Source organism: Paracoccus sp. NIOT.M2S5SZ12, assembly GCF_057748165.1.
On sequence record NZ_JBYLFR010000011.1, the window covers coordinates 54,305 to 109,932 of the forward strand.

At 70.1% G+C, this 55,628-nt stretch carries 55 protein-coding genes (2 of these 55 running past the window's edge); 30 read left to right on the forward strand and 25 right to left on the reverse strand.

From position 1 onward, the window contains the following. From AC2SGK_RS11665 to AC2SGK_RS11700, 8 genes are all read right to left on the reverse strand, one after another. A protein-coding gene (locus AC2SGK_RS11665; protein ID WP_488323698.1) for a ribokinase crosses the window boundary here: on the reverse strand, positions 1–605 show its 5' portion. Its footprint begins 274 nt before the window's first position; only the first 605 of its 879 coding nucleotides appear in the window; its start codon is at positions 603–605; the stop codon falls past the left edge of the window. A gap of 111 nt (positions 606–716) precedes the next feature. Further along, the gene (locus AC2SGK_RS11670) at positions 717–1,508 is read right to left on the reverse strand and encodes a cytochrome c1 (RefSeq protein WP_488323699.1); all 792 of its coding nucleotides are present in this window, start codon (positions 1,506–1,508) and stop codon (positions 717–719) included. A 14-nt stretch (positions 1,509–1,522) separates the two neighbouring features. Beyond that, positions 1,523–2,863, reverse strand: coding sequence for a cytochrome b (locus AC2SGK_RS11675; RefSeq protein ID WP_488323700.1), 1,341 nt, complete (start codon positions 2,861–2,863; stop codon positions 1,523–1,525). An 11-nt stretch (positions 2,864–2,874) separates the two neighbouring features. Next, positions 2,875–3,438 (reverse strand): ubiquinol-cytochrome c reductase iron-sulfur subunit, encoded by a 564-nt coding sequence (petA, locus tag AC2SGK_RS11680; protein ID WP_411838135.1) that lies wholly within the window; start codon positions 3,436–3,438, stop codon positions 2,875–2,877. A 193-nt stretch (positions 3,439–3,631) separates the two neighbouring features. Beyond that, positions 3,632–4,399, reverse strand: coding sequence for a RadC family protein (gene radC / locus AC2SGK_RS11685; protein WP_488323701.1), 768 nt, complete (start codon positions 4,397–4,399; stop codon positions 3,632–3,634). Positions 4,400–4,443: 44 nt separating this feature from the next. Continuing rightward, positions 4,444–5,604 (reverse strand): molecular chaperone DnaJ, encoded by a 1,161-nt coding sequence (dnaJ, locus tag AC2SGK_RS11690; RefSeq protein ID WP_488323702.1) that lies wholly within the window; start codon positions 5,602–5,604, stop codon positions 4,444–4,446. A gap of 78 nt (positions 5,605–5,682) precedes the next feature. Further along, positions 5,683–7,596 (reverse strand): molecular chaperone DnaK, encoded by a 1,914-nt coding sequence (gene dnaK, locus AC2SGK_RS11695; protein WP_488323703.1) that lies wholly within the window; start codon positions 7,594–7,596, stop codon positions 5,683–5,685. 211 nt (positions 7,597–7,807) lie between these two features. Further along, on the reverse strand, positions 7,808–8,629 hold the full coding sequence (locus AC2SGK_RS11700) for an ABC transporter permease (protein ID WP_488323704.1): 822 nt from the start codon (positions 8,627–8,629) through the stop codon (positions 7,808–7,810). 148 nt (positions 8,630–8,777) lie between these two features. Between AC2SGK_RS11700 and cysQ the strand changes: the two genes are divergently transcribed. The 8 genes from cysQ to AC2SGK_RS11740 all read left to right on the forward strand — a co-directional run bounded on the left by cysQ (position 8,778) and on the right by AC2SGK_RS11740 (position 17,672). Further along, positions 8,778–9,575: a 3'(2'),5'-bisphosphate nucleotidase CysQ gene (gene cysQ / locus AC2SGK_RS11705; protein ID WP_488323705.1), complete on the forward strand. Its 798-nt coding sequence runs from the start codon at positions 8,778–8,780 to the stop codon at positions 9,573–9,575. A gap of 1 nt (position 9,576) precedes the next feature. Further along, on the forward strand, positions 9,577–10,377 hold the full coding sequence (locus AC2SGK_RS11710; RefSeq protein ID WP_488323706.1) for a 3-deoxy-manno-octulosonate cytidylyltransferase: 801 nt from the start codon (positions 9,577–9,579) through the stop codon (positions 10,375–10,377). Positions 10,378–10,554: 177 nt separating this feature from the next. Next, positions 10,555–11,451, forward strand: a complete 897-nt coding sequence (locus AC2SGK_RS11715; protein ID WP_488323707.1) for a UTP--glucose-1-phosphate uridylyltransferase — start codon at positions 10,555–10,557, stop codon at positions 11,449–11,451. Between the two features lie 3 nt (positions 11,452–11,454). Continuing rightward, positions 11,455–12,441 carry a UDP-glucose 4-epimerase GalE gene (galE, locus tag AC2SGK_RS11720; RefSeq protein WP_488323708.1) on the forward strand — a complete coding sequence of 329 codons (987 nt, stop codon included), beginning with the start codon at positions 11,455–11,457 and terminating at the stop codon, positions 12,439–12,441. Beyond that, entirely contained in the window at positions 12,438–13,460 is a 1,023-nt protein-coding gene (locus AC2SGK_RS11725) for a glycosyltransferase family 2 protein (protein ID WP_488323709.1), read from the forward strand. The genes galE and AC2SGK_RS11725 overlap by 4 nt, the downstream gene beginning before the upstream one ends. A gap of 98 nt (positions 13,461–13,558) precedes the next feature. Further along, the gene (locus AC2SGK_RS11730) at positions 13,559–14,584 is read left to right on the forward strand and encodes a glycosyltransferase family 2 protein (RefSeq protein WP_488323710.1); all 1,026 of its coding nucleotides are present in this window, start codon (positions 13,559–13,561) and stop codon (positions 14,582–14,584) included. Further along, the gene (locus AC2SGK_RS11735; protein WP_488323711.1) at positions 14,581–16,272 is read left to right on the forward strand and encodes a DUF5927 domain-containing protein; all 1,692 of its coding nucleotides are present in this window, start codon (positions 14,581–14,583) and stop codon (positions 16,270–16,272) included. The genes AC2SGK_RS11730 and AC2SGK_RS11735 overlap by 4 nt, the downstream gene beginning before the upstream one ends. Then, on the forward strand, positions 16,269–17,672 hold the full coding sequence (locus tag AC2SGK_RS11740; protein WP_488323712.1) for a hypothetical protein: 1,404 nt from the start codon (positions 16,269–16,271) through the stop codon (positions 17,670–17,672). Before AC2SGK_RS11735 ends, AC2SGK_RS11740 begins: the two co-directional genes overlap by 4 nt. A gap of 19 nt (positions 17,673–17,691) precedes the next feature. Here AC2SGK_RS11740 and AC2SGK_RS11745 read toward each other — a convergent pair whose 3' ends face one another. Beyond that, positions 17,692–19,080 (reverse strand): phosphohexomutase domain-containing protein, encoded by a 1,389-nt coding sequence (locus AC2SGK_RS11745; protein WP_488323713.1) that lies wholly within the window; start codon positions 19,078–19,080, stop codon positions 17,692–17,694. A 151-nt stretch (positions 19,081–19,231) separates the two neighbouring features. On the opposite strand from AC2SGK_RS11745, the gene AC2SGK_RS11750 reads away from it, so the two are divergent. The 6 genes from AC2SGK_RS11750 (at position 19,232) to AC2SGK_RS11775 (ending at position 23,451) form a co-directional block, all read left to right on the forward strand. Next, entirely contained in the window at positions 19,232–19,633 is a 402-nt protein-coding gene (locus AC2SGK_RS11750; RefSeq protein ID WP_411838150.1) for a ketosteroid isomerase-related protein, read from the forward strand. Then, positions 19,630–20,214 carry a GNAT family N-acetyltransferase gene (locus AC2SGK_RS11755; protein WP_488323714.1) on the forward strand — a complete coding sequence of 195 codons (585 nt, stop codon included), beginning with the start codon at positions 19,630–19,632 and terminating at the stop codon, positions 20,212–20,214. Before AC2SGK_RS11750 ends, AC2SGK_RS11755 begins: the two co-directional genes overlap by 4 nt. Further along, positions 20,211–21,068, forward strand: coding sequence for a carbon-nitrogen hydrolase family protein (locus AC2SGK_RS11760; RefSeq protein WP_488323715.1), 858 nt, complete (start codon positions 20,211–20,213; stop codon positions 21,066–21,068). Before AC2SGK_RS11755 ends, AC2SGK_RS11760 begins: the two co-directional genes overlap by 4 nt. Before the next feature lie 62 nt (positions 21,069–21,130). Next, a complete protein-coding gene (gene arfB, locus AC2SGK_RS11765; protein ID WP_488323716.1) occupies positions 21,131–21,553 on the forward strand; it encodes an alternative ribosome rescue aminoacyl-tRNA hydrolase ArfB in 423 nt (140 codons plus the stop codon). Continuing rightward, complete coding sequence (locus tag AC2SGK_RS11770; protein WP_488323717.1) at positions 21,550–22,005, forward strand: NUDIX hydrolase; 456 nt, start codon at positions 21,550–21,552, stop codon at positions 22,003–22,005. The genes arfB and AC2SGK_RS11770 overlap by 4 nt, the downstream gene beginning before the upstream one ends. Positions 22,006–22,014: 9 nt before the next feature. Continuing rightward, positions 22,015–23,451: an inorganic phosphate transporter gene (locus tag AC2SGK_RS11775; protein ID WP_488323718.1), complete on the forward strand. Its 1,437-nt coding sequence runs from the start codon at positions 22,015–22,017 to the stop codon at positions 23,449–23,451. 6 nt (positions 23,452–23,457) lie between these two features. Here the strand turns inward: AC2SGK_RS11775 and pncB are convergent, their stop codons facing one another. Then, positions 23,458–24,750, reverse strand: a complete 1,293-nt coding sequence (pncB, locus tag AC2SGK_RS11780) for a nicotinate phosphoribosyltransferase (RefSeq protein ID WP_488323719.1) — start codon at positions 24,748–24,750, stop codon at positions 23,458–23,460. A 57-nt stretch (positions 24,751–24,807) separates the two neighbouring features. Next, entirely contained in the window at positions 24,808–25,404 is a 597-nt protein-coding gene (pncA, locus tag AC2SGK_RS11785; protein ID WP_488323720.1) for a bifunctional nicotinamidase/pyrazinamidase, read from the reverse strand. A 132-nt stretch (positions 25,405–25,536) separates the two neighbouring features. Between pncA and AC2SGK_RS11790 the strand changes: the two genes are divergently transcribed. Further along, positions 25,537–27,132 carry an SLC13 family permease gene (locus tag AC2SGK_RS11790; RefSeq protein ID WP_488323721.1) on the forward strand — a complete coding sequence of 532 codons (1,596 nt, stop codon included), beginning with the start codon at positions 25,537–25,539 and terminating at the stop codon, positions 27,130–27,132. Between the two features lie 39 nt (positions 27,133–27,171). Beyond that, on the forward strand, positions 27,172–28,047 hold the full coding sequence (trhO, locus tag AC2SGK_RS11795) for an oxygen-dependent tRNA uridine(34) hydroxylase TrhO (protein ID WP_488323722.1): 876 nt from the start codon (positions 27,172–27,174) through the stop codon (positions 28,045–28,047). A gap of 4 nt (positions 28,048–28,051) precedes the next feature. Here trhO and AC2SGK_RS11800 read toward each other — a convergent pair whose 3' ends face one another. Beyond that, complete coding sequence (locus AC2SGK_RS11800) at positions 28,052–30,328, reverse strand: NADP-dependent malic enzyme (RefSeq protein ID WP_488323723.1); 2,277 nt, start codon at positions 30,326–30,328, stop codon at positions 28,052–28,054. A gap of 93 nt (positions 30,329–30,421) precedes the next feature. Next, complete coding sequence (locus AC2SGK_RS11805) at positions 30,422–31,147, reverse strand: proteasome-type protease (RefSeq protein WP_488323724.1); 726 nt, start codon at positions 31,145–31,147, stop codon at positions 30,422–30,424. A 191-nt stretch (positions 31,148–31,338) separates the two neighbouring features. Here AC2SGK_RS11805 and AC2SGK_RS11810 point away from each other — a divergent pair, with 191 nt between their 5' ends. Next, complete coding sequence (locus AC2SGK_RS11810) at positions 31,339–33,294, forward strand: bifunctional 2',3'-cyclic-nucleotide 2'-phosphodiesterase/3'-nucleotidase (protein WP_488323725.1); 1,956 nt, start codon at positions 31,339–31,341, stop codon at positions 33,292–33,294. Between the two features lie 12 nt (positions 33,295–33,306). On the opposite strand, the gene AC2SGK_RS11815 is transcribed toward AC2SGK_RS11810, so the two are convergent. Both AC2SGK_RS11815 and AC2SGK_RS11820 read right to left on the reverse strand, forming a co-directional pair. After that, positions 33,307–35,106 (reverse strand): NAD(P)-binding domain-containing protein, encoded by a 1,800-nt coding sequence (locus tag AC2SGK_RS11815; protein WP_488323726.1) that lies wholly within the window; start codon positions 35,104–35,106, stop codon positions 33,307–33,309. A 123-nt stretch (positions 35,107–35,229) separates the two neighbouring features. Then, positions 35,230–36,954, reverse strand: coding sequence for a sigma-54-dependent Fis family transcriptional regulator (locus tag AC2SGK_RS11820; RefSeq protein WP_488323727.1), 1,725 nt, complete (start codon positions 36,952–36,954; stop codon positions 35,230–35,232). 166 nt (positions 36,955–37,120) lie between these two features. On the opposite strand from AC2SGK_RS11820, the gene AC2SGK_RS11825 reads away from it, so the two are divergent. The 7 genes from AC2SGK_RS11825 to AC2SGK_RS11855 are packed head-to-tail and all read left to right on the forward strand — an operon-like array spanning position 37,121 to position 42,952. Next, positions 37,121–38,089 (forward strand): AAA family ATPase, encoded by a 969-nt coding sequence (locus tag AC2SGK_RS11825; RefSeq protein WP_488323728.1) that lies wholly within the window; start codon positions 37,121–37,123, stop codon positions 38,087–38,089. Further along, entirely contained in the window at positions 38,086–38,907 is an 822-nt protein-coding gene (locus AC2SGK_RS11830; RefSeq protein ID WP_488323729.1) for a DUF58 domain-containing protein, read from the forward strand. Before AC2SGK_RS11825 ends, AC2SGK_RS11830 begins: the two co-directional genes overlap by 4 nt. After that, complete coding sequence (locus AC2SGK_RS11835) at positions 38,904–39,263, forward strand: hypothetical protein (protein ID WP_488323730.1); 360 nt, start codon at positions 38,904–38,906, stop codon at positions 39,261–39,263. The genes AC2SGK_RS11830 and AC2SGK_RS11835 overlap by 4 nt, the downstream gene beginning before the upstream one ends. Then, positions 39,260–40,201 carry a VWA domain-containing protein gene (locus tag AC2SGK_RS11840; protein WP_488323731.1) on the forward strand — a complete coding sequence of 314 codons (942 nt, stop codon included), beginning with the start codon at positions 39,260–39,262 and terminating at the stop codon, positions 40,199–40,201. The genes AC2SGK_RS11835 and AC2SGK_RS11840 overlap by 4 nt, the downstream gene beginning before the upstream one ends. Then, positions 40,198–41,097: a VWA domain-containing protein gene (locus AC2SGK_RS11845; RefSeq protein WP_488323732.1), complete on the forward strand. Its 900-nt coding sequence runs from the start codon at positions 40,198–40,200 to the stop codon at positions 41,095–41,097. The genes AC2SGK_RS11840 and AC2SGK_RS11845 overlap by 4 nt, the downstream gene beginning before the upstream one ends. Then, a complete protein-coding gene (locus AC2SGK_RS11850; protein ID WP_488323733.1) occupies positions 41,094–41,711 on the forward strand; it encodes a hypothetical protein in 618 nt (205 codons plus the stop codon). The genes AC2SGK_RS11845 and AC2SGK_RS11850 overlap by 4 nt, the downstream gene beginning before the upstream one ends. After that, entirely contained in the window at positions 41,705–42,952 is a 1,248-nt protein-coding gene (locus AC2SGK_RS11855; protein WP_488323734.1) for a hypothetical protein, read from the forward strand. The genes AC2SGK_RS11850 and AC2SGK_RS11855 overlap by 7 nt, the downstream gene beginning before the upstream one ends. 116 nt (positions 42,953–43,068) lie before the next feature. Here the strand turns inward: AC2SGK_RS11855 and AC2SGK_RS11860 are convergent, their stop codons facing one another. After that, complete coding sequence (locus tag AC2SGK_RS11860; protein ID WP_488323735.1) at positions 43,069–44,055, reverse strand: asparaginase; 987 nt, start codon at positions 44,053–44,055, stop codon at positions 43,069–43,071. Positions 44,056–44,244: 189 nt separating this feature from the next. On the opposite strand from AC2SGK_RS11860, the gene AC2SGK_RS11865 reads away from it, so the two are divergent. After that, positions 44,245–44,766: an invasion associated locus B family protein gene (locus tag AC2SGK_RS11865; RefSeq protein ID WP_488323736.1), complete on the forward strand. Its 522-nt coding sequence runs from the start codon at positions 44,245–44,247 to the stop codon at positions 44,764–44,766. Positions 44,767–44,889: 123 nt separating this feature from the next. Continuing rightward, entirely contained in the window at positions 44,890–46,074 is a 1,185-nt protein-coding gene (rlmN, locus tag AC2SGK_RS11870; protein ID WP_488323737.1) for a dual-specificity RNA methyltransferase RlmN, read from the forward strand. Positions 46,075–46,086: 12 nt separating this feature from the next. On the opposite strand, the gene rsgA is transcribed toward rlmN, so the two are convergent. After that, complete coding sequence (rsgA, locus tag AC2SGK_RS11875) at positions 46,087–47,097, reverse strand: ribosome small subunit-dependent GTPase A (protein WP_488323738.1); 1,011 nt, start codon at positions 47,095–47,097, stop codon at positions 46,087–46,089. After that, positions 47,090–47,926 carry an LOG family protein gene (locus AC2SGK_RS11880; protein ID WP_488323739.1) on the reverse strand — a complete coding sequence of 279 codons (837 nt, stop codon included), beginning with the start codon at positions 47,924–47,926 and terminating at the stop codon, positions 47,090–47,092. Before AC2SGK_RS11880 ends, rsgA begins: the two co-directional genes overlap by 8 nt. A gap of 107 nt (positions 47,927–48,033) precedes the next feature. Between AC2SGK_RS11880 and dapD the strand changes: the two genes are divergently transcribed. The 3 genes from dapD to AC2SGK_RS11895 are packed head-to-tail and all read left to right on the forward strand — an operon-like array spanning position 48,034 to position 49,944. After that, positions 48,034–48,855, forward strand: coding sequence for a 2,3,4,5-tetrahydropyridine-2,6-dicarboxylate N-succinyltransferase (gene dapD, locus AC2SGK_RS11885; protein WP_488323740.1), 822 nt, complete (start codon positions 48,034–48,036; stop codon positions 48,853–48,855). Then, positions 48,855–49,310, forward strand: coding sequence for a YaiI/YqxD family protein (locus AC2SGK_RS11890; protein ID WP_488323741.1), 456 nt, complete (start codon positions 48,855–48,857; stop codon positions 49,308–49,310). The genes dapD and AC2SGK_RS11890 overlap by 1 nt, the downstream gene beginning before the upstream one ends. 55 nt (positions 49,311–49,365) lie before the next feature. Then, positions 49,366–49,944 carry an exopolysaccharide biosynthesis protein gene (locus tag AC2SGK_RS11895; RefSeq protein ID WP_488323742.1) on the forward strand — a complete coding sequence of 193 codons (579 nt, stop codon included), beginning with the start codon at positions 49,366–49,368 and terminating at the stop codon, positions 49,942–49,944. Between the two features lie 68 nt (positions 49,945–50,012). Here the strand turns inward: AC2SGK_RS11895 and AC2SGK_RS11900 are convergent, their stop codons facing one another. Further along, positions 50,013–50,810 (reverse strand): crotonase/enoyl-CoA hydratase family protein, encoded by a 798-nt coding sequence (locus tag AC2SGK_RS11900; protein WP_488323743.1) that lies wholly within the window; start codon positions 50,808–50,810, stop codon positions 50,013–50,015. Between the two features lie 123 nt (positions 50,811–50,933). Between AC2SGK_RS11900 and AC2SGK_RS11905 the strand changes: the two genes are divergently transcribed. Next, positions 50,934–52,217, forward strand: a complete 1,284-nt coding sequence (locus AC2SGK_RS11905; RefSeq protein WP_488323744.1) for a 4-aminobutyrate--2-oxoglutarate transaminase — start codon at positions 50,934–50,936, stop codon at positions 52,215–52,217. On the opposite strand, the gene AC2SGK_RS11910 is transcribed toward AC2SGK_RS11905, so the two are convergent. The 6 genes in view from AC2SGK_RS11910 to AC2SGK_RS11935 are tightly spaced (at most 21 nt apart) and all read right to left on the reverse strand, a layout consistent with a single transcriptional unit that may run on beyond the window. Beyond that, positions 52,214–53,137 (reverse strand): AEC family transporter, encoded by a 924-nt coding sequence (locus AC2SGK_RS11910; RefSeq protein ID WP_488323745.1) that lies wholly within the window; start codon positions 53,135–53,137, stop codon positions 52,214–52,216. The two genes, AC2SGK_RS11905 and AC2SGK_RS11910, sit on opposite strands and share 4 nt — an antisense overlap. A gap of 21 nt (positions 53,138–53,158) precedes the next feature. Beyond that, entirely contained in the window at positions 53,159–54,133 is a 975-nt protein-coding gene (mbfA, locus tag AC2SGK_RS11915; protein ID WP_411838183.1) for an iron exporter MbfA, read from the reverse strand. 7 nt (positions 54,134–54,140) lie between these two features. Then, positions 54,141–54,425, reverse strand: a complete 285-nt coding sequence (locus AC2SGK_RS11920; RefSeq protein WP_488323746.1) for a sulfurtransferase TusA family protein — start codon at positions 54,423–54,425, stop codon at positions 54,141–54,143. Beyond that, positions 54,422–54,934 carry a DUF2478 domain-containing protein gene (locus tag AC2SGK_RS11925; protein WP_488323747.1) on the reverse strand — a complete coding sequence of 171 codons (513 nt, stop codon included), beginning with the start codon at positions 54,932–54,934 and terminating at the stop codon, positions 54,422–54,424. The genes AC2SGK_RS11920 and AC2SGK_RS11925 overlap by 4 nt, the downstream gene beginning before the upstream one ends. Positions 54,935–54,943: 9 nt before the next feature. Then, entirely contained in the window at positions 54,944–55,570 is a 627-nt protein-coding gene (locus tag AC2SGK_RS11930; RefSeq protein WP_488323748.1) for a response regulator, read from the reverse strand. After that, positions 55,567–55,628, reverse strand: the 3' end of a protein-coding gene (locus tag AC2SGK_RS11935; RefSeq protein WP_488323749.1) for a sensor histidine kinase. The gene runs 1,315 nt beyond the window's last position; the window shows 62 of its 1,377 coding nt (coding positions 1,316–1,377); its start codon lies beyond the right edge, outside the window — the gene reads right to left on this strand; the stop codon is at positions 55,567–55,569. The genes AC2SGK_RS11930 and AC2SGK_RS11935 overlap by 4 nt, the downstream gene beginning before the upstream one ends.

A 55,628-nucleotide genomic window follows, 5' to 3' on the forward strand; every position in this document is an offset into this window, starting at 1 on the left:
ATCAGCAGGCCCTGCACCGGCAGATCGCCCGGCACGCCCGCGAACAGCTGCTCGGCCTCTCCGGCGTTCATCGCCAGGATCGACACATGGGGCAGGACCGCGCGCACCGCCTCCAGATCGAAGGGCGCGGCGGAATAGATCACGCGCGCGCCCTGCGCCTGCGCCGCGCGGGCGGCGGCGACCTGGCCGTTCGTCTCGTTCTGGATCAGCAGCGTGTCGGCGGGGGTCAGGGCGGACAGGGCCTGGGTCAGCGCGGCCTCGTCGATGGCGCGGTTCGCACCGGGATGGATGACGATGGCGTTTTCCGCATCGGCATCCAGCAGGATGATCGCGTGGCCCGTGGCCTGATCCTGCAGCCGGGCGACATGGCCCATCTCCACGCCCGCCTGCGCCAGCCGGTCGCGCACCCAGTCATCGCCCGTGCCCATTGCGCCCAGGTGATGCGTGACCGCGCCCGCGCGCGCCGCGGCGACCGACTGGTTCGCGCCCTTGCCGCCCAGGCCCTGGGCATAGCCGCGCGAGGCCAGTGTCTCTCCGGGCTTGGGCAGGCTCTCCAGCCGATAGACATGGTCGATGTTGATCGAACCCAGGTTCCAGATTGCCATGCCTGCCTCCGCCGTTTGGCGGCCATGTGACCGGGCGGGCCGGGCCTTGTCCAGATGTGAAAAGACGCGCCCGTTGCGGGGCGCGTCCTGTCATGTCGGCCTGTCCGGCGATCAGGCGGACAGCTTGCCCTTGTGCGGCGCCCAGAGCCGCTTGTTGACCAGATAGAGCAGCGCGGTCAGCACCAGCAGGAAAAGGACCGCGACCAGGCCCACGGACTTGCGGTCCATCAGCTTGGGTTCGGCCGTCCACATCAGGAAGGCGGCGACGTCCATGGCCATCTGGTCCACGGTGGCCTCGGTGCCGTCCTCATAGGTGACCTGACCGTCCGACAGCGGCGCGGCCATGCTGATCCAGCCGCCCGGGAAGGCGGTGTTCTCATGCAGCAGCACGCCGGCCTGTTCCTGATCCTCGCCGGTATAGCTGGTCAGCAGGGCGTGGATGTATTCCGGACCGCCCATGCCCTTGACCAGCTGGTTGATGCCGGTGCCGTAGGGGCCGTGAAAGCCCGCGCGCGCCTTGGCCATCAACGACAGGTCCGGGCCCATGCCCATACCCGAGGTGGTGGGGAAGGGATCGGTGATGGTGCGCGGACGCTCCTCTCCGGTGGCCTCGTCCATGATCGGCAGCAGGTTCGCCGCATAGGCGCGGACCTGATCCTCGGGCAGGCCGGGGCCACCCTCGTCGGACAGGGTTCGGATCGGGACGTATTTCAGGCCGTGGCAGGCCGAGCAGACCTCGGTATAGACCTGAAGGCCGCGCTGCAGCTGGAACTGGTCGAACGCCCCGAACGGACCCTCGTGCGGGAAGGCCACATCCTCGATGTGGCCTCCCTCGCCTGCGGCCAGCGCCGGCCCGGCCAGTCCAAGGGCCGTGACGGCGGCGAACGCGAATGCTTTCAGCATGATCCTGGGTCCTCTCATTCGGCCGGCTGCGACAGGCCGGTCGAGCCGCCCTTGTGCGCGTAATGTGCGTTGAAGTCTTCCTCGATGGTCGCGGGCATCGGTTCGGGCTTCTCGATCACGCCCAAGAGCGGCAGGATGACCAGGAAATAGGCGAACCAGTAGGCCGACCCGGCCAGCGCGATATAGGGATAGATCCCCTCGGCCGGCATGGCGCCCGCCCACATCAGGATGATGAAGTCGGCGGCCAGGATCCAGAACCACCACTTGAACTGCGGGCGATAGCGGCCCGAGCGCACGCGGCTGGTGTCCAGCCAGGGCGCGAGGCCCATCACCAGGATGGCGCCGAACATCGCCAGCACGCCGAAGAACTTGGCGTCGACGATGCCGAAGGTCACGAACTGGACCAGCTGGACCAGCCAGACCTCGGCGTCGAAGGCGCGCAGGATCGCGTAGAAGGGCAGGAAGTACCATTCGGGGACGATATGCGCGGGCGTGGCCAGCGCGTTCGCCTCGATGTAGTTGTCCGGGTGGCCCAGATAGTTCGGCATGAAGCCCACGACCGCGAAGAACACGGCCAGGATCAGCGCCAGCGCGAACAGGTCCTTGATGACGAAGTAGGGCCAGAAGGGCAGGGTGTCCTTGGCGGCCTCCTCCTTGCTGGTGCGGCGGACCTCGATGCCGGTCGGGTTGTTGTTGCCCGTCGAGTGGAAGGCCCACACATGCACGATCACAAGGCCCGCGATGATGAAGGGCAGCAGGTAGTGCAGCGAGAAGAAGCGGTTCAGCGTCGCGTTGCCGACCGCCGGCCCGCCCAGGAGCCAGGTCTGCAGCGTCTCGCCCACGCCGGGGATGGCGCCGAACAGGCCGGTGATCACGGTCGCGCCCCAGAAGGACATCTGACCCCAGGGCAGCACATAGCCCATGAAGGCCGTGGCCATCATCAGGACGTAGATCAGCATGCCGATGATCCAGGTGACCTCGCGCGGGGCCTTGTAGCTGCCGTAGTAGAGGCCGCGGAAGATGTGCAGATACACCGCCACGAAGAACAGCGACGCGCCGTTCATGTGGATGTAGCGCAGCATGTAGCCGCCGTTGACGTTGCGCATGATGTGCTCGACGCTGGCGAATGCCATGTCGACATGCGGGGTGTAGTGCATCACCAGCACGATCCCGGTGATGATCTGCAGCGCCAGGCAGAAGACCAGGACGATGCCCCAGATCCACATCCAATTCAGGTTCTTGGGCGTGGGTATCATCAGCGTGTCGTAGAGCACGCCGGCCACGGGCAGGCGGCGGTGCAGCCAGCGTTCGAAGCCCGATTTGGGCTCGTAATGGTCGTGCGGAATTCCGGCCATGATAACCCTCCTTAGCCCAGCTGAATCGTGGTGTCGTTCAGGAACGACGCCGTCGGGATGTGCATGTTCTGCGGCGCGGGGCCGCGGCGGATGCGGCCCGCCGTGTCGTAGTGGCTGCCGTGGCAGGGGCAGAACCAGCCGCCGAAATCGCCCGCGCCGTCACCGATGGGCACGCAGCCCAGATGTGTGCAGACGCCGATCTGGACCAGCCACTCGCCGGTCTCGTCCAGGGCGCGGTTCTCATCCGTGGCGGGGGCCGAGGCGTCCAGGTTCGGGTTCTGGGCGTTCTGGTCGGGCAGTTCGCTGAGATCGACGGCGCGGCCCGCCTCGATCTCCTCGGGGGTGCGGCGGCGGATGAACACGGGCTTGCCCAGGAACAGGACGGTGATCTGCGACCCGGGGGCCACGCCGCTGACATCGACCTGGATCGAGGCCAGCGCCTGCACGTCGGCCGACGGGTTCATCTGGTTCACAAGCGTCCAGGCGGCGGCACCGGCGGCCACCGTGCCTGCGCCCGCCGCGGCATAATAGAGGAAATCCCTCCGGGTGCCTACGTGGTCATCTGCGTGGGACACGGGTCATACTCCAATTCGGGCCGAAAGACAGGCCGATACGACATTCCGGGCCACGTCCGAAACGCAGCCTTCGCGGGGCGGTTCTAGCCTTCAATTTCCCGTCAGTCCAGATGATATGCCCGGGCGCGCCCGCGCAATTCGCGCCACCCGATTGAAATGCCACGCCCGGCGCGGCCTGCAATGCGGCGGGCGGTCACAGCAGTCCCTGCGCGCGGAAGGACAGCTCGCGCGACTTGCCGATGATCAGGTGGTCGTGGATGGTGATTCCCATGCTGTCGGCGGCTTGTGCGATGCGCGCGGTCATCGCGATGTCGCTGTCCGAGGGCGTCGGGTCGCCCGAGGGGTGGTTGTGGACCAGGATCAGCGCCGAGGCGTTCAGCTCCAGCGCGCGGCGGATGATCTCGCGCGGATAGACGGGGACATGATCGACGGTGCCGCGGCCCTGCTCCTCGTCGGCGACCAGGACGTTCTTGCGGTCCAGGTACAGCACGCGGAACTGCTCGATCTCGCGATGGGCCATGGCGGTGTGGCAGTAGTCCAGCAGCGCCTGCCAGCTGGACAGGACCGGGCGGTGCAGGATGCGGGCGCGGGCCATGCGCTGCGCCGCGGCCTCCACGATCTTCAGCTCGGTCACGACGGCGGGGCCCACCCCCTCCACCGCCATCAGGCGCGGCGGCGGCGCCGAGAGGACGCGGTTGAAGTCGCCGAAGGTCTCGATCAGGCGGCGGGCCAGGGGTTTGACGTCCTGGCGCGGGATGGCGCGGAACAGGATCAGCTCCAGCATCTCGTAATCGGGCATCGCCTCGGCGCCGCCGGTCAGAAACCGCTCGCGCAGCCGCGCCCGGTGATCGGCCAGATAGGATGGCGTGCCCTTGCCCGCGACGGCAGGCTGCGCAACGTCGTCCGCGGCGGGCGCGAACAGGGGCAGGGGCATTTCACCAAAGGCGCGATTCGGGTCCATGGCCGTCAGCATGGCCTCGAACCGGTAAAGGAAGGGTTAAGCCCTCAGCGGGTCATGCCCTCCCAGAAGCTTTTCACCTTGTCGAAGAAGCCGTCCGACTGCGGGCTGTTGTCGGCCTTCTCGGCCTCGAACTCGCGCAGCAGCTCGCGCTGGCGAGCGGTCAGGTTCACGGGGGTCTCGACGGTCAGCTCGATCAGCATGTCGCCGAAATCGCCCTGCGCGCCCGGACCGTGGCGCAGCGGCGGCATGCCCTTGCCGCGCAGGCGCAACTGCTTGCCGGTCTGGCTGCCCGCGGCGACCTTGACGCGCGCCCGGCCGCCGTCGATCGTCGGCACCTCGACCTCGCCGCCCAGGGCGGCGGTCGCCATGCTGACCGGCACCTGGCAGGCCAGCGTCCTGCCGTCGCGCAGGAAGATTGTGTGCTCGGCCACGTCGATGAAGATGTAGAGATCGCCCGACGGCCCGCCGCGCAGGCCCGCCTCGCCCTCGCCGGCCAGGCGGATGCGGGTGCCGGTCTCGACGCCGGCGGGGATGTTCACCGACAGCGCCCGGTCGCGTTCGATCCGGCCCGCGCCATGGCAGGCCTTGCAGGGGTTCTTGACGATCTGCCCCGCGCCGCCGCAGGTCGGGCAGGTCCGCTCGACCGTGAAGAAGCCCTGCTGGGCGCGGACCTTACCCATGCCCGCGCAGGTCGGGCAGGCGGCGGGCTGCGAGGCGCCCTCGGCACCCGTGCCGCTGCACTCGCCGCAGGCGACCGAACCGGGGACGGTGATCGGCTTCTGGACGCCGCGATAGGCCTCTTCCAGCGTGACGCGCAGGTTGTAGCGCAGGTCTTGGCCGCGCTGCGCGCGCGCCCGGCCGCCACCCCCGCCACCGCCGCGGCGGCCCATCATGTCGCCGAACAGATCCTCGAACACGTCGGCGAAAGCCGCACCGAAATCGCCGGGATGCTGGCCGCGACCGCCGCCGCCCATGCCACCCTCGAAGGCGGCATGGCCGAAGCGGTCATAGGCGGCCTTCTTGTGGTCGTCCTTGAGGCAGTCATAGGCCTCGTTCACTTCCTTGAAGCGGGCCTCGGCGCTGGCATCGTCCTGATTGCGGTCGGGATGCAGCTCCTTGGCCTTGGTGCGATAGGCCTTCTTGATCTCGTCGGCCCCGGCCCCGCGCGTGACCCCGAGCACCTCGTAATAGCAACGCTTGCCCATGTCTCGTCCTGTTCAGCTGCCCCAAAGAACAGGCCGGCCCGCGGAGGGGCCGGCCCTTTGAGGGAAGCGGCCCTCTGATCAGCCGCGCTTCTTGTCTTCGCCCAGATCCTCGAAATCGGCGTCGACGATGTCGTCATCCACGTCGCGGGCGCTGTCGCCCTCGTCGCGGGCCGCGTCGCCCGACTGCTGCGACTTGTAGATCGCCTCGCCCAGACGCATGGAGGCGTCCATGACATTCTGGATGCCCGAGCGGATCTTGCCGGCGTCCTCGGACTTGACCGATTCCTCCAGCGCGCCCACGGCCAGCTCGATCGCCTCGACGGTCGAGCTGTCGACCTTGTCGCCATGCTCGTCCAGCGACTTCTTGGTCGAATGGATCAGGCTCTCGGCCTGGTTCTTGGCCTCGACCAGCTCGCGGCGGTTCTTGTCGGCGTCGGCATTGGCCTCGGCATCCTTCACCATCCGCTCGATATCCTCGTCGGTCAGGCCGCCCGAGGCTTGGATGGTGATGTTCTGCTCCTTGCCGGTGCCCTTGTCCTTGGCCGAGACCGAGACGATGCCGTTGGCGTCGATGTCGAAGGTCACCTCGATCTGCGGCATGCCGCGCGGTGCGGGCGGGATGTCCTCCAGGTTGAACTGGCCCAGCATCTTGTTGTCCGCGGCCATTTCGCGCTCGCCCTGGAAGACGCGGATGGTCACCGCGTTCTGGTTGTCCTCGGCGGTCGAGAAGACCTGGCTCTTCTTGGTCGGGATCGTGGTGTTGCGGTCGATCAGGCGGGTAAAGACGCCACCCAGGGTCTCGATGCCCAGGGACAGGGGCGTCACATCCAGCAGCACGACGTCCTTGACGTCACCCTGCAGCACGCCGGCCTGGATCGCGGCGCCCAAGGCCACGACCTCGTCGGGGTTCACGCCCTTGTGGGGCTCCTTGCCGAAGAACTCGGTGACCTCGGCCACGACCTTGGGCATGCGGGTCATGCCGCCGACCAGAACGACCTCGTCGATGTCGGCCTTGGAGCAGCCGGCATCCTTCAGCGCGTCCTGGACGGGCTTCATGGTGCGCTTGATCAGGTCCGACACCAGGCTTTCCAGCTTGGCGCGGGTCAGCTTGACCACCAGGTGCAGCGGGGTGCCGCTGTTCTTGTCCATCGAGATGAACGGCTGGTTGATCTCGGTCTGGCTGGAGGAGGACAGCTCGATCTTGGCCTTCTCGGCGGCCTCCTTCAAGCGCTGCAGCGCCATCTTGTCCTTGGACAGATCGACGCCGTGCTCCTTCTTGAACTCGTCCGCCAGGTAGTTGACGATCCGCATGTCGAAGTCTTCGCCACCCAGGAAGGTGTCGCCGTTGGTCGACTTGACCTCGAACAGGCCGTCGTCGATCTCCAGGATGGTGATGTCGAAGGTGCCGCCGCCGAGGTCATAGACCGCGATCGTCTTGGTTTCCTTCTTGTCCAGGCCATAGGCCAAGGCCGCCGCGGTCGGCTCGTTGATGATGCGCAGCACCTCGAGGCCGGCGATCTTGCCCGCATCCTTGGTGGCCTGACGCTGGGCGTCGTTGAAATAGGCCGGAACGGTGATCACGGCCTGGGTCACGGTCTCGCCCAGATAGGATTCGGCGGTTTCCTTCATCTTTTGCAGGATCATCGCGCTGACCTGCGCCGGAGAGTACTTCTCGCCCTTGACCTCGACCCAGGCATCGCCGTTGCCGCCGTCGGTGATGGTGTAGGGGACCAGCTTGCGGTCCTTCTCGACGGCCTCGTCGCCCATGCGGCGGCCGATCAGGCGCTTGACGGCGAAGACGGTGTTGGTGGGGTTGGTCACGGCCTGGCGCTTGGCGGGCTGGCCGACCAGACGCTCGCCATCGGTGAAGCCGACGATCGAGGGGGTCGTGCGCGCACCCTCGCTGTTCTCGATGACCTTGGGCTGGCTGCCGTCCATGATGGCCACGCAGCTGTTGGTGGTGCCGAGGTCGATGCCGATAACTTTGGACATGTGATTAAACCTTCTCTTGCGGCGATATCCTGGACATCGGGTCCGTTGCGGCCCCCGAAGGCCGATCCCTTGCGTGAATGACCCGGAACCTCCGGGCCGCTTCGGGGGTGTATATAGGGATGCAATTCGGCCCCGCAAGCCGTGCCGCACCGCAAAATCCGCGCCTGCGCACGCGATCGGGCGGTTCCGGCCCGGCCGGGACGGCCCGATCCTACTGCGTCGCGCTCCAGCTGATGGATTCGTACTTGCGGGTGGTGAAGTTGATCAGCAGCCCCACCATCAGGCAGGCGATCGACACCCAGAGCGGATAGTAGAGGCTGGTCTTGTGGGGGGTGTAGTTGATGAACATGAAGCCCCGCTCCTGGTCGATCAGGTGGAACAGCGGGTTCCAGTCGAACCAGGGCAGCAGGAAGTTCGGCATGGTGTTGGCCACGAAGAACTTGCCCGAGGCGATCATGTTCACCCGCTGATAGAGGGCGGTCAGCACCTTGCAGGCCGCGGGCGACCAGGGCCGGATGCCCAGCAGCACCAGCCCCACGCAGCAGCCCGAGAACCAGGCCAGCATGAACAGCGCCCCGGTGCCGACCGGATGCTCGATCGTGATCGGCGTGAACAGGACGTGATAGGCGCCCAGCAGCACCAGGAGGCTGATGACCTGGCGGTAGAGCGCCGCCATGGCCGCCCCCGAGATCAGCACCGCCGCGTTCAGCGGTTCGTGCTTGATGATGCCCGAGGAGATCGAGTGGCTGCCCGCCACCGCGCCCACCGTCTGGACATGCACCATGAAGATGAAGATGCCCGACATGATGTAGAGCAGGAAGTCCCCGCGCAGCGGCGCGCTCTTGATGCCGATCATCGAATAGATCGTGACGAAGACCAGGATCATCAGCGTCTGCTGAAGCACGGCCAGCAGGATGCCCACCGCCGCGTTGCGGTGTTCGGTGCGCAGGTTGTAGACCGTCTGGTGATAGATCAGCGCCAGCGTGGTGAAGCCGGCCTGCAGCATGGTCCTGTTCTGGCGCTGTTGGAACACGGGCGGCACTCCGGCGGATGGGGTGGCGGTCGGTCGGCCGTTCGTCGCCCGACGCTTGCCGATGGGGGGCGCTGCGATCATAAGAAGGACGGGGCCGCGGCACAATCCGGCGACGCGCGTCCCCGGCCCGGCAGTGAAAGGAAAGTGCATGGAATTCGATCGATTGACCGCCGAGATGCGGCGTCTGGCGCTTCGGGCGGGGGCGCGGATCATGGAGATCTACCAGGCCGACGATTTCGACATCCGTGCCAAGTCCGACGATTCGCCCGTGACCGCCGCCGACGAGGCCGCCGACGCGCTGATCTCGGCCGGGCTGCGCGCGGCCTTTCCGGAGGTGCCCCTGGTCACCGAGGAGCAGGCCGAGACCCACGGCCAGGACCTGCGCACCTTCCTGATCGTCGATCCGCTGGACGGCACCAAGGAGTTCGTGCAGCGCCGCGGCGACTTCACCGTGAACATCGCCTATGTCGAGGACGGCGTGCCGCTGCGCGGGGTCGTCTATGCCCCTGCCAAGGATCGGCTGTTCTACACCACCGCAGACGGCCGCTCGGTCGAGGAGAAGGGTCCCTTCGGCGAGCAGCCCGGAGAGACGCATCCCATCGGCGTGAACCCCATGCCCGACAATCGCGGCCTGATGGTCGTGGCGTCGAAGTCGCATCGCGACGCGGCGACCGACGCCTATATCGACCGCTACGGCGTGCGCGACATGACCAGCGCGGGCAGCTCGCTGAAGTTCTGCCTGGTGGCGACGGGCGAGGCGGACCTTTATCCGCGCCTTGGCCGGACGATGGAATGGGACACGGCGGCGGGCGACGCGGTGCTGCGCGGCGCGGGCGGCGCGGTGGTGCGCTTCGACGACCACAGCCCGCTGGCCTATGGCAAGCCCGGCTTCGAGAACCCGTTCTTCATCGCCTATGCGCCGGGCGTCCTGCTGGTGAAGGAATAACATGTCGGTCGTCGTCGTCATCCCGGCCCGCCATGCCTCCAGCCGCTATCCGGGCAAGCCGCTGGTCGAACTGCGCGGCGCGGGCGGAGAGGCGCGCAGCCTGATCCGGCGCAGCTGGGACGCGGCCATGGCGGTCGCGGGCATCGACCGCGTGATCGTCGCCACAGACGACGCGCGCATCCGCGACCACGCGCAGGCCTTCGGCGCCGAGGTCGCGATGACCAGCCCCGACTGCCGCAACGGCACCGAACGCTGCGCCGAGGCCGTGGCGGTGCTGGGCCTTGCCCCCGAGATCGTGGTCAACCTGCAGGGCGACTCGCCGCTGACGCCCGCCTGGTTCGTGGAGGACCTGGTCGCGGGCCTGCGCGCGGACGCGGAGGCCGATGTGGCCACGCCGGTGCTGCGCTGCACCGGGGCGATGCGCGCCGACCTGATCGCCGACCGCATGGCCGGCCGCGTGGGCGGCACCACGGCGGTCTTCGGCCATGACGGTCGGGCGCTCTACTTTTCCAAGGAGGTCGTGCCCTTCGTGCCCCATACTGTCGCGCCCGACGCGGCCAGCCCGGTCTTCCACCATGTGGGCGTCTATGCCTATCGCCCCGCGGCGCTGGCCGATTACGCGACCTGGCCCGAAGGCGTGCTGGAGCGGCTGGAGGGGCTGGAGCAGCTGCGCTTCCTGGAGCGCGGCCGCCGGGTCCTGTGCGTCGAGGTCGAGGCGCGCGGACGGCAGTTCTGGGAACTGAACAACCCCGAGGATGTTTCACGCCTGCAGCAGATGATGCGGCAGATGAACATGGCGTGACCTTTTCGCAGCCCCGCAGCCCGGAAATGATGAAATCTTTGCATATTCCGTGCGCAATCGCTTGGCGGCAAGCTGCCTAGGGAATAACCTGTCCATTGTCATTGATGTCGCGGTCTGATTAGGCATCAACGCTATTGCGGTGGGACGGATCCCGCCGAACAATCAGAGGTATCCGTCATGGGTCGCAAGGTCACGAAAGCCATTTTTCCTGTTGCCGGATTGGGGACCCGGTTTCTGCCCACCACGAAAAGCATCCCCAAGGAGATGCTGTCGCTAGTGGACAAGCCCCTGATCCAGTACGCGATCGACGAGGCCCGCGCCGCCGGCATCAAGGAATTCATCTTCGTCACCTCGCGTGGCAAGGGATCGCTCGAGGATTACTTCGACCACGCCCACGAGCTGGAGGCCAGCCTGAAGAAGGCCGGCAAGACCGAGCTGCTGGAGATCCTGCGCGCCACCAACATGGAATCGGGCGCCATCGCCTATATCCGTCAGCACAAGGCCCTGGGCCTCGGCCACGCCGTCTGGTGCGCCCGCCGCCTGTTGTCGGATGACGAGCCCTTCGCGGTCGTGCTGACCGACGACGTCATTCAGGGCGAGCCGCCCTGCCTGCAGCAGATGATCGAGGCCTATGGCGAGACCGGCGGCAGCATGGTCGCCACGATGGAGGTCGCCCCCGAGAAGGCCAAGGCCTATGGCGTCCTGGACATCGCCGAGGACATGGGCGCCATCGTCCGTGCCAAGGGCATGGTCGAGAAGCCCGCCACCGGCACGCAGCCGTCGAACCTGGCGGTGATCGGCCGCTACATCCTGGCGCCGACGGTGATGAAAAACCTCAACAAGCTGAAGCAGGGCGCCGGCGGCGAGATTCAGCTGACCGACGCCATCGCCGAGGAGATCCAGGCGGGCCGCGACGTGTTCGGCCTGCGCTTCCGCGGCCAGCGCTTCGACTGCGGCTCCAAGGCGGGCTTCCTGCAGGCGACGGTGGCGTTCGGGCTGGAGCGCGACGAGCTGAAGGACGAGTTCGCGGAGTATCTCCACGAGGTCATGGCGATGCGCAAGGCGGCCGAGTAATCCATGACCCGGACGGTTCTGGTGACGGGCGGGGCGGGCTATATCGGCTCGCACGCCTGCAAGGCGCTGGCGGCGGCGGGCTATCTGCCCGTCACGCTGGACAACTTCTCGACTGGCTGGCGCGATGCGGTCAAGTTCGGCCCCGTGGTCGAGGCCGACCTGATGGACCGCGCGGCGCTGGATGCGGCTTTTGCCGAACACAGGCCCGTGGCCGTGCTGCATTTCGCGGCCCTGTCGCAGGTGGGCGAGGCCATGGCCGAACCCGGCAAGTACTGGCGCAACAACGTCGCGGGTTCGCTGAATCTGATCGAGGCCGCGATCGCCGCGGGCTGCCTGGACTTTGTCTTCAGCTCGACCTGCGCGACCTATGGCGACCGCGACGGCGAGGTGCTGGAAGAGGACACCCCGCAGGCGCCGCTGAACGCCTATGGCGCCTCCAAGCGCGCGATCGAGGACATGCTGGCCGATTTTCGCGCCTCGCACGGGCTGCGCTCGGTCATCTTCCGCTACTTCAACGTCGCGGGCGCCGATCCTGACGGTGAGGTGGGCGAGTTCCACCGTCCCGAGACGCATCTGATCCCGCTGATCCTGGACGCGGTGGACGGCAAGCGCGCGGCGCTGACCATCCACGGAACGGACTATCCGACGCCCGACGGCACCTGCATCCGCGACTATGTCCATGTGATGGACCTGGTCGACGCGCATGTGAAGGGGCTGGAATGGCTGCGCGCGGGCAAGGACAGCCGGGTCTTCTGCCTGGGCACGGGCGACGGCTTCTCGGTCCGCGAGGTGGTGGACGCCACCCGCGCCATCACCAACCGCGAGGTGCCCATGGTCGACGGCCCCCGCCGGGGCGGCGACGCGGTCAAGCTGGTCTGCGGCAGCCATCGCGCCAAGCAGGACCTGGGCTGGTCGCCCGATCGCTCCACCATGCCGCAGATGATCGCGGATGCCTGGCGCTGGCACCAGTCGGGCGATTACCGACGGTGACCCCGCGCGCGGCGTGGCAGGCCTATCGCCTGCGCTGGAAGCGCCGCGAACTGATCTGGCGCGCCGTCCGGGCGCGCCGGGACCTGCACCCGGTCGCGGATCGCAGCGCCGCGATCCGGCCCGGGGACGTGCTGGTCGTGGCGGTCCTGCGCAACGAGGCTGCGCATCTGCCGGGCTTTCTGGCCCATTACCGCGCCCTGGGGGCCGGGCATTTCCTGATCGTGGACAATGACAGCACCGACGGATCGGACCGGCTGCTGGCGGAGCAGCCCGACGTGTCGCTGTGGCGGACCGCCGCCAGCTATCGCGCGGCGCGATTCGGCATGGACTGGGCGATGGCGCTGCTGCGGCGCCATGGGCGCGGCCATTGGTGCGTGACCGTCGATGCCGACGAGCTGCTGGTCTATCCGCATCACGACACCCGGCCGCTGCCCCGTCTGGTCGAGGATCTGGCGCGGGCGGGGATGGGCGGCATGGGCGCGATCATGCTGGACCTGGTGCCCACGGGCCCGGTAGGCACGGCCGACGCCCCGCCCGGCGCGCCGCTGACCGACCGCTTGCCGTGGTTCGATCCGGGTCCCTGGCGGGCCAGCCGCATGATGCCGCGCCGCAACCTGTGGGTGCAGGGCGGGGTCCGCGACCGGGTGTTCTTCGCCGACCGCCCGCGGCGCGCGCCAACGATGAACAAGCTGCCCCTGATCCGCTGGACCGGGCGCGAGGCCTATGTGAACTCCACCCATTCCATTCTCCCGCCGCGGCTGAACATGCTTTACGACGGGCCGGGCGACCCGCGCCTGTCGGGCGCGCTGCTGCATGGCAAGTTCCTGCCCGACATCGTCGCCAAATCGACCGAGGAGCTGGACCGCCGCCAGCATTTCGCCGATCCTGCGGCCTATGCCGACTATCACCGCGCGGTGGCGGCGGGCCCGGTGCTGCGCGGGCCGTCATCGCTGCGCTATGAGGGTTGGCGGCAGCTGGTCGGGCTGGGGCTGATGGGCACCGGCGAGGGCGATGCGTAACCAAACCCGCTGAAAAGACTTGCCAAGCCGGATGGGCCTGCACATTGCTAGGTCATGATGTGCTGCTCCGTGACCCCAGACCGGCCAGGCCCCGCGTGATGCGCCCAAGTCGCCTGCCCCTGTTCGATCGCCTGCGGCGCCGTGCGGAACGGCAGTATCTGGTCGTGCGCGCCTTCAACCGGCGCCGTGCGCTGAAATCCGTGGTGAACCGCACCGCCCAGATCCGCAAGGGCGACATCCTGGCCTTCGTGACCCTGCGCAACGAGCGGGTGCGGCTGCCGTGGTTCCTGGACTATTACCGCAATCTGGGCGTGAATCACTTTCTGTTCGTGAACAACGCCAGCAGCGACGGCAGCGGCAACTATCTCTCCGAACAGCCCGACGTGTCGCTGTGGTGGACCAATGCCGGCTACAAGCGGTCGCGCTTCGGCATGGACTGGATCAACCGCCTGTTGATGCGATACGGCAGCGGCCACTGGTGCCTGACGGTCGATCCGGACGAGTTCCTGATCTATCCGCATTGCGATTCGCGTCCGTTGCCGGCGCTGACCGACTGGCTGGACGCTTCGGGGCGGCGCAGCTTTCCGGCCATGCTGCTGGACATGTATCCCCGCGGTGCCATCGAGGATCACCCCTACGAGGAGGGCGCCGACCCCTTCACCATCGCGCGCTGGTTCGATCCGGCGAACTACACGATCAGCAAGAACCGCCACTACGGCAACCTGTGGATCCAGGGCGGCCCGCGCACGCGCAAGTTCTTCACCGCCGATCCGCTGTCGGGACCGGCGCTGAACAAGACGCCCCTGGTCAAGTGGCACTGGCGCTATGCCTATGTCAGCTCGACCCACATGCTGCTGCCGCGGCACCTGAATCTGGTCTATGACGAGGATGGCGGCGAGATGGCCTCGGGATGCCTGCTGCATGCCAAATTCCTCTCGACCTTCGCCGAGAAGTCGGCCGAGGAGCTGGACCGCCGTCAGCATTACGCCAACAGCAAGGAATACAAGGCCTATCACGCCGGGCTGCGCGGCGGCACCGACCTGTGGTGCAGCGAATCGCGAGAATACGACGACTGGCGGCAGCTGGAGGATCTGGGCCTGATCTCGCGGGGGAACTGGGCATGATGCGCCGCGACGTCCGTCTGGGGGTTATCCTGCTCTGTCACGACAGGCTGGACGTGGCGGCGCGGATGGCGCGCATCTGGGTCGAGGGCGGCGCCCGCGTCGCGATCCATGTCGATGCCAAGACCTCCGCGCGCGCCGTGGCGCGGCTGCAGGCCGATCTGGCCGACCTGCCGGGCGTCGTCCATTCGCGCCGCCACCCCTGCGACTGGGGGCGCTTCAGCCTGGTGCGCGCGACCCAGGATGCGGCCCGGCTGCTGCTGGACAGCCATCCCGACGTCACCCATGTCTATCTGGCCTCGGGCTCTTGTCTGCCGCTGCGCCCTGTGCGCGACCTGGCCGCGTATCTGGCGCAGGACCCCGCCTGCGACCATATCGAGAGCGTCAGCGCGCTGGATGTCGGCTGGACCGTGGGCGGGCTGAACGAGGAACGCTTCACGCTGTTCTATCCGGTGGACTGGCGCAAGCGGCGCTGGCTGTTCGACCGCCTGGTGGACTGGCAGCGGCGTCTCGGCGTCCGCCGCCGCCTGCCGCGCGGGCTGACGCCGCATCTGGGCTCGCAATGGTGGTGCCTGACCGCGGCGACGCTGCGGGCCATCCTGGACGACCCCCGCCGGGCCGAGTTCGACCGGTTCTTCCGGCTGTCCTGGATCCCGGACGAGAGCTATTTTCAGACGCTGGCGCGCCGCCACGCCGTCCGCATCGAGAGCCATTCCCTGACCCTGGCCAAGTTCGACCATGACGGGCGGCCATATCTGCTCTACGACGATCACGCCCTGATGCTGGAGGAGTCGCGCTGCTTCGTGGCGCGCAAGGTCTGGCCGCGCGCCGCGCATCTGTTGGCGCATTTTCCGCGCCCCGCGGGGGCGGTGCCTGACCCCGCCCCGCCGCAGCCGCAGCGGATCGAGCGTCTGATCAACCGCACCGTGCGCCGCCGCCTGCTGGGCCGGCCCGGCCTCTACATGCAGTCGCGCTTTCCCCGCAAGGATGCCGAGAACGGCAAGACCTCGGCCCCATACGCGGTGTTTCAGGGCTTTTCCGACATCTTCCCCGACTTCGAGCGCTGGCTGGCCGAACGTCTGGACGCGGATGTCCACGGCCACCTGCTGGGCCCCGAGACGGTCGAGTTCGCCGGCCGCCCTGCGATCGGGCCGGGGGCGATCTCCTCCAGCACGCTGATCCGCGACCGCGACCCGCAAGGCTTCCTGACCGCGCTGATCCGCATTACCACGCGCATGCAGGTCTTCCAGTTCAGCCCGCGCGACAACCAGGCCCTGAACTGGTTCATGGCCACCGATCCCAACGCCCATATCCATGTGGTGACCGGGGCGTGGATGCTGCCGCTGCTGGAATCCGACATGCCCTTCGACGACATCCGCCGCATCACCGCGCATCTGCAGCGGGCCGAGATCGCGCAGCTGGATGTGCTGAATTCGGTCTGGGTCAAGGCGCGCGTCCATGTCCATGAGCTGACCGACTTTCTGGCCCGCCCGCAGGAGATGCTGGTCCAGTCGCTGCATCACCTGCCGCTGCGCGGGGGCGCGATGGGCGACATGCCCCGGATGCGCGACCTGCACGGGCTGGCCGAGCTGCTGCGGCGGCTGCGCAATTCGGGCCTGCGCCCGCGCCTGTCGGGCGACGCCATCCCCCTGCCCGAGATCTCCCTGCCCGAAAGGACCGCCGCCGAATGACCCGCCCCTTCCGCCGCTTCGTGATCTTCGCCGAGATGCGCACCGGGTCCAACCTGCTGGAGGCGACGCTGAACGGGCTGCGCGGCATCACCTGCTTCGGCGAGGCGTTCAACCCTTACATGATGGGCTGGCCCGACAAGGACGAGCTGCAGGGCATCACCCGCCAGCAGCGCGAGGCCGACCCCATGGTTCTGCTGGACCGGCTGTTCGACAAGCCGGACCACCTGCCGGGGTTCCGCTATTTCCACGACCACGATCCGCGGGTCTTCGACGCGATCATGCACGACACCGCATGCGCCAAGATCGTGCTGACGCGCAATCCGCTGGACAGCTACGTCTCGACCCGCCTGGCGCGCGAGACGAACCAGTGGAAGCTGAACGAGACCGAGACTCCGATCCCCGCCGCCACCCGCTATGACGGCCCCGAGTTCCGCGACATGGTCGCCGCAGTCGAGCGGTTCCAGCGCCGCGTGATGCACCGCCTGCAGGTGACGGGGCAGGCGGCCTTCTGGCTGGGCTATGACGACCTGCGCGATGCGGACGTGATGACCGGGCTGGTCCACTGGCTGGGCCGCACCGACATCCCGCGCGTGGAACCGGCCAGCGACCAGGTGCCGCAGAACCCGCGCGAGCTGGCCGAGAAGGTCACCAATTTCGACGAGATGCAGCATGACCTGCACCGGCTGGACCCGTTCATGCTGCGCCGCATCCCGAACTTCGAGCCGCGCCGCGGTCCCTCGGTGCCCAGCTTCCAGGCGGTCGAGGCCGGGCGCGGGCTGATCCACATGCCGGTCCGCGGCGGTCCGGCGGGCACGCTGCGCAGCTGGATGGAGAGGCTGGGTCCGGTCAGCGGCGATTTCACCCAGACCAGCCTGCGCCAGTGGAAGCGCGCGCATCCCGGCCATCGCAGCTTTGCCGTGCTGCGCCACCCTCTGCACCGCGCCTGGACGGCGTTCCGGCAGCTGCTGTCGGAGGGCCAGCCGGAGCTGCGCCAGCTGATGCGGACCGTGCATCGCGTGGCCCTGCCGCCGGACGAGGCGCTGGCGGGGCTGACGCGGCAGGAGCAGGTCGCGCTGTTCGCGTCCTTCCTGGCCTTCCTCAGGCGCAACCTGAACGGCCAGACGACCCTGCCCACCCCCGCCGCTTGGGCCAGCCAGTCCGAGGTCATCGCGGGTTTCGCCCGCGTGGCCACCCCCGACATGCTGATCCGAGAGGATCGCCTGGCTGAGGACCTGTCGGCGCTGTGCCGCGCCGCCGGGATCGCCGATCCGGGGCTGGATCGCCTGCCGGACCCGCAGATGCCCGATTTCCTGCGCGAACCCGCGCTGCTGCAGGCCGCGCGGCAGGCCTATCTGCGCGACTACATCGCCTTCGGCTTCGAGGACGGGGGCGCGGCCTGACGGTCGCGCCCCGGCCCGATCAGCCCTTCAGCAGGGCGGCCAGTTCGGCCTGCTTCTCGCGCACCAGGGCCGCGTCGCCGTCGGATTCGACGTTCAGGCGCACCACCGGTTCGGTGTTCGACTTGCGCAGGTTGAACCGCCAGTTGCCGAAGTTCAGCGACACGCCGTCCAGATCGTCGCGGCTGTCGGCCTTGGCCTCATAGGCGTCGATCAGCCGGGCGATGGCCGCATCCGGGTCCGCGATGGTGTAGTTCGTCTCTCCGGACGACGGATAGAGGCGCATCCGCTCCTCCAGCAGCTGCGCCAGCGTCTGGCCCTTGCGGGACAGGAGCTCGATCATCAGCAGCCACGGGATCATCCCGCTGTCGCAGTAGTAGAAGTCGCGGAAATAGTGATGCGCCGACATCTCTCCGCCATAGATCGCGCCCACGTCGCGCATCTTGCGCTTGATGAAGGCGTGGCCGGTCTTGCTGACCACGGCCTCGCCGCCGGCCTCCTCGATCATGGCGCGGGTGTTCATGATGACGCGGGGGTCATGGACGATCTTCTCGCCCGGCGACTTCTCCAGGAAGGCCGCGCCCAGCAGGCCCACGATGTATTCGCCGGGGATGAAGCGGCCGGTCTCGTCGAAGAAGAAGCAGCGGTCGAAATCGCCGTCCCAGGCCACGCCCAGATCGGCGCCCTCCGCCTTCATGCGGGCGACGGTGGGGGGCTGGTTCTCGTCCAGAAGCGGGTTCGGGATGCCGTTCGGAAAGCTGCTGTCCACATCATGGTGCATGCGCACGAAGGTCAGCGGCGCGCCGCGACGCTCCAGCTCGGCGGCGATGGCGTCGAAGGTCGGGCCGGCGGTGCCGTTGCCGGCATTGACCAGGATCTTCATCGGCTTCAGCGCCGCGACATCGACGAAATCGGCCATGCGGGATGCGTATTCCGCGCGGGCATGGCTGAAATCGGTGACGCTGCCCTTGGTCGCGGGGGCGAAGCTGCCGCCGGTGGCCAGTTCCACGATGGGCGGCAGTTCGGTCGCCGGGTCCAGCGGCGCCGAGCCGCGGCCCACGATCTTCATGCCGTTGTAGTTGATCGGGTTGTGTGAGGCCGTGACCTCGATCCCGCCATCGGTGTCCTGGTTGCCGGTGTGGAAATACACCTCCTCGGTGCCCGCCAGGCCCAGGTCCAGCACGTCGGCGCCGCCATCGGTCAGCCCCTCGATCAGGGCCGCGGCCAGTTCGGGGCTGCTCTCGCGGCTGTCGCGGCCCACGACCACGCGTTTCGCGCCGCGCGCCTGCGCGAAGGCGCGGCCGATGCGATAGGCCACGTCCGCGTCCAGGTTCTTGCCCAGCTCTCCGCGCACGTCATAGGCCTTGAAGCAGGTGATCTCGCGTCTGCCGCGCTGATCGCGATTGTCCATGTCGTCCCTCCGGGTCCTGTTTGCATCAGCGCTAACAGGTTCATGCGGTTTTTCAAGGCCGTCCCGGCGCGCCGGGTTCCCTCGGACCTAGGGATCAGGTGACGGGACGCGCCCGCCGCGCTAGATTCCGCCCGGGACCAAGGAGAGACCGATGACCGCCACCGACCTGATCGCCGCCTATTACGATGCCTTCAACGCCGGGCGCACCGACGACATGCTGGCGCTCCTGCACGACGATGTCGAGCATCACGTGAACGAGGGCCAGATCCGCCACGGCCGCGCCAGGTTCGCGGAATTCAACGCCCACATGACCGAATGCTATCGGGAAAACCTGACCGACATGGTCATCATGGCCAATGATGCGGGCGACCGCGCGGCGGCGGAATTCGTGGTGAACGGCACCTATCTGAAGACCGATCCCGGCCTGCCCGAGGCCGCGGGCCAGACCTATCGCCTGCCCGCGGGTGCGTTCTTCACGCTGCGCGACGGGCGCATCGCGCGGGTCACCACCTATTACAACCTCGCCGACTGGATGGCGCAGGTCGGCGCATGAGCGTCGCGGTCCGCGTCCTGACCGGCGATGCGCTGGCCGACGCGCTGCCCGACGTGGCACGGCTGCGCATCGACGTGTTCCGCGATTGGCCCTATCTCTACGATGGCGACGCCGATTACGAACGCGACTATCTGCGCGCCTATCAGGCGCCGGGCGCGGTCGTCGTGGCGGCGATGGACGCGGACCGCATCGTGGGGGCCGCGACCGGCGCGCCGATGGCCGATCATGCCGCCGATTTCGGCGCGGCCTTCGCGGGCCGCCCCGAGGCCCTGTCCGACATCTTCTACTGCGCCGAATCGGTACTGCTGCCCGCCTATCGCGGGCGGGGGCTGGGACACGCCTTCTTCGACGCGCGCGAGGATCACGCCCGCGCTCTGGGCGCGCGCTGGTCGGCCTTCTGCAGCGTGATCCGCCCCCCGGACCACCCGATGCGGCCCGCCGATTACCGCCCGCTGGACGGCTTCTGGCGCAAGCGGGGCTATGCGCCGCTGGAGGGCGCCGTGGCGCGCTTTGCCTGGAAGGACCTGGGCCAGCCCAGTGAGACCGACAAGACCCTGCAATTCTGGATGAGACCGCTGTGAAAATCGCCTCTGCCGCCTATCCCATCGACTGGTTCGACACCTTCGACGCCTATGCCGCCAAGCTGACCCGATGGGTGGCGGAGGCCCGGGCCGACCTTCTGGTCTTTCCCGAATACGGCGCCATGGAGCTGGCCTCCTTGGGCGGGCATGCCGTGGCCGGCGATCTGGAGGCCGGCCTGCACGAGGTCGCCCGCCACTGGCCCGCCGTCCAGGCGCTGCATGCGGATCTGGCGGCGCGGCACGGCTGTCACATCCTGGGCGCCTCTGGGCCGGTGTTCCAAGACGCGCGGCCGGTGAACCGGGCGGTGCTCTACGGTCCCGACGGCATGATCGGCCATCAGGACAAGCAGATCATGACCCGCTTCGAACGCGAGCATTGGGACGTGACCGGCGCGCCGGGCCTGCGGCTCTTCGACACCGCCCTGGGCCGGATCGGGGTGCTGATCTGCTATGACAGCGAATTTCCGCTGCTGGGTCGCATCCTGGCCGAGGCGGGGGCCGAGATCCTGCTGGTGCCCAGCTGCACGGACACGGTCGCGGGCTTCAACCGGGTGCGCATCGGCTCCATGGCCCGCGCCCTGGAGAGCCAATGCGTGGTCGTGCATGCGCCCACCGTCGGCCCCTGCGCCTGGATGCCCGCGCTGGACGAGAACCGCGGCCGCGCCGCGATCTATGGCCCGCCCGATGGGTTCTGGCCCGAGACGGGCATCATCGCCGAAGGCGCGATGGACGCGCCGGGCTGGGTGCGCGCCACCGTCGATCTGGCGCGGGTGCGCGACAGCCGCCGCGACGGCGCGGTGCTGCCCCATGCGCATTGGCCGGAACAGGGGCACAGCCATCTGATTATCGCGTGATTTACGCCGAATTAACCGCTTTGCGCTTTCACTGGTGACGGAACGCGCCCTATCTTGGGGTCATGCTGCATGTCACCGACACCGTCGCCATCCAGGAATGGGAGCTTTCCGAACAGTTCACCCGGTCTCAGGGACCGGGCGGGCAGAACGTGAACAAGGTGGAGACGGCGGTGGAATTGCGGTTCGAGGCGGCACGGTCCCCGTCCATTGGCGAGGCGGTCAAGCGGCGGCTGCAGCGGCTGGCGGGTCGGCGCTGGACGCAGGAGGGCGCGATCCTGATCCTGTCGCAGGAGACCCGCAGCCAGGCCCGCAACCGCGAGCTGGCGCGCGAACGCCTGGCCGAGCTGATCCGAGAGGCGCTGACCACCCCCAAGCGGCGCATCGCCACCCGCCCGACCCTGGGCAGCCAGCGCCGGCGGCTGAAGGCCAAGACGGTGCGCGGCGAGGTCAAGGCCCTGCGCGGCCGCGTGGACGACGACGCATGAGCCTTCTGCGCCGGGTTCTGGACATGCTGCTGGGCCGGCGGCCCGCGATGATGCAGGTCGGCGCGCTGTGCCGCGACCCGCGCACCGGGGAGGTCCTGCTGGTGACCAGCCGCGACACGGGTCGGTGGGTCATCCCCAAGGGCTGGCCGATGGAGGGGCGCACCCTGCCCGGCGCCGCCGCCCAAGAGGCCTGGGAGGAGGCCGGCGTGCGCGGCCGCATCCGCCCGGCCGAGATCGGACGCTTCCACTATGACAAGAGCCACAATCAGGGCTACTCCGTGCCGATCGAGATGCGGGTCTTTCTGCTGACGGTGGACGGGCTTGCCGACGACTTTCCCGAACGCGGGCAGCGCAAGCGGCGCTGGTTCGCGCCCGAGCGTGCCGCCGCGATGGTGGCCGAGCCGGGGCTCAAGGCGATCCTGACCGGACTGGACCGCGATGTCGCATCCTGAGGCGCGCGGATGAGCCGCCACAACCGCTTTCGCGCGCTGGACAAGGATCTGGGCCGCATCGGCCAGGCGGAGGTCGCGCAAATGCATGCCTTCCGGCCCGTCTGGCGGTTGGGGCTGGGGGTGCTGGCGGTGGTCGGCGCGCTGTTGATGGGCATGGCCCTGTCGGGCGCCGCGCCGGGCCTGCTGGCCGTCGGCGCCGGGCTGGTGGTCGCGGCCTGGCTGGGCATGGCGATCGGGGCGAATGACGTCGCGAACTCGCTGGGCCCCGCGGTGGGGGCGGGCGCGGTCGGCATGGTGCCTGGGCTGGTCGTGGTCGCGCTGGCCGGGATCGCGGGGGCGGTTCTGGCGGGGGGCGCGGTGTCCGAGCGGTTGGCCAGCGGCATCGTCGAGCTGGGGCCGCTGACCTCGGGGCCTCGGGCGCCGATGACCATGGTTGCGGCCCTGATCGGGGCGGTGGTCTGGATCACGCTGGCCACCGGGATCGGCCTGCCGGTCAGCACCTCGCATTCCATCGTGGGCGGGATCGCGGGGGCGGGGGCGGTGGCCTACGGGCTGGGCGCCGTTACCTGGGGCACGCTGGCGATGATCGCGGTCGTGTGGGTCGCGACGCCCCTGGTCGCGGGCAGCCTGGCGGGCGCGCTTCTGGTGCTGCTGCGCCTGAAGGTGGTCGAGGCGCCCGACCGCATCACCGCCGCCCTGCGCTGGCTTCCGCCGCTGGTCGGGCTGATGGTGGGGCTGTTCTCGGCCTATCTCATCGTGCTGGTGGACCGGCGCATCGACCTGCCGCCGCTGGTCGCGCTGGCCCTGCTGCCGGGGGTGGCGGGCGTGATGCTGACCCGCCGCACCGTCCGGCAGGAGGCCGCGCGCCACCCCGCGCGGCCGGGCATCAAGCCGCTGCTGCGCCCCGCGCTGCTGATCGCGGTGGTCATGCTGGGCTTCGCGCATGGCGCCAACGACGTGGGCAACGTGGCGGGGCCGCTGTCGGTGGTGCTGCGTGGGCAGGGCATGGTTCCCGCGATGGGCGTGGTGCCGGTCGCGGTGCTGCTGGGGGGTGGGCTGGCCATCGCCGCGGGCACGCTGCTGTTCGGGCGCCGCCTGGTCCACATGGTCGGCAGCGGCATCACCCGGCTGAATGCGGGCCGGGCCTTCTGCGTGTCGCTGGCCACGGCGGTGACGGTGCTGGGGGCCTCGGCCCTGGGGCTGCCGGTCTCGACCACGCATGTGGCGGTGGGGGGCGTCTTCGGCGTGGGCTTCGCGCGCGAATGGCTGGACCGCCGCCGCGACCGCCGCTCGGACGCGCTGCCCGCGGCCGAGGCGCGCCGCCGCATCCTGGTCCGGCGCAGCCATGTCGTGACCATCACCGCGGCCTGGCTGGTCACGGTGCCCATCACCGGCAGCCTGGGCGCGCTGGCCTGTCTTCTGGTGCTGTGGGCCGCAGGCGTCTGAGGCGCGTTAGACGGTGACGGCCAGCGCCTGCTGCACGCCCACGCCGAAGACGCGCTTGTAGCGCTCGATCTCGGCCGCGGGGCCGGTGGCCTTGGAGGGGTTGTCCGACAGCTTGACCGTGGGTCGCCCGTCAGCCGCCACCGCCTTGCAGACCAGGCTGAAGGGCGCCAGCCCGTCCCCCGGCACCAGCCCGCGAAAGTCGTTCGTCAGCAGCGTGCCCCAACCGAAGCTGACCTTGACCCGGCCGTGGAACTGCCGGTGCAGGGCCAGGATCTTGTCCACGTCCAGCCCGTCGGAAAAGATGATCAGCTTGCCCCGCGGGTCCTCGCCGCGCGACCGCCACCAGCGGATCGCGGTCTCGGCGCCCGTGGCCGGGTCGCCGCTGTCGATGCGGATGCCGGTCCAGCCCGCCAGCCAGTCCGGCGCGCCCGCCAGGAACCCCTCCGTGCCGTAGGTGTCGGGCAGGATGATGCGCAGGTTGCCGTCATGCTCCTCGTGCCAGTCGGCCAGCACGTTGTATGGCGCGCGGCGCAGGGCCGCGTCGCCGTCGGCCAGGGCCGCGCGCACCATGGGCAGCTCATGCGCGTTGGTGCCGATCGCCTCGATGTCGCGGCGCTGCGCGATCAGGCAGTTCGACGTGCCGGTGAAGCGGTCGCCCAACCCCTCGATCATGGCCTGCACGGCCCAGTCCTGCCACAGGAAGCTGTGCCGCCGCCGCGTGCCGAAATCGGCGATGCGCAGGTCGGGCAGGGCGCGCATGGCCTGGATCTTCTCCCACAGCCGCGTCATGGCGCGGGCATAGAGGACCTGCAGCTCGAACCGGCCCATGTCCTTCAGCACCGCGCGGGACCGCAGCTCCATCAGGATCGACAGGGCCGGAATCTCCCACAGCATCACTTGGGGCCAGGGGCCCTCGAAGGTCAGCTCATATTGCCCGTCGCGCTTGTCCAGGTGATAGGCGGGCAGGCGCAGCCCCTCCAGGAACTCCATGAAATCGGGGCGGAACATCTGCCGCTTGCCATAGAAGGTGTTGCCGCGCAGCCAGGTGCTCTCTCCGCGCGTCAGCGACAGCGAGCGCACATGGTCCAGCTGCTCGCGCAGCTCGCCCTCGTCGATCAGGTCGGCCAGACGCACGTCCTTGCTGCGGTTGATCAGGCTGAAGGTGACGGTCGTGTCCGGGCTGTTCCTGAACACCGACTGGCACATCAGCAGCTTGTAGAAGTCGGTGTCGATCAGCGACCGGACGATGGGGTCGATCTTCCATTTGTGGTTGTAGACGCGCGTGGCGATGTCGGCCATGTCTGCTGGACCCCCCGTTTGAGCCTTGGTGCCTTGATCCGCGCGGCGGCGCAACCCTCAGGCCAGCACGACCCCCGCCGACCGCATCGCCGCGCGCGCCGCATCCAGGCTGCCGTCCAGGTCGATCGCGCGGCAAACGTCCTCGACCACGCGGGCGCGGAACCCCAGACGGGCGGCGTCCATCGCGCTCCACGCGACGCAGAAATCCAGCGCCAGCCCGACGAAGGTCAGGTCGGTGACGCCCCGGTCGCGCAGATAGCCCGCCAGCCCCGTGGCGGTGGTCCGGTCGTTCTCAAAGAAGGCCGAGTAGCTGTCGATGCCCGCCCGGAACCCCTTGCGCAGGATCAGGTCGGCCCGGTCCACGTCCAGGCGCGGATGGAAGGCCGCGCCCGGCGTGCCGATCACGCAATGCGCGGGCCACAGGACCTGCGGCCCGTAGGGCATCTGCGTGACCGAGAAGGGCGCGGCGCCGGGATGGTTATCGGCGAAGCTGGCATGATCGGCCGGATGCCAGTCCTGGGTCAGCACGACCGCGTCGTGGCCGGCCATCATCGCGTTCACCGCGTCGACGACCTCATCGCCCCCCGCGACGGCCAGCCGTCCGCCGGGGCAGAAATCGGTCTGCAGGTCGATCACGATCAGGGCTTGGGTCATGGCGGGCCTTGGGTCTGGCGGGGCGCGACCATTTGCGCGCCCCGTGCGGCGGGCGTCAAGACTGGTTTCGACGGCCGTTTTGCCCTATGCAAATCATGGTATTAGCAGTCCGACAGGGAACAGGGAGGTCACGTGGGCATTCAGGACGATCTGCATCACCCCGCCGCTTATGACGAGAACGAGGTGCCGACGCGATCGGCCGCGATGACCTGGGGCCTGCGCGCCCTGGGCCTGGCGGTGGCCGGGCTGGTCTGGTGGCTGCTGGGCGGGCAGGAGGGGCTGTCGCCCGACGCCCGCGTCGTGGCCACCGTCGGCACGCTGATGGCGGTGTGGTGGATGACCGAGGCGATCCCGCTGTCGGCCACCGCGCTCTTGCCCATCGTGCTGATCCCCGCCCTGACCGAGACGACCGTGGGGCAGGCGACGCAGCCCTATGCCAGCTCGATCGTGTTCCTGTTCCTGGGGGGCTTCCTCATCGCCATCGCGATGGAGAAATGGCACCTGCACATGCGCATCGCGCTGTTGACGCTGAGCCGGGTCGGAACCTCGCCGCGCCAGATCGTGCTGGGGCTGATGCTGGCCACGGGCTTTCTGTCCATGTGGGTGTCCAACACCGCGACCACGCTGATGATGCTGCCCATCGCCATGTCCGTCCTGGCCCTGGTGATCGAGCGCAGCTCGGACGAGAGCGCGTCGCGCGCCGCCGAGGCGATGGAGGCCGGCGGCACCATCGCCGACAGCGTCAGGGACCCGCAGGTGCGCGCCTTCGGCGTCTGCCTGGTGCTGTCCATCGCGTGGGCGGCGTCCATGGGCGGTCTGGGCACGCTTCTGGGCAGCCCGCCCAATGCCATCGTCGCGGGCTATGCCTCGGACGAGCTGGGGCGCAACATCGGCTTTCTGGAATGGATGATGCTGGGCACGCCGATGGCCTTCGGCTTCATCCTGATCGCGTGGGTCCTGATGACGCGCTGGCTCTACCGCTTCGATCTGCCCGAGATTCCGGGCGGCCGGCAGATGATCGACGACCAGCTGCGCGACCTGGGCCCGCTGAGCCAGGGCGAGAAGATGGTCCTGGCGGTCTTCTGCACCGCGGCCTTCCTGTGGATCGTGCCGGGCCTGCTGACCTCGATCCCCGCGATCGAGGCCGCAGCACCCTGGCTGGGCAACCTGGACGACACGGCCATCGCGATCGGCGCGGGCCTGGCGATGTTCCTGCTGCCCGCGAAGGGGCGCGGGACGATGGTGCTGGACTGGAAGGATGCCGAACAGGGCCTGCCCTGGGGCGTGCTGCTGTTGTTCGGGGGCGGCCTGTCGCTGGCTTCGGCGGTGGCGTCCTCGGGGCTGGACAGCTGGTTCGGCCAGCAGGTCACGGGTCTGGGCACGCTGCCGACGATCCTGCTGGTCGCGGCGGTGGTCACGATCATCCTGTTCCTGACCGAGATCACCTCGAACACCGCGACGGCGGCGACCTTCATCCCGATCCTGGGCGGGGTGGCCATCGGAATCGGCGCCGACGCGATGACGCTGCTGATCCCGGCGGCGCTGGCGGCGACCTGCGCCTTCATGCTGCCGGTGGGCACACCGCCCAACGCCATCGTCTTCGGCACGGGCAAGGTGACCATCGCGCAGATGGCGCGGGGCGGCTTCGTGCTGAACATGGTGGGCATCCTGCTGATCACGGCCCTGACCTATCTCTTGGGCGGCATCGCCCTGGGTCTGGAGTTCTGATCTTGCGCCAGGGGGCGTGGCCGCGATAAGGCCACGCCCATGCTTACAGTCGCCGCACTCTATCACTTCGCCCGCTTGGCCGACCCGGCGGGCCGGCAGGGACCGCTGCTGGACCTGTGCCGCGCAGAGGGCCTCTGCGGCACGCTGCTGCTGGCGCCCGAGGGGGTGAACGGCACCATCGCGGGTCCGCGCGCGGGCATCCTGGCGGTGCTGGACCATATCCGCGCCTGGCCCGGCTTCGCGGCTCTGGATTGGAAGGAGAGCGCGGCCGACGCGCCGCCCTTCGGCCGCATGAAGGTCCGGCTCAAGGCCGAGATCGTGACCATGGGCCAGCCCGACATGGACCCTGCCACCACCACCGGCCATTACGTCGCGCCGCGCGACTGGAACGCGCTGATCGCCGCCCCCGACGTGGCCGTGATCGACACGCGCAACGATTACGAGGTCCAGATCGGCACCTTCCGCGGCGCCATCGACCCCGGCACCCGCAGTTTCCGTGACTTTCCCGCCTGGTGGCAGGAGAACGCGCACCGGTTCCGGGGCAAGCGCATCGCCATGTTCTGCACCGGCGGCATCCGCTGTGAGAAATCGACCAACTACCTGATCGCGCAGGGCGTGGACCAGGTCTATCACCTGCAGGGCGGCATCCTGAAATACCTGGAGGAGGTCCCCGAGGCCGACAGCGCCTGGCAGGGTGAATGCTTCGTCTTCGATCAGCGGGTCAGCCTGACGCATGGGCTGGCGCAGGGGCGGCACGGAATGTGCCATGCCTGCCGCCGCCCCCTGGCCCCCGAGGATCGCGACCGCCCGGAATTCGAGGAGGGCGTCAGCTGCCACCGCTGCGCGGACGAATATTCCGACGCCGACCGCGCCCGGTTCCGCGACCGCCAGAGGCAGTTCGACCGGGCGACCTGAGGCGTCAGCCCTGCGTGCCGACCCCGCCCGCGGCGATGGCGGCCATGTTCAGGATGTCGCTGACGGTCGAGTTCGTCGAACAGATCTGGATCGGGCGCGGCACGCCGGTCAGGATCGGGCCGATGACGGTCGCGCCCGCCATCTCCTGCATCAGCTTGACCGAGATCGAGGCCGAATGCCGCGCCGGCACGACCAGGACATTCGCGGGCGCGGTCAGGCGGCTGAAGGGATAGCGCGCGGCCGCGTCCATGTTCAGCGCCACGTCCACGGTCATCTCGCCCTCGTATTCGAAATCGGCGCCGCGGCGGTCCAGGACGCGGGCGGCCTCGGCCATCTTGATGGCGCGTTCGCTGACCGGATAGCCGAAGTTCGAGAAGGACAGGAAGGCCACGCGCGGCTCCAGCCCCAGGTTGCGGGCGACGGCGGCGCCGCGGGTGGCGATGTCGGCCAAGTCCTCGGGTTCGGGCCATTCATGGACCAGCGTGTCGCCGATCAGCACGATGCGCCCGCGATGCAGCACGGCGGTGATGCCCACCGCCCCGTCCTGCGGGCGCACGTCGAAGACCTGCCCGATCTGCGCCAGCACGGGCGCGTTCTTGCGCGTGGCCCCGGTCACCAACCCGTCGCCATGCCCATGCGCCAGCATCAGCGCCGCAAAGACATGCCGGTCGCGGTTGGCCAGCTTGAACGCGTCCTCGCGGTCGACGCCCTTGCGCTGCAGGCGCTGGTACAGGAAGTCGTGATAGCTGTCCAAATGCCGGGTGTTGGCGGCGTTCACGACGCTGATCTCGCGGAAGGCCTCGCCCATGCCCAGGGCCTCCAGCTCGGCCTTGACCTCGGCCTCGCGGCCCACGACCAGGGACTGGCCCATGCCGGTGCGCTGCCAGGCGACGGCGGCGCGCAGCACGCGCGGATCGTCGCCCTCGGCAAAGATCATCCGGGCTTGGGCCTGGCGCGCGCGGGCATGGATGCCCTGCAGGATCGCGGCCGTGGGGTCCATCCGGTTCTTCAGCGTCTGGACATAGCCCTCCATGTCGATGATCGGGCGCCGCGCGACGCCCGTGTCCATCCCGGCCTTCGCCACGGCGGGCGGGATCACGTGGATCAGCCGCGGGTCGAAGGGCGTCGGGATGATGTAGTCGCGCCCGAACTGCAGCTTGCGGCCATAGGCGACGGCGACCTCGTCGGGCACATCCTCGCGCGCCAGGCGGGCCAGGGCCTCGGCGCAGGCGATCTTCATCTCGTCGTTGATGGCGCGGGCGTGGATGTCCAGCGCGCCGCGGAACAGGTAGGGAAAGCCCAGGACGTTGTTCACCTGGTTCGGATAATCGCTGCGGCCCGTGGCCACGATCGCGTCGGGGCGCACGGCATGGGCGTCCTCGGGCGTGATCTCGGGGTCGGGATTCGCCATGGCGAAGATCACCGGGTTGTCGGCCATGGAGGCGACCATGTCCTGGGTCACCGCCCCCTTGGCGCTGACGCCCAGGAAGACGTCGGCGCCCTTCATCGCCTCCTCCAGCGTGCGGGCGGTGGTCACCACCGCATGGGCCGATTTCCACTGGTTCATGCCCTCGGTGCGGCCCTGATAGATGACGCCCTTGGTGTCGCACATGATGCAGTTCTCGTGCCGCGCACCCATCGACTTCAGCAGTTCCAGGCAGGCGATGCCCGCAGCCCCCGCGCCGTTCAGGACGATGTGCACATCCTCGATCTTCTTGCCCGACAGCTCCAGCGCGTTCAGCAGGCCCGCGGCGCAGATGACGGCGGTGCCGTGCTGGTCGTCATGGAAGACCGGAATGTCCATCAGCTCCTTCAGGCGCTGTTCGATGATGAAGCATTCCGGCGCCTTGATGTCCTCCAGGTTGATGCCCCCGAAGGTCGGGCCCATCAGCTTGACGGCGTTGATGAATTCGTCCGCGTCCTCGGTGTCCAGCTCCAGGTCAATGGCGTTCACGTCGGCGAAGCGCTTGAACAGCACCGCCTTGCCCTCCATCACGGGCTTCGAGGCCAAGGCACCCAGATTGCCCATCCCCAGGATCGCCGTCCCGTTCGAGATCACCGCGACCATGTTGCCCTTAGTGGTATAATCGTAGGCCGTCTCGGGACGGTCGGCTATGGCCTGGACCGGCACCGCGACGCCCGGCGAATAGGCCAGCGACAGGTCGCGCTGCGTGGTCATGGGTGTGGAGGGCGTGATGTCGTATTTGCCCGGACGCGGCTCCAGGTGATAGGCCAGCGCCTCTTCGGGGGTGATGCGGCTGCGGCTGGTCTTGTCGGTCATGATGTCCCCCGAAGATGATGCTGGGGACTGCTTAACGGCTTGGCCGGATCGCATCAACGCGCATGCGGTCCGGCTTGCGCTAACAGGGGCGGGTCAGATGCTGACCTTGACGAAACTGTCGCGCAGCGCCGCCGACCAGGCCGCGCTCATCTGCATGAAGTCCGGATCGCCGTCCAAGATGCGGCGGCGCGTGGTGACCGCACAGGCATCGGCGCCGATCACCGCCAGGTCCAGCGGCATCCCCACCGACAGGTTCGACCGCAGCGTCGAATCCATCGATAGCAGCACGGCCTTCTGCGCGTCGGCCAGGCTGGTCGCGGGGGTGACCACCCGGTCCAGGATCGGCTTGCCGTATTTATGCTCTCCGATCTGCAGGAAGGGCGTGTCCTCGGTCGCCTCGATGAAGTTGCCTTCGGGATAGATTAGGAACAGGCGCATGTCGCCGCCCTTCCTCTGTCCCGCGACGATCATGCTGGCGGACGCCTGCTGCTTGAGGTCGCGGCACTGTTCGGCGATCTCGCGCCGGGTGCGGCACAGCGTGTCGCCGATGATGGTCGCCACGCGCAGCATGGTGGGCGCCTTGAGGATCGAGGTCGTCTCGTCGGCCAGCTCGTCCTCGATCGCCTCGGCCAGGCGCGCCAGCGTGGTCTGGGTCACCGACAGCGACCCGGCGGTCATGATCGCGATGACCCGCTCGCCCGGCTCCTCGAAGAAGAACATCTTGCGATAGCACGAGATGTTGTCCAGCCCCGCATTGGTGCGCGTGTCCGACAGGAGCACCAGCCCCGCATCCAGCTTCAGTCCGACGCAATAGGTCACCGGCAGATCTTCCCCGTTCCTGTCCGGCAGGCAGACTAGGACCGGGTGCGGCGGGCTGCAACGGCGCTTTTGCGGCAGGCGCTCAGGTCTGCCCATCCGGGTGGCAAGGGCCTGCCTGTCATGAAACTTTGGGTCGCCTTTCCGCGCCGCCTGTCCCATCGTGCATGTTCCAACAGCCGAGGACGACGACCATGACCCATCCCCTTGCCCTGACCCGCCGCGGCTTTCTGGCCTCCGGCGTGGCCGGACTGACGCTGGCGGCGCTGCACCCCTTCTCGGCGCGGGCCGCCGCGGGACAGGCGCATCTGCGGATCATGGAGACGACCGACCTGCATGTGCATGTCTGGCCCTACGACTATTACGCCGACCGGGCGATGGACACGGCGGGCCTCGCGCGCACCGCGGCCCTGGTCCAGGCCGTGCGCGCCGAGGCCACGAACACGCTGCTGCTGGACAACGGCGATTTCCTGCAGGGCAACCCGATGGGCGATTTCATCGCCTATGAGCGCGGCATGCCCGAGGGGGCCAGCCATCCGGTGATCCAGGCGATGAACGCCCTGGGCTATGACGGGGGCACCCTGGGCAATCACGAGTTCAACTATGGGCTGGAGTTCCTGCAGGCCAGCCTGGCGGGGGCGGGCCATCCGCTGGTCTGCGCCAATGTCGTGACCACCGAGGGTCAGCCGCTGGTGCCGCCCTATGCCATGCTGGAGCGGCAGATCACCGACGGCGCGGGCGCGGTCCACCCGATCCGCATCGGCATCATCGGCTTCGTGCCACCTCAGATCATGCAGTGGGACCGCGCGCATCTGGAGGGCCGGGTGGAGGCCCGCGACATGGTCGATGCGGCCCGCGAATGGCTGCCCAAGCTGCGCGCGGAGGGGGTCGATCTGGTCGTGGCGCTGGCCCATTGCGGCATCGGTCCCGTCGCGGCCGAACCGGGCATGGAGAACGCGGCCCTGCCGCTGGCGGCGCTGGAGGGGATCGACGTGATCCTGACCGGCCATTCCCACCAAGTCTTTCCCGGCCCCGACTTCGAGGGGGTCGAGGGCGTCGACATCGCCGCCGGCACCATCGGCGGCAAGCCCGGCGTAATGGCGGGGTTCTGGGGTTCTCACATGGGCCTTGTCGATCTGCTGCTGGAACGCGACGGCGAGGGCTGGCGCGTCGCGCGCCACAGCGTCGAGGCCCGCCCCATCTTCGAGCGCGACGCCGAGGATGAGGTCGTCCCCCTGGTCGCCAGCGTCGCCGCCATCGAGGAGGCCACCGCCGCCGAGCATCAGCAGACGCTGGACTATGTCCGCCGCCCGGTCGGACAGACCACCGCGCCGCTCTACAGCTATTTCGCGATGGTGGCGGACGACCCGTCCGTGCAGGTCGTGTCCAACGCGCAATCCTGGTACATCCGGCAGATGCTGGCCGGGACCCCGCATGAGGGCCTGCCGATCCTGTCGGCGGCGGCGCCCTTCAAGGCGGGCGGCCGCGGGGGGCCGGACTATTACACCGACGTGCCGGCGGGCGACATCGCGATCCGCAACGTGGCGGATCTGTATCTCTATCCCAACACCATCCGCGCGGTGCGGATCACCGGCCGGCAGGTCAAGGACTGGCTGGAGCGCAGCGCCGGGGCCTTCAACCGGATCGACCCCGAGGGAACCGACCAGATGCTGCTGAACCCAGACTTCCGCAGCTACAATTTCGACGTGATGGACGGGGTCCGCTACCGGATCGACCTGTCCCAGCCCTCGCGCTTCGACGCGGAGGGCGTGCTGGTCGATCCGGAGGCCAACCGCATCGTGGACCTGACCTTCGACGGCCAGCCCGTCGACCCCGCGGCCGAGTTCATCGTCGCCACCAACAACTATCGCGCCACCGGCGGCGGCAGCTTTCCGGGCGCGGACGGATCGACCATCGTCTTCGAGGGGCCGGACACCAACCGCGACGTGATCGTGCGCCACATCGTCGATCAGGGCACCATCGACCCGGCGGCGGACGGCAACTGGTCCTTTGCCGCGCTGCCGGGGGCGACGGTGCTGTTCGACAGCGGTCCGGGGGCCGAGGCCTATCTGGAGGCGGTCCGGGGGCTGGCGATCGAGGCCGCCGGGCCTGCGCCCGACGGCTTCGTGCGGTTCCGCATCACGCTCTAGGGGCCGCGCCCCTCAGGACAGGTGATGCACCGGCTGGAGGCCGTGGACGGGGGTGTCGATCCCCTCGGCCCGCGCCTTCAGCTGCAGCGCCAGATACAGCGAATAATGCCGCGACTGGTGCAGGTTGCCGCCGTGGAACCACAGGCCGGGCTGCTGGGTGGGCTTCCACATGTTGCGCTGCTCGCCCTCCCACGGACCGGGGTCCTTGGTGGTGCCCGATCCCAGGCCCCAGACCTTGCCCACCCTGTCGGCCACGTCCTGGCCGATCAGGTCCGCCGCCCATCCGTTCATCGACCCGTATCCGGTCGCATAGACGATCAGGTCGGCAGGCAGCTCCTCTCCGCTGTCCAGCAGCACGCCGTTCTCGGTGATCCGGGCCAGCTGGCCGTGGGCCAGCTTGACATGGCCGTCGATGATCAGCTGGCTGGCGCCCACGTCGATGTAGTATCCCGACCCGCGGCGCAGGTACTTCATGAACAGGCCGCTGTCATCGTCGCCGAAATCCAGCTTGAACCCCGCCTTTTCCAGCCCCGCATAGAAGTCGGCGTCGCGTTCGCGGATCTGGTCGTAGAGCGGGATCTGCCACTGGTGCATGATCCGGTAGGGCAGCGAGGCAAAGATCAAGTCGGCCTTTTCGGTCGTCATGCCGCCCGCGACGGCCTCCTCGGAATAGAGCGCGCCCAGACCGATCTCCATCAGGCTGTCGGATTTGACGATATGGGTCGAGGAGCGCTGGATCATCGTGACATCGGCGTCATGTTCCCAGAGCGCCGCCGCGATGTCATGGGCCGAGTTGTTCGACCCCACGATGACGACCTTCTTGCCCGCATAAGCGTCCGGGCCGGGATGCTTGGACGAATGGTGCTGTTCGCCCTTGAAGCGGTCCATGCCGGGGAAATCGGGCACGTTCGGCTTGCCCGACATGCCGGTGGCCAGGACCAGCTCCTTGGGGTGCAGGGTCACCTCCTCGCCGTCGCGGTCGATCACCACCGTCCATTCGCCCTTGGTCTCGTCATAGCGGGCCGATTGGCAGGTGCTGCGGGTCCAGTAGTTCAGCTCCATCACCCGTGTGTACATCTCCAGCCAGTCGCCGATCTTGTCCTTGGGGGCAAAGACGGGCCAGGTGTCGGGGAATTTCATGTAGGGCAGATGGTCGTACCAGACCGGGTCGTGCAGGCACAGCGACTTGTAGCGACGCCGCCAGCTGTCGCCGGGCCGCTCGTTCGTGTCGATGATGATCGCGGGCACCCCCAGATGCCGCAGCCGCGCGCCAAGCGCGATGCCGCCCTGCCCGCCGCCGATGATCAGCGTGTGGGGCTGGCGCGAATATCCCAGCTCGGCCGCCTCGGCCTCGCGCTCCTCGCGCCAGCTGGGGCGGTTCTTGCCGGCGCCGTGCTTGGCGCCCATCGGGCGGGACGGGCCCTTGGCCTCCTCATGGCCCTTCAGTTCCTGCAGGGCGGTCAGCAGCGTCCAGATGCGCCCGTCGCGCAGCCGCACCAGGCCGTATCCGCGCCCGACCTTCGTCTCGAAGGTGAACCAGGCGGTGGTGACGCCGTCCTCCTCTCCGACCGGCTCGGCCGGGTCGACCTGCCAGCCGTCGGGCCGGATATGGCCCAGCTGCGCCCGCAGCATCTCGGCCACCTGGTCCGGCCCCTCCATGGTGCGGATGTTCCAGGTGAAGCTGACCAGATCGCGCCAATGGCAATCGGTGGTGAACAGCGCGGTCGCGCGCGCGATGTCCTCGGCGCGCAGCGCCTGGCCCAGGTCGTCCAGCACCGCCTGCGCGCGCCGTTCCGCCGTCATGTCCAGCATGGGGTGTCCTCCCTCTGTCTCCCTGCGGTCAGGGTGGCGCGCGACGGGCGCCCGGCACAGGAAAAACACCCGCCGCATCGCGGCAATCGCGCGCCGCGCCGCGGCACCGTTGCGCGCGCAACCTCAGCGCAACGCGCGCAACCGCCGCAGCACGGTGGAGCGGTTGACCCCCAGCCTGCGCGCGGCCAGCGCCATGTTGCCCCCGCAGGCGGCCAGCACCTGGTGCAGGTCGTCGCCGGGCGCGGGCTCGGGCGCCGGGGCCAGCAGCGGCCGGGGCAGGTCGTCGCTGTCGATCACCCCGCCCCCGGCCAGCAGGGCCGCCGCCTGCAGGGTCGCGGCCATCTCGCGCAGGTTGCCCGGCCAGATGCGCGCCTTGAGGTCGGCCCGCGCCCGCGCCGACAGCCGCAGCCCGTCGGCGGAGGCCGCCCGCAGCAGCCGGTCCAGCAGCCAGTCCAGGTCCTGGCGCAGATGCAGGGGCGGCAGGTCCAGCGCCGCCCCCGCGATGCGGAAGAACAGGTCCGCCCGGAACCGCCCCTCGCGCACCCGCGCGCCCAGATCGCAGCGCGTCGTGGCGATGACCCGCAGCGTGCAGCCCGCCAGCGAACCCAAGAGCAGCGCCTGCGCGGCGGGGTCCAGATCCTCGACCCCTTTCAGGAACAGCGTGCCGCGCCCGTCGCCCGGTATTGGCAGGGGCAGGGGCTGCGACCGGGCGGCGGCGCAGTCCACGACATGGAACGGCGCGGCATCGCTGCGGCACATGTGGATCGCGCGGGCCAGCCGCTCCTTGCCGGTGCCGGTCTCTCCGCGGATCAGCAGGGGCAGGGCGCCCGCTGCCAGCCGCGCGGCACGGCCCAGCAGGGCCTGCATCGCGGGGTCGGGACCGGCCAGGCTGGACAGCCCGCCGGGCAGCAGCGGCTGGCCCCGCGGGGCGCGGCTGGCCTGCGGGGCGATGGCGTGACCGTAGAGCGCGCGCCCGTCGCGCAGGCGGATCACCCGGTCCTCGGTCGGGCGGCCGCGCATCAGGTCGGGCAGGTCGTCCACCGACAGCTCGGCCACCTGGTCCAGCCTGCGCCCCAGCAGCGGCGCGTCGGGCGACAGCGCGGCCTGCGCCGCATGGGTCAGGCCGATGATGCGCCCCGCCCCGTCCAGCGCGATGGCGGCCTCGGGGTCGACCTCCAGGAATTCCGGGCTGGAGGACAGGCGCAGCACCCAATCGCTGCGCGTCATCGCCATCAGGTTCGCCATTTCGACCCGCCGGGCAGAGGTGCGCACCAGCCCCATCGCCAGGTTCTGGCTGGCCTTGGGCTGCGGAGAGCGCAGCAGCGACAGGTCCAGCACCGCGGCCAGCTGCCCCGACGTGTCGAAGATGGGCGCGGCGGTGCAGGACAAAGGCGTGTGGTGCAGGTCGAAATGGTCGCCCTGGTGGATCGTGACCGCCTGGCCGGTATAGATGCAGGCCCCCACTCCGCAGGTCCCGGCCAGCGATTCGGACCAGTCCGCGCCCAGATAGAGGCCCGCCGCGCGCAGCTCCGCCTGGAACCGCCCGTCGCCGAAGAAGTCCACGGTGACGCCCTTGGCATCGGCCAACAGCAGGACATAGTTCTGCCCCGCCACCTGCCGGAATAGCGCGCCCAGGCCCGACCGGGCGATGGCGATCAGGCGTTCGGACTGTTCGCGATGGCTGCGCAGCTCGGTCTCGGTGACGATATGGGCCGGAGAGGGGCGGGCGGGGTCCAGCCCGTAATGCTCGATGCAGCGCCGCCAGCTGGCCTGCACCACGCTGTCGCGGCCGCTGGCATGACCCTGCAGCACGCGGTCGATCTCCTGCACGTGGTCGGTGTCGCGCATGGCCCCCTCACTGCCTTGCGAAGCCCGCCGATGAAGCCACGGGCGGGGCGGTCCTGTCCAGTAAACCCTGCTTGCCCCGCCCAGACTTTGGTGGCAGCCCCGCCCCCCGCATCTGGCCAGGCTCCGGGGCGGTCGGCACAGTCGGGGCAATTCGGGGGGATGTTCCATGGACGATCAGGCCGCTGTCGATCCGCTGCGCGCCCAGATGCTGGGCCTGGCCCGCGAGGTCGGGGGCACGCTGATCGGGCATGGCGACCTGGTCGAGCGGCTGCTGATCGCGCATCTGACCGGCGGGCACGTGCTGCTGGAGGGGCCGCCCGGCATCGCCAAGACCCGCGCGGTCAAGCAGCTGGCCCTGCGCCTGCCCGGCAGCCATGCCCGCATCCAGTGCACGCCCGACCTGCTGCCCTCGGACCTGACCGGCAGCCAGGTCTTCCGCCCCGAGACGGGGGGCTTCGACTTCCTTCCCGGTCCGGTCTTCCATTCCATCGTCTTGGTGGACGAGATCAACCGCGCGCCCCCCAAGGTCCAGTCCGCCCTGCTGGAGGCCATGGCCGAGGGTCAGGTGACCACCGGCGGCGTGACCCGCCCCCTGCCGCAGCCCTTCATGGTCGTGGCGACCCAGAACCCGATCGAGCATGAGGGGACCTTTCCCCTGCCCGAGGCGCAGATGGACCGCTTCCTGCTGCATCTGCGGCTGGACCTGCCCGGCGCCGAGGACGAGCGCGCCATCCTGGACCTGGTCGAGGCCGAGGGCCGCCACGCCCCCGTCCCCACCCACGCCCCGGTCGATGCCGCAGCCCTGGAGGCCGCGCGCGACCGCGTCGCCGCCGTCACGCTGGCCCCGGTGCTGAAGGATTTCATCATCCGCCTGGTGCTGGCCACGCGGGCCGGGGGTGTGCTGGCCGACGCGGTGGAGCATCCGGTCTCGCCGCGCGGGACGCTGGCGCTGGCGGCGGCGGTGCGGGCGCGGGCCTGGCTGCATGGCCGGGATCACGGCCTGCCCGAGGATGTGCAGGCGCTGGCCGCGGATGCGCTGGCCCACCGGCTGATCCCGAACTGGAAGGCGCAGGGCGAGGGGCGCGACGGCCGCCGCCTGATCGCCGAGGCGCTGCGGCTGGTGCAGCCGTGGTGACGACCTGGCGGGACGCGCCGGGCATCGCGCTGAGCATGGCGGCGCTCCTGGATCAGCGGGCGGGCGCCGGGGCCGGTCCGCGGCCCGTGGCGCAACGGGCGGGCGTGCTGCCCGCGCGCAGGCCCGGCAGCGGCATGGACCTGCGCGAGATCCGCGCCTGGGTGCCCGGCGACGATCCCCGGCGGCTGGACCCCTCGGCCACGGCGCGCACCGGTATCCCGCATGTGCGCGCCCTGAACGAGGACCGCGAGGACGTCACCCTGCTGATCGCCGATCTGCGGCGGCCGATGCTGTGGGGCACGGGGGCGGCGCTGCGGTCCGTGCGCGGGGCGCTGCATCTGGCGGCCCTGGGCTGGCAGGCGGTCGCGCGGCAGGGCACGGTCGGGATGATCCTGGCCGAGGATGGCGGCGCCCGCCTGACGCCTCCCGCCACCGGCGAGGCGGCGATGCGCGGCCTCTGCGCCCTCATGGCCGACCGCCATGCCGCGGCGCTGGCCGCCCCCGCCTCGGACGCTCCGCCCCTGACCGAGGCCCTGTCGCTGGCGCTGCGCGCCGCGCCGTCCGGGGCGCATGTGATCCTGGCGACTGCGCCGGGCGGCTGGTCGGGGGCCGAGGCCGTGCTGGAGCGGCTGGCCCGCGGCCGCCGGCTGGAGGTCGCGCTGATCCTGGACCCGCTGGAGGTCGCGCCGCCGTCCCGCCCCCTGCCGGTGCGCCGGGACGGGGTCGCGCGCCTGCTGCGCCTCGAGCCCGCCGATCTGGGCGCGGTCACCGACGGGCTGGCCGCCCTGGGCGCGGTGGCGCGGCAGGTCGCGCCATGAGCCCGGACCCCGCCACCCATCAGGCGCTGCTGGAGGCGCTGTCGCCGGTGCGCCTGCCCGTGGCCATGGCCACGCTGTCCTGGCCCGAGATCGTGGCGCTGCTGTCCCTGGGCCTGACCCTGGGCGTGCTGGCCGGTCTGGCGGTCCTGCCGCTGACCCGGCGCCGGGCGGGGCGCGGGCGCGCGCGCCTGTCGGACCTGCGCGTCCTGCCGGTGCCCGAACGCCTGCTGGCCATCGCGCGGCGGTTGGGACGCCTGCCCGAGGCGCTGCGGCCCGCCGCCTATGGCGCCGCCCCTCCGCCCCCCGACCGCCGGATCGAGGCCATCGCCCGCCGCACCCGCCTGTGGCGCCGATGAGCCTGGCCTGGCCCTGGCTTCTGGCGCTGATCCCGGTGCCGCTGCTGATGCGCTGGCTGCTGCCGCCCGCATCCCGCCCGCAGGCGGCGCTGGCCGTGCCGCCGCACCTGTCGGGCCGCCCCGAGGCCGGAAGGGCCGCGCCCCTGCGCGGGGTGCCGTGGCTGGCGGCGCTGGCCTGGGTCCTGCTGGTCCTGGCCCTGGCGGGTCCGCAGGTGGAGCGTCAGGCGCAGGTCGTCCCGGCCAGCGGGCGCGACATCGTCCTGGCGCTGGACCTGTCGGGCAGCATGGAGCAGACGGATTTCACCCTGGACGGGCAGCCCGTCAGCCGCCTGGACGCGGTCAAGCGCACCGCCCGCGCCTTCGTGCAGCGCCGGCAGGGCGACCGGATCGGGCTGATGATCTTCGGCGGGCGCGCCTATGTCGCGGCGCCGCTGACCCATGACCTGGACGCCGTCGTCCAAGCCATCGACGAGGCGCAGATCGGCATCTCGGGGCGCGGCACCGCCATCGCCGACGGGCTGGGCCTGGCCATCCGGCGGCTGCAGGACAGCGGCGCGCCGAGCCGGGTCGTGGTGCTGCTGTCGGACGGGGTCGACACCTCGGGCAGCGTGCCGGCGGTGGATGCGGCGCGGCTGGCGGCGACGCATGGTCTGCGCATCCACACCGTTGCCCTCGGCCCCGAGGATCTGGAGACCCGGCCTGCCGCCCGCGACGCGGTCGACGTGGCGACGCTGCGCGCGGTGGCCGAAACCGCGGGCGGGGCGCTGTTCCGGGTGCGCGACACCGCCGATCTGGACGCCATGGCGCAGGCGCTGGACCGGCTGGAGCCCGGCCCCGGCGACCGCCCGCCGCTGCGCTACTGGCGCGCGCTGTGGCCCTGGCCCGCGGCGGCGGCGTTGGCCTGCCTGATGCTGGCCGCGCTGCGGAGGCGGCCATGACCGGGGCGCTGCTGCTGCGGCCCTTGTGGCTTCTGACGCTGCTGCCGCTGCTGGCGCTGGCCTGGTGGCTGGACCGGCGCGGCCCCTCGGCCGGGGGGTGGGAGCGGGTGATGCCGCCGCCCATGCTGGCCGCGATGCGCGCCCTGGGCGTGCTGGGCGGCGGGGCCGGGCGGTGGGCGGCGCAGGGGCCGGTGGCGGGGGCGGCGCTTCTGGTGCTGGGCCTCTCGGGTCCCGCCCTGCCGCGCGCCGATGCGCCGGTGCTGGCGCGCACGGACAGCGTGCTGCTGGCCATCGACCTGTCGCCATCCGTCGCGCGCGGCCCGGCGCTGGCCCAAGCCCAGCAGGCCGCCGCCGCGCTGCTGCAGGACATGGCGGGCCGCCCCGTCGGCCTGATCCTCTATGGCGGCGAGGCCTATGCCGCCTCGGCGCCCACCACCGACCCGCGCACGCTGCAGACGATGATCGGGGTGCTGGACGCCGATACCGTGCCCGGCCAGGGCAGCCGCCCTGCCGCCGCCATCGGCCTGGCCGGGCAGATGCTGGCCGATGCGGGACAGGCCGATCTGGTGCTGATCTCGGACGGGGGCGGCGTCGATGCCCAGGCCCTGGCCGAGGCCGACCGCCTGGCCGAACAGGGCCTGCGCCTCTGGGCGGTGCGGGTGGTGGGGTCGGCCCCCGAGGCTCCGCTGCCGGCGGCGGATGCGCTGCAGCGGCTGGTCCATGGCGGGCAGCTGGTTCCGGCCGATGAGATCGACCGGCTGGCCGCACGCCTGCGGCAGGGCGGACAGCGCCGCCGCGACCCGGCGCTGTCCGCCCTGGGATATCGCGATCTGGGGCCCTTCGTCGCGGCGCTGGCCGCGCTGCCGCTGCTGCAGATGCTGAGGCGGCGGGCATGAGGGCGGCGCTGGCCCTGCTGGTCCTGGGCGCGGCGGGCTTGGCCTGGGCCGGGCCGCAGGCCCTGGGCGCGCTGGCGCTGCGCATCGGATGGGACCGTGCGGCGCTGGCGCTGCTGGACGATCCGGCTGCCCGGGGCGTGGCTTGGTACCGGATGGGCGATCACGCGCAGGCCGACGCGGCATTCGCCCGCGCGGGCCGGTCGCAGACCTACAACCGGGCGCTGTCGCTGGCGGCGACGGGGGATTATCCGCTGTCGGTCGCCTATTTCGACGCGGTGCTGTTCGCCAATCCCGCCGATGAACAGGCCCGCGCCAGCCGCGACCGCGTGGCCGCGCTGGTGCCGCCGCAGGTGGGCGACAGCCTCGCGCCGGGGCGGATCATGGGCCATGGCGGCCGCCCCGCCCCCGACGAGATGATCGCCAACGCGCTGAGCGAAGCGGCCGCCGAAAGCTGGCGCCGCCCGATCGAGGCGCGCGGCATGGCCGCCAGCGATGCGTGGCTGGCCACCATCGCCGACGACCCCGGCGCCTTCCTGGCGCTGCGCCTGCAGGCGGAACATGACCGCCGCGCGGGTCTGGGCCTGATCCGGCCCGAGGCGGGCGATCCATGGTGATCCGTCTGGCCCTGCTGATCCTCATGGCGCTGGCCGGGCCGGTCGCGGCGCAGGGCGTGCGGTCGCAGGGCTCTCCGGCAGCCGACCAGGTGCCGCTGCTGGCGCAGCCGGGGGCGCGGGCCGTGGCGGGTCCGGCGCGGGCCTCGGCCCCGCTGGCGCCGGGCGAGGCGCGGCTGCTGATCCTGCACGATCACGGCAATCCCGTCGTGGCCGAGATGGTGCGCCTGACGCTGCGCGGCGAGTACGACCTGACCGTGTCGCTGGAGAGCCTGACCTTTCCCGCCTCCGACGATTACGACTGGATGCAGATCGACCGCGACCGCTGGTTCCAGGAGCGGATCGGCGGGCGGATGATCCAGATCTTCGAACGCGACATCGCGCTGTTTCCGCGCCGGGCGGGCGACCTGACGGTGGGACCGCTGACCCATCAGCTGACCAACATCACCCGCACCGGCGCGCGCGAGGAGGTGCGGGTGACCTCGGCCCCGGCGCGGCTGACGGTCAAGCCCTTTCCCCATGCGGGCCGGCCCATGACCGCCCGGCGGCTGGTCCTGACGGACGAGCTGTCCGCCCCGCCCGGCCGCCTGGCCAAGGACGACATCCTGACCCGCCGCGTCACCATCGAGGCCCTGGGCGCGATGGCCCATCACCTGCCGCCGCGCCCCGACATCAGCCAACCTTGGCTGATCAGCTTCACCCTGCCCGAGACGCGAGAGACGATCCCGACCCCGGACGGCCCCGTCGCCCGCGTGGTCTGGGAATGGCAGATGCGCCCGCGCACGGGCGAGCCGGGCGTCCTGCCCGCGATCCCCTTTCCCTGGCTGGACACCGACAGCCGCCGGATCGAGATCGCGGCGATGGCCCCGATCCCCTTCGGTTTCGCGGGGTTCTCGGCCGCGTCGGGGGCGGGGTCGGGCGCGGGGCAGGGGGCGGCCATCGCGGCGCTGGCGGGGCTAGGGGCGCTGGCCGGGGCGGGGCTGGTGCTGCGCGGGCGCTGGCCCGCCATGGGGCGGCGGCTGCGCGCGCGGCGGGCGGGGCCGCAGGCGGCGGCGCTGCGCGAGGCTGCCGGACGCGGCGATCTGGTTGCGCTGCGGGCGGTTGCCGCGCGCGACCTGGCCTGGCGCGGAGCGGCGGGCGCAGGGCGGCGCGACCTGCTGGCGCAGCTGGACCGGCAGATCTATGGCGCGCCCGTGCCCGGCTTCGATGCGCGGGACTGGGCTGCGCGCTGGCTGGCGGGGTGAAGGGGAACCGGCGCCCGCTCTGCCAAAGGGGCGCCGGCCTGACAGGGGGGACGGGTGGGGGCCCGTGCCGCAATCAAAGCATGGCGATGCGTCGGTTTCGTGACGATCCCGCCCGATCAGGCCGGAAAGCCAGCCGACAGGCGCAACTCGCCCGTCGCCCGGCCGCGACAGTTCACGATGGGACCGCCAAGCCGCGCCCGCGCCGCCGGATCATCGCCCGCCAGCGCGCCCAGATGCGACAGCAGCGCCACGATGGCCGCCTCGCTGGCGCGGGTCGCGCCGTCGGTGATCTTCAGCGCGATGCCCAGGCCCCGTTCGGGCAGGATGGCGACGAAGACCGCCTCGGCCCCGGTCTTGATCGCGACCGTCCCGCCCATGGCGCGCATCAGCTCGGTGCAGGCGCGCCCCTCGCCCGCGACCATCAGGGGATGGCCGCGCATCGCGTCGGTCAGCCGCCGCATGGCCTGCCCGCGCCGGTCCGGGGCGGGGTCGGCGAAGCGCGCCATGGCCCGCGCCAGCCCACCCACCGTGCAGGCCCAGTTCGGCGCCGAACAGCCGTCGATGCCGAAGCCGGGGCTGATCTCTCCGGTGACCTCCTCGAAGGCCGCACGGACGGCCAGCTGCACCGGGTGGTCCGGCTCGATGTAATCGGCATGCCCGCCCAGATGCCGGTTCAGGGTCAGGAACCCCGCATGCTTGCCCGAACAGTTGTTGTGCAGCTGGCAGGGCGCGTGGTCCGAACAGGTCAGGCGGCGGTTCTCGGCCGGATCGCCCGGCATGTGGCTGCCGCAGCGCAGGTCGGCCTCGGCCAGGCCCAGCCCATCCAGCCAGGCGCCCACCGCCTCGACATGGACGCCCGCGCCCGAATGGCTGGCGCAGGCCAGGGCCAGCTGCCGGTCGGTCAGGCCGGCGGCATCGGCGGCCCCGCTCTCGATCAGGGGCAGGGCCTGGATCATCTTGCACGCCGATCGCGGATAGATCACCGCATCCGGGTCGCCCCAGGCCGCGACCACGCCCCGGCTGTCGCAGATCACCGCGTGGCCGGCATGCAGACTCTCGCGCATGTCGCCGCGCCACAGTTCGATCATCGGGATGGGGGTCATGCGGGCGATTCCTGGTGTTTCTGGACAGTTCCGGGGCGCCGCGCGGGCCTGACAATTGCGCGATTGCGCGTTCGCAGGCTTTCGCGGGCGGCAATTTTCGCTATCCTGTCCGCAGATGGTTGAAAAGACCACAGCAATCAGGAAGAACGCCGGGTGAAGCGGCGAATTGAATTGGCAGGAGGCCAGAGCATGATTACCACCACCCTGCGCGGCATGGGCGCCGGTCTTGTCCTGATCGCCGGACTGGGCGCGGCGGTTGCACAAGAGTCCAGCAATGTCGTGGCGACCGAGGGAGACTGGACCGTCTTCGCGGGCGACAACCCGCGCGAATGCTGGGCCGTCTCTCCCCCGAAATCGACCCTGAACACCCGCGACGGTCAGCCGACCGAGGTGACGCGCGGCGACATCCGCCTGTACGTGGCCTATCGCCCCGGCCAGAACGGCGAGGTCAGCTTCAGCGGCGGCTATCCCTTCGCGCCGGATTCGACGGTCGAGGTCGATGTGGGCGGCCGCACCTTCAACCTGTTCACCGAGGGCGAGAGCGCCTGGACCGGCAGCCCGTCCGACGACGAGGCGCTGATCGCGGCGCTGCGCGGCGGCTCTAGCGCGGTCGTGACCGGGCGTTCGGCCCGCGGCACCACCACCAAGGACACGTTCAGCCTGTCGGGCATCACCGCCGCGACCAACACCGCGCGGTCCAGCTGCCAGTAAGCCGGGCCTGAGGGCCACGGGACCAGATGCGGGCGGGCCGGTTGATTTCCGGCCCGCTTTCGCTTATGTGGCTGTCTTTCGCCCCGATCCCCTTCCATGCCCCAGCCCAAGGCCGGTGATTCCATGACCGATCAGACCCCGTCCGCGCCGATCACGCAGGATGTCCTGACCCTGCCGCGCAAGCTGCCCCAGACCGGGCGGACGAACATCGTCGGCCTGACGCGCGAGCAGCTGCGCGACGCGCTGATCGCCGCGGGCACGCCCGAGAAGCAGGCCAAGATGCGCCTCGGGCAGGTCTGGCAGTGGGTCTATCACTGGGGCGTGCGCGATTTCGCGCAGATGACCAACCTTGCCAAGGACTATCGCGCCCTTCTGGCCGAGCATTTCGAGATCGTCCTGCCCGAGATGGTGACCCGCCAGGTCAGCAGCGACGGCACCCGCAAGTATCTGGTCCGCATCGCCGGCGGCCATGAGGTCGAGGTCGTTTACATCCCCGAGGAGGGCCGCGGCACGCTGTGCATCAGCAGCCAGGTGGGCTGCACGCTGACCTGCTCCTTCTGCCACACCGGCACGCAGAAGCTGGTGCGCAACCTGACCGCCGGAGAGATCGTGGGCCAGCTGATGCTGGCGCGCGACGATCTGGGCGAATGGCCCGTCCAGGGCGCGCCCAAGGACGAGACGCGGCTGGTCAGCAACATCGTCCTGATGGGCATGGGCGAGCCGCTGTACAATTTCGACAACGTCCGCGACGCGATGAAGGTGGTGATGGACGGCGAGGGCCTGTCCCTGTCGCGCCGCCGGATCACCCTGTCCACCAGCGGCGTCGTCCCCGAGATCGCCCGCACCGCGCGCGAGATCGGCTGCCTGCTGGCCGTCAGCTTCCACGCCACGACCGACGAGGTCCGCGACCGGCTGGTGCCGATCAACAAGCGCTGGAACATCGAGACCCTGCTGGAGGCGCTGCGCGACTACCCGCGCCTGACCAACAGCGAGCGGATCACGTTCGAATACGTGATGCTGGCGGGCGTGAACGACAGCGACGAGGACGCGCATCGCCTGGTCAGGCTGATCGAGGGCATCCCGGCCAAGATCAACCTGATCCCGTTCAACGAATGGCCCGGCGCGCCCTACAAGCGGTCCAGCAACAACCGAATCCATGCCTTCGCCGACATCATCTACAAGGCGGGCTATGCCAGCCCCATCCGCACCCCGCGCGGCGAGGACATCATGGCCGCCTGCGGCCAGCTGAAATCCGCGACCGAACGCGGCCGCAAGACGCGTGCCCAGATCGAGGCCGAGACCGCCTGACGGCGTCTGTCCTCAGCGGCGCCTGCCGCCGCGGGGCAGGGTCGTGCGGTTGCCGCGCGGCCCGGTCTGGACGGGGGTGTTGGCGCGGTTCTCCTCGGCCAGCTTGCGCCAGCGTTCGACGCGCTCGGCCGACAGGGTGCCCGCGGCGACGGCGGCCTGCACGGCACAGCCCGGCTCATGCGCATGGGTGCAGTCGCGGAACCGGCACAGGGGGGCCAGCTCGGTGATCTCGGCGAACAGCTGATCCAGCCCGGCGGACAGGTCGCTGACATGCAGCGTGCGCATCCCCGGCGTGTCGATGACCCAGCCCCCGCCCGCGACCGGATGCAGCGAGCGCGCCGTGGTCGTGTGCCGCCCCTTGGCGTCCGATTCGCGGATCGCGCCGGTGGCCTGCGCGTCGCGGCCCGACAGGGTGTTCAGGAGCGTCGACTTGCCCACTCCCGACGATCCGACCAGCGCCACCGTCCGGCCCGGCCCGCACCAGGGCGCCAGCACGGCGGCGGCAACGGCCGATTTCGCGTTCAGCGCCACGACCTCCAGGTCGCGCTGCAGGGCGCGGGCGCGCCCGAGCCACGGGGCCGGGTCGTCGATCTTGTCGATCTTGGTCAGCACGATGACGGGATGCGTCTCGGCCTCGTTGGCAAGCGCCAGATAGCGCTCCAGCCGCGCGGGGTTGAAGTCGTCGTTGCACGAGGTGACGATGAACAGCACGTCCACATTGGCCGCGATCAGCTGGCGGACATGCGCCCCCTCCGTCCGGCGCCGGAGCAGCGACAGCCGCTCCAGCCCCCGCGCCACCACGCGGGTGTCGGGATGGACCAGCACCCAGTCCCCCACCGCGTAATCCGCCGTCGTGCCGTTCAGCGGCAGGTCCAGCCGGACCTGCCCCGACCCGGTCTCGGCCATCAGCCGCGTGCGGTGGACCGAGGCCACGCGCATGGGCGCCAGCCCCGCGTCATCGGCCCCGCACTGATCGGCGAAGAAGGGCTGCCAGCCCAGATCGGCCAGCGCGGCGTCAGGCATCGGCGGCGGGCCAGGCGTCCATGACGGCCAGCGCCTCCTCGGCTGTCTCGACATAGCGGATCAGGTCCAGGTCGGCGGGGCTGATCGTGCCCGCCCGCGCCAGCGCCTGCCAGTTGATGATTCCGTCCCAGAACGCGGCCCCGAACAGGATCACCGGGATGCGCACCATGCGACCGGTCTGGATCAGGGTCAGCGCCTCGAACAACTCGTCCAAGGTGCCGAAGCCGCCGGGGAACACCGTGATGGCGCGGGCGCGCATCAGGAAGTGCATCTTGCGGATCGCGAAATAGTGGAAGTTGAAGCACAGGTCCGGCGTGACATAGGGGTTCGGTGCCTGCTCGTGCGGCAGCACGATGCCCAAGCCGATGGACCGGCCGCCGGCCTCATGCGCGCCCAGATTGCCCGCCTCCATCACGCCGGGGCCGCCGCCGGTGCAGACGACCAGCTCGGTCCCGCCTTGGGCCAGGCTGCGTTCGGTGACCTTGCGGGCGAAGTCGCGCGCCTCGGTGTAGAAGGCCGAAAGTTCCGCCAGGGCCGGGCTGCGCGCGTCGCGCGGCGCGCCGTCGGGCGCCGGGATGCGCGCGCCGCCGAACATCACCACGGTCGAGGCGATGCCGTGTTCGTCCATGATCATCTGCGGCTTCAGCAGCTCCAGCTGCAGCCGGACCGGGCGCAGCTCCTCGCGCAGCAGGAAGTCGCGGTCGGTGAAGGCCAGCTGATAGGAGGGCGCGCGGGTCTGGGGCGTGTCGGGCACATGGCGGACCCGCGCCGCGTCGCGGCTGCTGTCGGGCAGGGGATGGCTGCGGTCCTGGTCGGGCAGTTCGGTCATTCGGGCCTCTGGACTTGGGGCATGCGCGGATTGCGCGGACCCTCCTTGGTGCTTATAGCCCAAGGCCGACAGTTTCCACCCGGACGCGACAGCAGCAAGAGGCCAAGATGACCCAAGACCTGGAACAAGCCATCGAAACCGCGTGGGAGGCCCGCGCCGAGATCACCTCCGACACCCAGGGCCCCGCCCGCGAGGCCGTGCGCGAAACGCTGCACCGGCTGGACAGCGGCAGCCTGCGCGTGGCCGAGAAGCGCGACGCCGACTGGCATGTGAACCAATGGGCCAAGAAGGCCGTGCTGCTGTCCTTCCGCCTGAACGACATGGAAGAGATGGCGGGCGGCCCGCAGGGCACCAACTGGTGGGACAAGGTGCCGTCCAAGTTCCTGGGCTGGAGCCAGGACGACTGGCGCCGGGCGGGGTTCCGCGCCGTGCCGGGCGCGGTGGTGCGCCGGTCGGCATTCATCGGCAAGGGCGCGGTGCTGATGCCCTCCTTCGTCAACCTGGGCGCCCATGTGGGCGAGGGGACGATGGTGGACACCTGGGCCACGGTCGGCTCCTGCGCGCAGATCGGCAGGAACGTCCACCTGTCGGGCGGCGTGGGCATCGGCGGCGTGCTGGAGCCGCTGCAGGCGGGGCCGACGATCATCGAGGATGACTGCTTCATCGGCGCGCGGTCCGAGGTGGTCGAGGGCTGCATCGTGCGCGAGGGCTCGGTCCTGGGCATGGGCGTCTATATCGGCCAGTCCACCAAGATCGTCGACCGCGAGACCGGCGAGGTCATGTATGGCGAGGTTCCGGCCGGATCGGTCGTCGTCGCGGGCACCATGCCGTCGAAGAACGGCGTCAACCTCTATTGCGCGGTGATCGTCAAGCGGGTGGACGCCAAGACGCGGTCCAAGACCTCGATCAACGAGCTGCTGCGCGACTGATGACCACGCTCTACATCGATGCGGATGCCTGCCCGGTCAAGGCCGAGGCCGAGCGGGTGGCCGTCCGCATGGGTGTGCCGATGGTGCTGGTCTGCAACGGCGGCCTGAGGATGCCCACGCATCCGCTGGTCCGGCTGCAGATCGTGGCGGCGGGGCCGGACGAGGCTGACAAGTGGATCGCCGACAGCTGCGGTCCGGGCGACGTCGTGGTGACGGGCGATCTGCCGCTGGCGGATCGCTGCATCAAGGCGGGGGCCGCGGTGCTGACCCATGCCGGAGAGGTGCTGGACGCGCGCAACATCGGCCCGCGCCTGGCCACGCGCGACCTGATGGCCGACCTGCGCGCGGCGGACCCGTTCCGGCAGGGCGGCGGCGCGGCCTTCGGCAAGGCCGACCGGGCGCGATTCCTGCAGGCGCTGGACCGGCTGCTGGTGGCGGCGCGGCGCGCGGGCTGATCAGGGACCCCGCCGCGCCCCGGCGCGTTGGCCCTCCGAGAAACAGGAGACTGCGATGAGCGACGACACCGTCATCACTGATCTGATCGGCCGTGTACGCGAAGGTGCCAACGGCGAGCGGGTCAGCGTCGGCGAGATCGTCGAATCCCTGGGGCAGGATTCGCTGCCGCCCAACCTGATGATCCCGGCGCTGGCGGTGGTGTCGCCCTTGTCGGGGATTCCGCTGTTCTCCAGCATCTGCGGGATGCTGATCGCGCTGATCGCGGCGCAGATGCTGATGGGGCGGGACCATGTCTGGCTGCCGGGGTTCCTGTCGCGGCGCGAGGTGGCGGGGGCCAGGCTGCGCAAGGCGCTGGACTGGATGGAGACACCCGCGCGGTTCCTCGACCGGGTCAGCCACGAGCGCCTGACGCCCCTGGTGCGCCGCCCGATGCGGTGGGTGGTGCAGGCGATCTGCCTGGGCTGCGGGCTGGTGATGCCGCTGTTGGAGTTCATCCCGTTCACCTCGTCGCTGATGGGCGTGGTGGTCAGCCTGCTGGCCTTCGGCCTGCTGGCGCGGGACGGAATGTTCGTGCTGCTGGGCTTTGCGGCGATCGGCGGGGTGGTGGCGCTGGTGCTGACCCTGATGCCCTGAGCCGGGAGCGGGCGGGCGGGGCATCGAGCCCCGCCCGCCCGCCGCCGCGTTGCGGCGTGGCGCGTGTCTCAGGCGGGCTTGATCTTGTCGGCCGTCCCGCCGGCAAAGGCCGCCAGGCGGTCGCGGGCCGCGGCCTGGGTGTTCACCACGCCGGCCACCGCCGATTCGGCATAGGCGGCGTCCAGCGCACTCATGTTCTGCATGTGGCTGATGGCCGAGCAGATGGCGAAGTTCGACAGCGGCGGGTTCTGCGCCGCCCGGCGCGCGATCTGCAGGGCGTGGGCGGCCGGGTCCTCGACCATGTACTGGCAGAGGCCCACCGACACGGCCTCGTCCCCGCGATAGAGCCGGCCGGTCAGCATCATGTCGATCATTCGCGCCTTGCCCATCAGGTCGGCCACGCGGATCGTCGCGCCGCCGCCGGTGAACAGGCCACGCTGCCCCTCGGGCAGGCCGAAATAGGTGCCGGGCCCCGCCACGCGGATATGCGCGGCGCTGGCCAGTTCCAGGCCGCCGCCCACGACCGCCCCATGCAGGACGGCAATGACCGGAACGCCGCCATATTCCATCCGGTTGAACGCATCGTGCCAGCGCAGGCAGACCTGCATGAAGTCGGCGGCGCTGCGATCCTCGCGGTGATGTTCCACCAGGTCCAGCCCGGCGCAGAAGTGATCGCCCGCCGCGTCCAGGATCGCGGCGCGCACGCCCGCGCGCGGCAGGGTGGTGAAGATGTCGATCAGCTCCTCGATGGTGGCCAGGTCCAGCGCGTTGCGCTTGGCCGGGCGGTTCAGGGTGACGCGGGCGATGCCCTCGTCATCCACCGCCAGCAGGATGTTCGACAGCCTCAGATCCGCGATGTCGCGCATGTCCGGTTCTCCTCCCGTTGCATCGCAGGCCGGGTTAGCGCGGCCCGCAGCCGCCGTCGAGCCGAACTTGACCCATCGGCGGCAGGCGCTAGGCTGAGGGCGCCATCCAGGGAGGGATGAACCATGAAGGACCTGACCCCGACCAATGCCGCCACCGCCACCCGCCGCCGCGCCGCCATGGCGCGCGGCGTGGGCGTGATGACCGACCATTTCGCGGCCCATGCCGAGAACGCGACCGTCACCGACATCGAGGGCAACCGCCTGATCGATTTCGCCGCCGGCATCGCGGTCGTGAACACCGGCCATCGCCACCCCCGCGTGATCGAGGCCGTGCGCGCGCAGCTGGACGCCTTCACCCATACCTGCCACCAGGTCCTGCCCTATGAGAATTACGTCCGTCTGGCCGAGCGTCTGAACGACGCCACCCCCGGCGATTTCGCCAAGAAGACGATCTTTGTCACCACCGGGGCCGAGGCCTGCGAGAACGCGGTCAAGATCGCCCGCGCGGCCACGAGACGCGATGCGGTCATCGCCTTCACCGGCGCGTTCCACGGGCGGACCTTCATGGGGATGACGCTGACCGGCAAGGTGGTGCCCTACAAGAAGGGCTTCGGCGGCATGATGCCCGACGTCTTTCACGCGCCCTTCCCCTGCCCGCTGCACGGGGTCACGACCGAGGACAGCCTGGCCGCCATCGACAAGCTGTTCAAGGCCGACCTGGACCCCGCCCGCGTCGCCGCCATCGTCTTCGAGCCGGTGCAGGGCGAGGGGGGCTTCTATCCCGCGCCCACCGATTTCGTGCGGGCAATCCGCGCGCTGTGCGACCGGCATGGCATTCTGATGATCGCCGACGAGGTGCAGACCGGCTTTGCCCGCACCGGCCGCCTGTTCGCGATGGAGCATCACGGCGTCGCGGCCGATCTGGTGACCATGGCCAAGGGGCTGGGCGGCGGGCTGCCCATCGCCGCCGTGACGGGCCGGGCCGAGATCATGGACGCGGCCGAGCCGGGGGGCCTGGGCGGCACCTATGGCGGCAACCCCTTGGGGATCGCGGCGGGCCTGGCGGTGCTGGACGTGATCGCGGAGGAAGGCCTGTGCGAACGCGCCGACCGCCTTGGCGCGACACTGAAGGCGCGGCTGGAGGCGATCCGGTCGCGGATGCCGGAACTGGCCGACATCCGCGGGCCGGGCTTCATGGTCGCGGCCGAGTTCATCGGCCCGGACGGGCCGGACGCCGCCCTGACCGCGCGGGTTCGCGAACAGGCGCTGGCGCGGGGGCTTCTGCTGCTGACCTGCGGGGTGCATGGCAACGTGATCCGCTTCCTGGCGCCGCTGACCATCCCGGACGACCAGTTCGCGCAGGCGCTGGACATCCTGGAGGAGGCGATGCTGGCCGCGCGGGCCTAGGCGCCGATCAGCACCATCAGCGCGGGGATGGTCAGGATGCTGGCCGCGGTCGAGATCAGGATCGCGGTCGACACCCGCTGCTGCGCCAGCCCGAAATGCTGCGCCAGGATATAGACGTTGCCCGCCACCGGCAGGCCCGCCGCGACCACCATGACCCCCGCCGACACCGGATCAACGCCGAACCCCCACGCGGCCAGACCCACCGCGGCCGGGTGCAGGACCAGCTTGGCCCCCGACAGCCAGGCCGAGGGCGCCAGCCGCGCCAGGCTGCGCCCCGCCAGGCTGGCACCGATCGCGAACAGCGCGCCGGGCGTGGCGGCCGCCCCCAGGATCGACAGGAACTCGTCCAGGGGGCCGGGCATGGGCAGGCCCAGCCCGCCCCAGCCAAGCCCCGCGACCATCGCCAGGATCATCGGGTTGGCGGCGATTCCGCGCAGCACTGGCCGGATGGCGGCCACGCCCACCCCGCCGTTGCGCGAGGCATGCACGATGAGCGTGATCAGCGTGGAAAAGACCAGCATGTCGATGATCAGCACCATCAGCACCGGCCCGATCGCCGCCGGCCCCAGCAGCACGACCAGCATCGGCACGCCCAGAAAGCCGGTATTGCCGGTCATGCAGCACTGTGCCTCCATCGCGGCCTCGGCCAGGCCCAGGCCGCGGCGGCGCGCGACCCACAGGCCCATGGCCCAGACCGCGGATGATCCCGACAGATAGGCCAGCACGAAGCGCAGATCGAACAGTTGGCCCAGATCGACCCCCGCCGCAAAGCGGAACAGCATCGCCGACAGCGCGAAATAGAACACGAACTTCGTCAGCCAGGCCGCGCCCTGGGCGGGAAAGAACCGCGTGGCCGCGGCGACCCATCCCAGCCCGATCAGGGCGAAGAATGGCAGGGTCTTGAGCAGGATATCGGTCATCTGGCCCCCGGGCGGGGGCCGTCAGCCCGATCCGATCAGCACCCCCACGGCCAGCACCAGACCACCGCCCACCACGACTTGCAAGGTCGCGCGCCAGAAGGGCGTCTGCATCCAGCGGTTCTGGATCCAGGCGATGGCCCACAGCTCGACGAAGACGACCAGGATGGCGATGGTGGTCGCGGTCCAGAAATCGGGGATCAGATAGGGCAAAGCGTGTCCCATCCCGCCCACGGTGGTCATCACCCCCGACGACAGGCCGCGCTTGAGCGGCGATCCGCGTCCCGACACGACCCCGTCGTCGGAGGCAGCCTCGGTGAAGCCCATGCTGATGCCCGCGCCGATGCTGGCGGCGGCGCCAACCAGGAAGGTCGTCCAGGGGTCCTGCGTGGCAAAGGCCACGGCAAAGATCGGCGCCAGGGTCGAGACGCTGCCGTCCATCAGCCCCGCCAGGCCCGGCTGCACCCAGGTCAGGACAAAGTCGCGATGGGCGACGGCATCCTCCTCGGCGCGGGCATCGGCGGGCAGCAGCGCCTCGGACAGCTCGTGGGCGCGGTTCTCGTGGCCGCGTTCGGCGGCGGCCAGGTCGCCCAGCAGCTTGCGCGTGCCGGCATCCTGGCTGACCTGGGCGGCATGGGCATAGAAGTCGGCGGCGTCGCGCTCCATCCCGGCGGCCTCGGCGCGGATCGTCTCCAGCGACAGCGTCTCCATCATCCAGGCGGGGCGGCGGGTCAGATAGCCCGCGACATGCTCTCGCCGGATCACCGGGATCGCCTCGCCCCATCGGCGCTGATGCACCTCGAGGAGCAGGCGGCGGTGGGTGTCCTCCTCGGCGCTCATGGCGTCGAAGACGGCGGCGCTGGCCGGATAGTCGCGGCGCAGGAAGGCCGCCCAGTGGCGATAGATGCGGGCGTCGTCCTCCTCGGAGGCGATGGCCAGGGCCACGATCTCCTGCTCGGTCAGTTCCGACAGGCGCTTGCGCGCGGAAAGGAAGGGCATCGTCATGTCAGTCTGCGTCCCCGGATGGGGCGGGCCCGCCGCCATCCGCCGGGGCAGGGCTGCCCTTGCGGATGGTGAAGTCCAGCGTGCCGTCGCCCGGATCGTCCAGACGCACCATGGCATGGCCCGCGGCCTCGCAGAAATGCGGCACATCGACCATCGCCATGCGATCGGTCGCGATCAGGCGGCACAGCGCCCCCGCGGGCAGCGCCGCCAGCACCTTGCGCAGCCGCAGCACCGGCAGCGGGCACAGCAGGTCGCGCGCATCGATGACGACGGGCGTCCCGGTCATGGCACGGCGGCGAATCGGTCCAGGCACCAGCCGGTCAGGTCCGCGGGCGCGACGCGGCAGGCCAGGTCGCCCGCGAACTCCAGGAAGGCCGCCTGCTGCTGGCGCGGGACATAGAGGACGACCGCCTGCCCGTCGCCCAGGGCCTGGCCGATCAGGTCGCGAAAGCCGCGCCCCGCGGCTTCCTGACGGCCGAACTTGGGGATGATGACCAACCCCGCGCCCGGCAGGTGCGGCGCGGTGCGCGCGACCGCCATCTCCAGCGCGCCCGTGTCCAGGCGGCACCCCTCGGCCCCCGGCCCGAGCGACTGAGAGATGCGCAGCGGCGGCAGGTCGGAACCCAGCACCACCATCTCCATGTCGCAGGGGCGGTCGGGGCCCAGATCGATGTTGCGCTGCACCGCGCCGGCCACGGGCAGGCCCCGCGCGCCAAGGTCGCGGGCCAGCCGCTCCAGCACGCGGTCGGCGGCACCGGGGGGCGCCTCCGCATCCATGGTGAACCAAGCCAGCATCCCGCCCCCCTACACGCCGCTGTCCAGCGCGAATTTCATCAACCCGTTGATTCCGTCCACCCCCAGCTTCTTCTTCAGCGCCGAGGAGGTGTTCGCCGCGGTCTTGTAGCTGACGCCCAGCTGATCCGCGATGGCCTGCAGCCCGTGGCCCTGCCCGATCAGCGCCAGCACCTGGCGTTCGCGGTCCGACAGCGCGCCCAGGGGGTCGCCTGCCGCGCCCGCGCGCAGCGTGGCCAGCGCCAGGGCCTGCTTGGGCGACAGGTAGAACTCGTCCGCCTCCAGCTGCCGGACGGCGTCGCGGAAATCGGATGGCGGGGCGTTCTTGGACAGGAAGCCCTGCGCCCCCGCCTGAAGGGCGCGGGCCGCAAAGCCCGTCTGGTCGTTCATGGAGAAGACCAGGATGCGCGCCTCGGGCGCGGCCTCGCGCAGCGGCGCGATCAGCTCGATCCCGCCGGTGCCGGGCAGGTTCAGGTCCAGGACGATCAGGTCGGGCGCCGCGTCGCGGGACAGCTGTTCCATCGCCTCCTCGCCGCTCATGGCCTGGCCGACCGGGTCGTAGCCCAGCTCTCGCAGCAGGCGGCTGGCGCCCAGATGGGTGATCGGGTGGTCGTCGATGACCAGGGCGCGTTTCGTCACGGGGTTGTCCAGTCCTTGTCGGGGCCGGGTCCGGCGGGGTCCGGCTCCGGCGGCATCT

Bases quoted from the DNA above. Each gene is read 5' to 3' on its own strand.
- AC2SGK_RS11740 (WP_488323712.1), top strand. From the start codon at position 16,269: ATGACCCGCCCCTTCCGCCGCTTCGTGATCTTCGCCGAGATGCGCACC.
- dapD (WP_488323740.1), top strand. From the start codon at position 48,034: ATGACCCAAGACCTGGAACAAGCCATCGAAACCGCGTGGGAGGCCCGC.
- radC (WP_488323701.1), bottom strand. From the start codon at position 4,399: ATGGACCCGAATCGCGCCTTTGGTGAAATGCCCCTGCCCCTGTTCGCG.
- AC2SGK_RS11775 (WP_488323718.1), top strand. From the start codon at position 22,015: ATGAGCCGCCACAACCGCTTTCGCGCGCTGGACAAGGATCTGGGCCGC.
- AC2SGK_RS11910 (WP_488323745.1), bottom strand. From the start codon at position 53,137: ATGACCGATATCCTGCTCAAGACCCTGCCATTCTTCGCCCTGATCGGG.
- galE (WP_488323708.1), top strand. From the start codon at position 11,455: ATGACCCGGACGGTTCTGGTGACGGGCGGGGCGGGCTATATCGGCTCG.
- AC2SGK_RS11800 (WP_488323723.1), bottom strand. From the start codon at position 30,328: ATGACCGACAAGACCAGCCGCAGCCGCATCACCCCCGAAGAGGCGCTG.
- rlmN (WP_488323737.1), top strand. From the start codon at position 44,890: ATGACCGATCAGACCCCGTCCGCGCCGATCACGCAGGATGTCCTGACC.
- AC2SGK_RS11925 (WP_488323747.1), bottom strand. From the start codon at position 54,934: ATGCTGGCTTGGTTCACCATGGATGCGGAGGCGCCCCCCGGTGCCGCC.
- AC2SGK_RS11845 (WP_488323732.1), top strand. From the start codon at position 40,198: ATGACCGGGGCGCTGCTGCTGCGGCCCTTGTGGCTTCTGACGCTGCTG.
- pncA (WP_488323720.1), bottom strand. From the start codon at position 25,404: ATGACCCAAGCCCTGATCGTGATCGACCTGCAGACCGATTTCTGCCCC.
- AC2SGK_RS11890 (WP_488323741.1), top strand. From the start codon at position 48,855: ATGACCACGCTCTACATCGATGCGGATGCCTGCCCGGTCAAGGCCGAG.
- AC2SGK_RS11850 (WP_488323733.1), top strand. From the start codon at position 41,094: ATGAGGGCGGCGCTGGCCCTGCTGGTCCTGGGCGCGGCGGGCTTGGCC.
- AC2SGK_RS11710 (WP_488323706.1), top strand. From the start codon at position 9,577: ATGTCGGTCGTCGTCGTCATCCCGGCCCGCCATGCCTCCAGCCGCTAT.
- cysQ (WP_488323705.1), top strand. From the start codon at position 8,778: ATGGAATTCGATCGATTGACCGCCGAGATGCGGCGTCTGGCGCTTCGG.
- AC2SGK_RS11900 (WP_488323743.1), bottom strand. From the start codon at position 50,810: ATGCGCGACATCGCGGATCTGAGGCTGTCGAACATCCTGCTGGCGGTG.
- AC2SGK_RS11755 (WP_488323714.1), top strand. From the start codon at position 19,630: ATGAGCGTCGCGGTCCGCGTCCTGACCGGCGATGCGCTGGCCGACGCG.
- AC2SGK_RS11820 (WP_488323727.1), bottom strand. From the start codon at position 36,954: ATGCGCGACACCGACCACGTGCAGGAGATCGACCGCGTGCTGCAGGGT.
- AC2SGK_RS11840 (WP_488323731.1), top strand. From the start codon at position 39,260: ATGAGCCTGGCCTGGCCCTGGCTTCTGGCGCTGATCCCGGTGCCGCTG.
- AC2SGK_RS11670 (WP_488323699.1), bottom strand. From the start codon at position 1,508: ATGCTGAAAGCATTCGCGTTCGCCGCCGTCACGGCCCTTGGACTGGCC.
- rsgA (WP_488323738.1), bottom strand. From the start codon at position 47,097: ATGCCTGACGCCGCGCTGGCCGATCTGGGCTGGCAGCCCTTCTTCGCC.
- arfB (WP_488323716.1), top strand. From the start codon at position 21,131: ATGCTGCATGTCACCGACACCGTCGCCATCCAGGAATGGGAGCTTTCC.
- AC2SGK_RS11905 (WP_488323744.1), top strand. From the start codon at position 50,934: ATGAAGGACCTGACCCCGACCAATGCCGCCACCGCCACCCGCCGCCGC.
- AC2SGK_RS11715 (WP_488323707.1), top strand. From the start codon at position 10,555: ATGGGTCGCAAGGTCACGAAAGCCATTTTTCCTGTTGCCGGATTGGGG.
- AC2SGK_RS11865 (WP_488323736.1), top strand. From the start codon at position 44,245: ATGATTACCACCACCCTGCGCGGCATGGGCGCCGGTCTTGTCCTGATC.
- trhO (WP_488323722.1), top strand. From the start codon at position 27,172: ATGCTTACAGTCGCCGCACTCTATCACTTCGCCCGCTTGGCCGACCCG.
- dnaK (WP_488323703.1), bottom strand. From the start codon at position 7,596: ATGTCCAAAGTTATCGGCATCGACCTCGGCACCACCAACAGCTGCGTG.
- mbfA (WP_411838183.1), bottom strand. From the start codon at position 54,133: ATGCCCTTCCTTTCCGCGCGCAAGCGCCTGTCGGAACTGACCGAGCAG.
- AC2SGK_RS11825 (WP_488323728.1), top strand. From the start codon at position 37,121: ATGGACGATCAGGCCGCTGTCGATCCGCTGCGCGCCCAGATGCTGGGC.
- AC2SGK_RS11750 (WP_411838150.1), top strand. From the start codon at position 19,232: ATGACCGCCACCGACCTGATCGCCGCCTATTACGATGCCTTCAACGCC.
- AC2SGK_RS11860 (WP_488323735.1), bottom strand. From the start codon at position 44,055: ATGACCCCCATCCCGATGATCGAACTGTGGCGCGGCGACATGCGCGAG.
- AC2SGK_RS11855 (WP_488323734.1), top strand. From the start codon at position 41,705: ATGGTGATCCGTCTGGCCCTGCTGATCCTCATGGCGCTGGCCGGGCCG.
- AC2SGK_RS11735 (WP_488323711.1), top strand. From the start codon at position 14,581: ATGATGCGCCGCGACGTCCGTCTGGGGGTTATCCTGCTCTGTCACGAC.
- AC2SGK_RS11675 (WP_488323700.1), bottom strand. From the start codon at position 2,863: ATGGCCGGAATTCCGCACGACCATTACGAGCCCAAATCGGGCTTCGAA.
- AC2SGK_RS11770 (WP_488323717.1), top strand. From the start codon at position 21,550: ATGAGCCTTCTGCGCCGGGTTCTGGACATGCTGCTGGGCCGGCGGCCC.
- AC2SGK_RS11815 (WP_488323726.1), bottom strand. From the start codon at position 35,106: ATGCTGGACATGACGGCGGAACGGCGCGCGCAGGCGGTGCTGGACGAC.
- AC2SGK_RS11835 (WP_488323730.1), top strand. From the start codon at position 38,904: ATGAGCCCGGACCCCGCCACCCATCAGGCGCTGCTGGAGGCGCTGTCG.
- AC2SGK_RS11880 (WP_488323739.1), bottom strand. From the start codon at position 47,926: ATGACCGAACTGCCCGACCAGGACCGCAGCCATCCCCTGCCCGACAGC.
- pncB (WP_488323719.1), bottom strand. From the start codon at position 24,750: ATGGCCGACATCGCCACGCGCGTCTACAACCACAAATGGAAGATCGAC.
- AC2SGK_RS11920 (WP_488323746.1), bottom strand. From the start codon at position 54,425: ATGACCGGGACGCCCGTCGTCATCGATGCGCGCGACCTGCTGTGCCCG.
- AC2SGK_RS11745 (WP_488323713.1), bottom strand. From the start codon at position 19,080: ATGGACAATCGCGATCAGCGCGGCAGACGCGAGATCACCTGCTTCAAG.
- AC2SGK_RS11730 (WP_488323710.1), top strand. From the start codon at position 13,559: ATGCGCCCAAGTCGCCTGCCCCTGTTCGATCGCCTGCGGCGCCGTGCG.
- AC2SGK_RS11810 (WP_488323725.1), top strand. From the start codon at position 31,339: ATGACCCATCCCCTTGCCCTGACCCGCCGCGGCTTTCTGGCCTCCGGC.
- dnaJ (WP_488323702.1), bottom strand. From the start codon at position 5,604: ATGGGCAAGCGTTGCTATTACGAGGTGCTCGGGGTCACGCGCGGGGCC.
- AC2SGK_RS11895 (WP_488323742.1), top strand. From the start codon at position 49,366: ATGAGCGACGACACCGTCATCACTGATCTGATCGGCCGTGTACGCGAA.